Origin of the sequence: Simplicispira hankyongi, from assembly GCF_003570885.1 — a bacterium.
Classification (GTDB): domain Bacteria; phylum Pseudomonadota; class Gammaproteobacteria; order Burkholderiales; family Burkholderiaceae_C; genus Simplicispira; species Simplicispira hankyongi.
Genome location: NZ_QXJC01000008.1, coordinates 54,305 through 100,446, shown reverse-complemented (window position 1 = coordinate 100,446; position 46,142 = coordinate 54,305). Strand labels below are relative to the sequence as shown.

Sequence of the window (46,142 nt, the reverse complement as noted above, 5' to 3'; positions counted from 1 at the left end):
ATTGCGGCAACTGGTTGGCCTGAGCCACCATGGCGGTGCCGGCCTGCTGCAGAATCTGCGAGCGGCTCAGGTTGGCCGTTTCCGCGGCAAAGTCGGCGTCCATGATGCGGCTGCGCGAAGCGGTCAGGTTCTCGTTGGTGGCCGACAGGTTGTTGATGGTCGAGCTGAAGCGGTTCTGAATCGCACCCAGCGCCGCGCGGCTGGAGTTGATGGTGTTGAGCGCCGCATCAATGGCCGTGAGCGCCGTGTTCGCACCCGCCACCGTGGAGATATCAAGCGCCGACACCGCCGTCCCCTGGCTCCCAATCGCCGTGGAAGAAGCCCCCATGACACCGGCGAATACCACGTTGCCCGTAGCTCCGTTGGCTGTGTAGGCAATATTGATCGTGGCTCCGGTCGTTGCAGCGGCGGCCAGGCCAAAGTTGGCCATGGTGGCGCCAGTGGTCCCCGTATCGGTATACGTGGTGGTGATGTTGCGGCCATCGGCTGCCGTGAGCGTGAGGCCAGAACCATCGTCGGTGGCAACCACCCCCGTTACCGACGAGACGCCATTGATCGCCGCCAGCGCATTGGCACGGTTGGTTCCTGCATTGGTACCGGCTGCTACCGTGAGGTTGGTGCCATTGATACCGATGGTGACGTTGCCAGCCGTGATACCACCCGCCGCTGCCGTTGCCACCGAGGCAACCGACGTGGCATTGGCCGAAGCCGACATACCCGAAATACCCTGCGCATTGATGGCGGCGGAAATCGCCTTGGCATCGTTGGCAATCGTGCCCAAAGAAATGGGAGAGCCACTGCCAATGGTGACCGTCGCAGCCCCAGCCGTATCGCTGGCCACGCCAATGCTTTGGTTCACCAGGTTGATGCCTTGAAATTTGCCCAGTGCACTGGTGCGTGCGCTGGCAATGGAACTAATGGTGATGGTCTGGCCCGCATTGGCGCCCACCTGGAACTGCTGGGCCGAGAACGTGCCATCGAGCAGTTTGGTGCCGTTGAAGTCCGTCTGCGTGGCGACGCGGTCAATTTCCGAGGACAACTGCGACACTTCCTGTTGCAGGGCAGCACGGTCGGAGCTGCTGTTGGTGGCGTTGGCCGATTGCACCGCCAGTTCGCGCATGCGCTGCAGGTTGTCAGTAACGCTGGCCATCGCGCCTTCCGCCGTCTGCGCCAGCGAGATGCCATCGTTGGCGTTGCGCGCTGCAACGGTCAAGCCGCGGATCTGCGTGTTCATGCGCTCAGAGATGGCCAAGCCCGCGGCGTCATCCTTGGCACTGTTGATGCGCAGGCCCGAAGACAAGCGCTGCATGGACGTGGCCAGCGAGTTTTGCGAACTGCTCAGATTGCGCTGCGCATTGAGCGACTGGATGTTGGTGTTGATAGTGGATGCCATGGCGATAGCTCCTGAAATAAAGCTGTAAATCAACGCACGGTCAGCAAACAAAGGGGGTTGCTTTCAGTGCTCTTGGGTTTCGGGACGGCAAGCGCACACGCCCTGATCCCTTGGACCTTTATTCTGGAGAGCCCTGCGGCCGACAAAGCCGCCATAAAACACTGGATTGGCACCTTTCTCAGACTATCAAGCAAAAACGGTGCGGGGGCCGCATGGACCCCCGCACCGGATTCAACAATCGACCGGCCCTGCCAGCCGTTACTCCGCCACGCTGATCAGCGCAGCAGTGCCAGAACGCCCTGCGGCAACTGGTTGGCCTGAGCCACCATGGCGGTGCCGGCCTGCTGCAGAATCTGCGAGCGGCTCAGGTTGGCCGTTTCCGCGGCAAAGTCGGCATCCGTAATGCGGCTGCGCGAAGCGGTCAGGTTCTCGTTGGTGGCCGACAGGTTGTTGATGGTCGAGCTGAAGCGGTTCTGAATCGCACCCAGCGCCGCGCGGCTGGAGTTGATGGTGTTGAGCGCCGCATCAATGGCCGTGAGCGCCGTGTTCGCACCCGCCACCGTGGAGATATCAAGCGCCGACACCGCCGTCCCCTGGCTCCCAATCGCCGTGGAAGAAGCCCCCATGACACCGGCGAATACCACGTTGCCCGTAGCTCCGTTGGCTGTGTAGGCAATATTGATCGTGGCTCCGGTCGTTGCAGCGGCGGCCAGGCCAAAGTTGGCCATGGTGGCGCCAGTGGTCCCCGTATCGGTATACGTGGTGGTGATGTTGCGGCCATCGGCTGCCGTGAGCGTGAGGCCAGAACCATCGTCGGTGGCAACCACCCCCGTTACCGACGAGACGCCATTGATCGCCGCCAGCGCATTGGCACGGTTGGTTCCTGCATTGGTACCGGCTGCTACCGTGAGGTTGGTGCCATTGATACCGATGGTGACGTTGCCAGCCGTGATACCACCCGCCGCTGCCGTTGCCACCGAGGCAACCGACGTGGCATTGGCCGAAGCCGACATACCCGAAATACCCTGCGCATTGATGGCGGCGGAAATCGCCTTGGCATCGTTGGCAATCGTGCCCAAAGAAATGGGAGAGCCACTGCCAATGGTGACCGTCGCAGCCCCAGCCGTATCGCTGGCCACGCCAATGCTTTGGTTCACCAGGTTGATGCCTTGAAATTTGCCCAGTGCACTGGTGCGTGCGCTGGCAATAGAACTAATGGTGATGGTCTGGCCCGCATTGGCGCCCACCTGGAACTGCTGGGCCGAGAACGTGCCATCGAGCAGTTTGGTGCCGTTGAAGTCCGTCTGCGTGGCGACGCGGTCAATTTCCGAGGACAACTGCGACACTTCCTGTTGCAGGGCAGCACGGTCGGAGCTGCTGTTGGTGGCGTTGGCCGATTGCACCGCCAGTTCGCGCATGCGCTGCAGGTTGTCGCCAACGCTGGCCATCGCGCCTTCCGCCGTCTGCGCCAGCGACACGCCATCGTTGGCGTTGCGCGCTGCAACGGTCAAGCCACGGATCTGGGAAGTCATGCGCTCAGAGATGGCCAAGCCCGCGGCGTCATCCTTGGCACTGTTGATGCGCAGGCCCGAAGACAAGCGCTGCATGGACGTGGCCAGCGAGTTTTGCGAAGTGCTCAGATTGCGCTGCGCATTGAGCGACTGGACATTGGTATTGATAATGGATGCCATGGTGCTAGCTCCTTGTGTAAATCCGAACGTGCGGCATTGCTACCGCGATCAAAATGCCAGCGCATGCCGGCAGCCCAACCCGTGACAGCCCAAGCCTTGCTTGCCGCTGCTGTGAGGTACAGGGCTTGAATTCCCTGTTGAATGTGTTATCGGACCCCTATGCAACAAACTTTAGGGGCGACGTAACTTTTTGTTCGTTTTGGGATTTGCAGGCTAGGTGCGTGCGAAGTCGGGATAGAAATGCTATTATTTAAATAGCTATAAATCATTTGCCCATATGCGGTAGGGCCTAAAAATATTGAAAATTTTCAGACTCTGCGCCACCCTGCCACTGCCAATATCAGTGCCTCTACCACCGCACAGCGGCCCGATCTGGCTGGGCTAGGCAGCGCAGTTCCGTGAAACAAAGCACGGGAGCTCTGCCAGAATCGCCCCACCATGATCGTTATCGTCGGCTACATCATCACCTTCGGCTGTGTGTTCGGCGTCTTCGTCGCGCACGGCGGCAACATCCATGTGCTGCTCGAAGCCTTGCCCTTTGAAATGATCACGATTGGTGGGGCCGCGTTTGGTTCGTTCATCGTCACCAATCAGCCCAAACTGCTCAAGGCCACCGTCTCCAGCATGCCCGGGTTGTTCAAGGGATCGAAATACACCAAGGCGCGTTACATGGAGCTGATGGCCATGCTCTACGAGATCCTGCAAAAAGCCCGCAAGGACGGGCTGATGGCCATCGAGAAGGACGTCGAGGCGCCGCAGGAATCCGAGATTTTCAAGAAATACCCCGTCGTGGGCGCGGATCACCATGTCATCGAATTCCTGACCGACTATCTGCGCATGATGGTTTCGGGCAATCTCAATTCGCACGAAATCGAATCGCTGATGGACAGCGAAATCGACACGCACCACGAAGAGGCGCGTGCACCAGCGGCCGCCCTTGCACGCCTCGCGGGCGCGTTGCCGGCCTTCGGTATCGTGGCCGCCGTGCTCGGTGTGGTGAACACCATGGGTTCGGTGGGCCAGCCGCCTTCCGTGCTGGGCGGCATGATTGCATCTGCCTTGGTGGGTACTTTTCTGGGTATTTTGCTGGCCTATGGCGCCGTCGAACCACTGGCCGGCCTGATGGAGCAGCAGGTGGACGAGGCTGCCAAGGAACTGCAGTGCATCAAAGCCACGCTGCTTGCAAGCATGCAGGGATACAACCCAGCCACAGCCATTGAGTTTGGTCGCAAGGTGCTGTTCGCGACCGCGCGGCCTACGTTCCTGGAGCTTGAAGCCCATGTGAAGGGCAGGAAGTAAGAGCTGGGCCATGGCGGAAAAAAAGCTCCAACCCATCATCGTCAAGCGCGCGAAAAAGGCACACCACGCGGTGCATGGCGGCGCCTGGAAGATTGCCTACGCCGATTTCGTGACCGCCATGATGGCATTTTTCTTGCTGATGTGGCTGCTGGGTTCGACCGCCAAGGGTGAACTCGAAGGCATTGCCAGCTATTTCCATGCGCCCTTGAAGGTTGCCATGAGTGGCGGCACTGGCGCGGGCAACAGCTCCAGCATCATTCCAGGCGGCGGCAACGATCTGAGCAAGGTATATGGCCAAGTGCGGCGTAGCGATGCAAAAAAAAGCACCAACAAAAACATCACGGCTGAAGAAATGCGCGCTCAGCAAGCGGAGCGCGATGTACAGCGCATCAAAACGCTGCGGGACCGGATGGACAGCATCATTGCGGGAAACCCGCGCCTTAACGAGTTCCGCTCGCAAATCCACATCGACGTGACGCCCGATGGCTTGCAGATCCAAATCGTCGACGACCAGAACCGCCCGATGTTTGACAGTGGCAGCGCACTGGTCAAGCCCTACATGCGCGACATCCTGCGCGAAATCGGCGCGGCGCTCGGCGGTGTCGAGAATCGGGTGAGCCTTGCCGGCCATACCGACGCAACCCCTTATGGCAACGGAGAGCGTGGCTACAGCAATTGGGAATTGTCTGCGGACCGCGCCAATGCCTCTCGCCGGGAACTGGTGGCGGCAGGCATGCCAGACGACAAACTGGCACGGGTGGTGGGGCTCGCGGCAAGCGACCCGCTCGATCCCGAGCACCCGCGCGCCGCTGCCAACCGGCGCATCAGCATCACGGTACTGACGCGCGAGGCCGAAGAACGCCTGCTGGGCGGTGCACACACGTCGCCTGCGGCACAATCGGCAGAATTACAAACAGATACCCCGGTGGCCAAAGTCACAGCAGCCAGCACAGCGAGCCCACAAGCTCCCACGGCGTCTGCCCCCGCTTTGCGCCCTTAAGGCAGAGTTTTTTGCATTTTTCGACCGAAAGGGTCCCACGTGGCCAATGCCCTTCGCTTCCTGATCGTTGACGACTTTTCCACGATGCGGCGCATCGTTCGCAACCTCCTCAAGGAGAGCGGTTTCACCGACGCCGACGAGGCGGAAGACGGCGTCGCCGCCTTGCACAAGCTGCGCAATTCCAAATTCGACTTCGTGGTTACCGATATCAACATGCCCAACATGAATGGGTTCCAGTTGCTCGGGGAGATCAAGGCGGACGAAAAACTCAAGCACCTGCCGGTGCTGATGGTCACTGCGGAAGCGCGCAAGGAAGACATCGTCGCGGCGGCCCAAGGCGGTGCGGCAGGCTACATCGTCAAGCCCTTCACCAAGGCCACACTCGAAGAGAAAGTCACCTTGATCATCAAGAAAGCCGGGCTATAGACCGCCATGGAAATGAGCACCGCCTCCGATACCCTCGCGTCCACCGAGCCCGACGTGCACCAAAAAATCGGTCTGCTGACGCGTCAGTTGCATGACTCCCTCAATGAGCTTGGTTATGCCGACCAGTTGCGCAGCACCGTGGGCGAGCTGCCGGATGCACAAAGTCGCCTCTCGTACATTGCCCGGCTGACAGGTGAAGCTGCGGAAAAGGTCTTGACGCGGGTGGAGCAGGCCAAGGTGCAGCACGACCACCTGGCCACCGAGGCAAAGCGCATGCGTGAGGTGCTGGTGCGTGACCCAGTCGCGGCGGTGGCCACCGGCGCCATCATGAATTTTCTGGAAGACGTCTCGCAGATCGCCCAAGCAGCGGATGAGCACCTCACAGAAATCATGATGGCGCAGGATTTCCACGACCTCACCGGGCAGGTGATTGCGCGCGTGGTGGCGCTGGCCGCCACCATCGAGGCGCAACTGGTTCAACTCGTCATCCAGACAGCACCGCCCCATGTGGTCGTTCCCACGGTGGAAGCCAAGACACCCCATCTCTCAGGCCCGGTCGTCAACCCCGAAGCGACGTCCGACGTCGTCACCGACCAGTCTCAAGTGGATGATCTTCTGGCCAGCCTAGGGTTTTAGCCCCCCCACTTGCGTTCTGAATAAAGGGCGGGTCCCGCCCGCTTATCGTGCTTTAGATTTCGGCGCTGCTCACGACAATGGCCTGACACCACCCGTCATGCCATCATGGAATCGAGCCAGGACCGCAATCTCCCCGCCACCGAGCGCAAGCTACAAAAAGCCCGCACCGACGGGCAAGCAGCACGTTCGCGCGATCTCTCGCACCTGGCCATTCTGGGCGCAGGCGCGATGGCGCTGCTGATGTTTACCCCGCGCCTGATTGACCATTTGCGCCTGGACATGGTGCGCCAATTGGCCTTTGACGCGGCCACCATGAAGTCACCCGGATCCATGATCGCGCGCCTGCAGTCCATGACCGGGACGGGGCTCATCGCCAGCATGGTCTTTGCCGCGCTCACCGGAAGCGCAGCATTGCTCAGCGCCATCGGCGCCGGTGGATGGGTTTGGAGCATCAAGCCGATAGCGCCCGATTTCAGTCGACTGAACCCACTCAAGGGCGCGGCGAATCTTTTTTCCAAGCAGCAGATGGCCAACGTGGCCAAGATGGTGCTGATGACCGGCATCCTGGCCGCGGTGGGTTGGAACTACCTCGGCCACAGCATTGACGAAATGGCGATGCTGGTGCTTCAGCCCTCGCCCTCGGCGCTCTCCCATATAGCCGACTGGTTGATCGCGGGTACAAGTTTGCTGCTCCTGGTGGTTTTCTTGGCGGCACTGATCGATGTGCCGTTGCAGAGTGTTTTCTTCCGCCAGCGGCTCAAGATGTCGCACCAGGAAGTCAAGCAGGAACACAAGGAGTCCGACGGCAACCCCGAGATCAAGGGCCGCATGCGCCAGCGCCAGCGCGAGATCGCCGACCGCGCCAGCGTATCTGCCGTTCCCAAGGCTGATTTTGTGGTGATGAACCCTACCCACTATGCCGTGGCACTCAAGTACGACGACAGCATGAGCGCACCACAGGTCATTGCCAAGGGCACCGACCTGGTCGCCATGCGCATCCGCGATCTTGCCAAAGCCAACGAGGTACCTGTGCTGCAGTCGCCCATGCTGGCGCGTGCGCTCTACGCCAATGCCGATCTGGACCAGCCGATTCCCGCTGCGCTCTACACGGCCGTGGCCCAGGTGCTGGCCTATGTGTACCGCCTGAAGGCGGCATTGCGCGGCGAAGGCCAAATGCCCGGCGAGGTGCCTGAGCCCTACATCGATCCAGAGCTCGATCCTCTGGGCCTTAAAACACGACAAGGTGCGCCTGCATGACCACCACCATCCAGTCAGCCCGGCAATGGGCGGGCAGCCGCCTCGCTGGCGCAACGGGGCTATCTGCGCCGCTTTTGGTGGTCGCCATCCTGGCCCTGATGGTGCTGCCGATTCCACCATGGCTGCTGGACACTTTTTTCACCCTCAACATCGCGGTCGCCCTGATGGTGATGATGGTCGCCGCCTACATGCTGCGGCCACTGGACTTTGCCGCTTTTCCCTCGGTACTGCTGCTGACCACATTGATGCGCCTGTCGCTCAACGTCGCCTCCACGCGCGTGGTGCTGCTCGAAGGCCATACCGGCCCCGGCGCGGCCGGGGCGGTGATTGAAGCCTTTGGCCATTTCCTGATTGGCGGGAATTTCGCCGTGGGCCTGATTGTTTTCGCCATCCTGGTGGTCATCAACTTCATCGTGATCACCAAGGGCGCCGAACGCATTGCTGAAGTATCGGCGCGCTTCACGCTCGACGCCATGCCCGGCAAACAGATGGCGGTCGATGCCGATCTGAATGCCGGTCTGATCGACGAGACGGAAGCCAAGCGCCGGCGCGCCGAGGTGGCAGAAGAAGCCAACTTCTTCGGCTCCATGGACGGCGCCTCCAAGTTCGTGCGCGGCGATGCCATGGCCGGCATCCTCATCCTCTTGATCAACATCGTGGGGGGCTTTTCCATCGGAATGCTGCAGCATGGCCTGTCCGCCGGTAAGGCGGCGGACACCTACATCCTGATGGCGGTCGGCGATGCGCTGGTGGCACAGATTCCAGGCCTGTTGATCTCGGTCGCAGCCGCCATGGTGATCTCACGCGTCGGCAAAGACTCCGACATGGGCCATCAGATCGTGCACCAGCTGTTCATGTCACCCAAGGTATTGGGCATTACCGCAAGCATTCTGATTCTGCTCGGGCTGATTCCCGGTATGCCCCACGCAGTGTTCCTGACGATTGGCGCCGCATTGGGCTATCTCTCCTGGGTCCTGTTGGAACGCGCCAAGGTGCCGCCACCCGTTGAAGCCCCGGCCGCACCAACGGGAGACGGTGAAGCGACCTGGGACGACCTGCAGCCCATCGATTTACTGGGCCTTGAACTCGGCTACCGCCTGATTGCCCTGGTGGACAAGACACGCCAGGGCGACCTGCTCACCCGCATCAAGGGCGTGCGACGCAAGTTCGCACAGGAGGTGGGATTTCTGCCACCACCTGTGCACGTCCGTGACAACCTCGAACTCAAGCCCAGCGCGTACCGCATCACCCTGCGCGGCGTGGTGGTGGGCGAAGGCGAGGCTTTTCCCGGTATGCACCTGGCCATCAACCCGGGTGGCATTTCAACACCGCTCATCGGTACGCCCACCACCGACCCCGCCTTTGGGCTACCGGCGCACTGGATCGACAACCAGCAGAAGGAAGCGGCGCAAATGGCCGGTTTTACCGTTGTTGATTCGGAAACCGTCATGGCAACCCATTTGTCACACTTGATGCAAGTGCAGGCAGCCAAGCTTTTGAGCCGCACCGAAACCCAGCAACTGGTCGAGCATGTCGCCAAGCTGGCCCCCAAGCTCATCGAAGAAGTGGTTCCCAAAATGGTGTCGATCGCGACGTTCCAGAAAGTGCTGCAGCTGCTGCTGGAAGAGTCCGTGCACATTCGGGATATCCGCACCATCGTCGAGACACTGGCCGAGCATGCCGGCGCCACGACCGACCCCGTCGAACTGGCCAAGCGCGTGCGTGTGGCCCTGTCACCGGCCATCGTGCAGCAAATCTACGGCCCAACACGTGAGCTCAACGTCATCGCCATCGAACCCGGTCTCGAGCGCCTGCTCGTGCAGGCATTGGGCAACGCCAATGGTCCGGCGCTGGACCCCGGCGTGGCCGACATCCTGACGCACAAAGCAGCCGAAGTCGCGCTGCGCCAGGAGGAAATGGGCCTCCCCGCCTGCCTGCTGGTGCCGGACGCGATTCGCGGCGCGATCTCGCGCTTGGTACGCCGCGTGGCGCCGCGCCTACAGGTGCTGGCGCACAGCGAAATCCCTGAAACACACACCATTCGAATTGGCCCCATCCTCAAAGGAGCAACGGCATGAACATCAAACGCTTCCACGCGCCCACGGCCCGCGAGGCGCTCGCCAAGGCCCGCATGGCTTTTGGCGATGGCACGCTGATTCTCTCCAACCGCCCCACCCCGAATGGTGTGGAAGTGGTGGCCACTGCGGAAGAATCTCTCAGCGCTCTGGATGAGCCCACACAGGTGGCCACGCCACCACGCAGCGCAGGCCGACTGGAAGCCGCAACCATAGAGGAACGCCCCGCACGCAACCCCGTTCACCAGGACACGGAGCAACTGGCGATGAGCACCCTGTCGTTCCAGGACTATGTGCGCGAGCGCATGCTGCGCCGCCGCCATGACGCACTGGGCGAATCCGATCTTTCCGATGCAGGCCGGCAGGCCCAGCCCAGTGAACCAACGCCTGCTCCACGACCAGCTTCTGCACCCGTGCAGCGCCACAACCCCCTGAAATCTGCACCAAATGCTGCGGCATCGCGCGTGCGCCGTGAGCCTGCGGCGGCCGCACCCGCCACGTCACTTGCAGGCCAGAAAAACCTGATGCATGAATTGCAGGCCATGAAGGACCTGATTGAAGACCGCTTCAACACCCTGTCCTGGTTGGGTCAGGCCAGGCAAAACCCGATTCAGTCGAACCTCATGCTCAAGCTGATCCGCGGCGGCTACTCCCCCGCGCTCGCCCGCACCATCCTCGAGCGCCTGCCGGACGATCTCAATGCTGCCGAATCAGTGCGCTGGCTGATGGAAGTTCTGGAGCGCAACCTCAAGACGGATGCCGCGATGCTCCCTTTGTACGAGCAAGGCGGCACGTATGCCCTGGTCGGGTCAACCGGCGTGGGCAAAACCACCACCACCGCCAAGCTCGCTGCGCTGTGCGCTCGCATCCACGGCCCCGCCAGCGTGGGCTTGATCACGCTCGATACGTACCGGGTCGGAGCGCATGAGCAGTTGCGCAGCTACGGCCGTATGCTGGGTATCGTCGCGCATCTGGCACACGACCAAGCCGCTTTGCAAGATTTGCTCGGCCTGCTCAGCAGCAAAAAAATGGTGTTGATCGATACCACCGGCGTCGCCCCGCGCGATCCACGCCGCCGCGACATGCTGGACGTACTCGATCTGCCCGAAGTCAACCGCCTGCTGGTGCTCAATGCCGGCAGCCATGGCGACACGCTGGAAGACACCCTGGTGGCATTCAAGACCTCCGGAACTCAGCAAGCCATTCTGACCAAGGTGGACGAAGCCGTGAAACTTGGGCCCGCGGTGGATGCGCTGATCCGCCACCAATTGCTGCTGCGCGGCGTGACCAACGGCCAGCGGGTTCCGGAAGACTGGGAAACAGCGGACGCCCACGCGTTGGTGGCAACGTCCATGCGCTCTCCAGCGCGTTCAGCCTTCGACCCCAAGGCCAGTGAACTCAATTTCTTCTTCTCGCACAGTCCCGAGCAGCCACGGGAACGAGGTCTCGTCGATGCTTGAATTCGGCCTGCACCAAGGTACCAGCTTGTACGGCCGGACGCCTCAAGACGCCTTGCGGCTGATTTCAGTGGCCGCTGCGCCAGGAGGCCGCTCGCTTGAGGTGCTGTGGACCATTTGCACCCACCTGCAGGGGCAGGGGTATTCCACCGTCGTACTCGATGGCACGGCAAATGAATCCGCAGACGCGCCAGGGCTGATCGATCTGCTCGAACACAACCTCTGGATAGAAGCGCCTCAGGGCGAATCCACCCAGAACGAACAATTGCTGGCGGTACTTCCCGCCGCGCGCGGGCTCGCCACCCTGGCGCCTTTTGAACGCACCAGCACAGCGCCACTGCGCGGCTTGCAACCGCTGCTGCGCCACTACGCTGTGGTGGTTCTGTATGCGCCCATACCCGTGTTGGCGTCTTGCCTCACCGCCGAAAACCTTGCATCACCCTTGCTGCTGCTCGAAGAAGGTGACAAAGCGGTCATGAAGACATATGCGGACCTTAAATGGCTCGCGCTGCATGCTGGTCTGGCGGGCACGGTGGTGCGATTGGCACACGGCCAGCGACAACGCGCTGCTGCACACCAGCAGTTGCGCGTATTGTGCGAATGTGCAGACACGCACCTGGGTCGCATTCCCCGCACGCTCGCCCTGGATCCGGACCGCCCTGCAGATTTGCAGCGCCTGACCCTCGAACTTCTGGAGAATGCCGAAACCCTCGCCCCTGCGGGGATGTACGCTACGCTACCATCTAGCCGTGACACCTTCTGCGCCGCGCACTTTGCAACGAGCCACTGACGTGACCTACACCGCAAAAGGACAGCTCGATCGCGATGCCTTGATTCGCCAGCACGTACCTCTGGTACGGCGCTTGGCGCACCACATGATCGCCAAGCTGCCCGCCAATGTGGAAATTGACGACCTGATCCAGGTCGGGATGATCGGTTTGTCCGAAGCCTTGATGCGGTTCGAAGCCACGCAAGGTGTGCAATTCGAAACTTTTGCCACACAACGTATACGCGGCGCCATGCTGGACGAACTGCGCGAGACCGACTGGATGTCCCGAAGCTCGCGCAAGAGCCAGAAGGACATTGAAAAGGCAGTCCAGCGGCTGGAGCAAAAACTGGGCCGAAGCCCTCTTGAATCTGAAATTGCGGCCGACCTTGACATGTCTCTGGCCGACTACCAAAGCCTGCTGGGAAAGGTTCGTGGAACCCAGCTGGTGTACCTGGAAGACATGACCCGGGGCGACGGCGATGACGGCGAAGGTTTCTTGGAGCGCCACGAAACCGCCGATGCCCAGGTAGATCCCATGGCCATGCTGCGCGACCAGCGGCTACGCAGCGCCCTGGTGGCGGCCATAGAGGCGCTCCCGGAACGTGAGCAGTACATCATGGGCATGTACTACGAGCAGGACATGAATCTCAAGGAGATTGCGGCGGTCCTGGGCGTAACGGAGTCGCGCGTATGCCAATTGCACAGCCAATCCATCGCGCGCCTACGCGCCAGGATGCGCAGCCACTGACCATGAAAAAGGCGCCAATAGCGCCTTATAGAAACGGTTTAGTTCAACTGGCCGACCTATAAAGACGCGCAAGCCCAGGCCCCTGAACGGTTGTGCGAGGCCCGTAGGTGGATGCGGGCACCTGTTCTGGCAAAACCGTTGCCACTTGGCGGTCTACCATGACGGCAGTCCTTGCCAAGGCATCGCGCTGACTTGCCAAACGAGCGGCCACAGTACGCACCCGCGCCACGATGGCTGGTGCCCACGTAGATGCTGGATGAATTTCCAAAACCTGAGAAAACCGCAGCGCTGCATCACGCAAAAGCACGCTTGACCGTTGCAGCTCTTCCGGCTTGGCAGCCTTTAAGGCCGCGCCCACTTTGGCCAGCAAGGCTTCAACTTCTGCGAGTGAGGCATCGACTTGGCTAGGGCTGCTCATGAAAATAGCCGGTGAGATCTCTTAACTTGACGAGCCAACAGTGGCAGGCGACCCACTAGCCGCGCGAGTGGCCGATGATTTCCTCGGCATTCGCAAGCATCTTGTCGGCAATGGCGCCTGCGTTCACCTTGAAGGTGCCGCTTTCAATGGCGCTGCGCACCGCCTTGACGCGACTGGCATCAAAATCTGAGGACGTGCGGCTGTTTTGCTCAATTTCGCGTGCATTGCGCGAGAGCGTGACAGGCACACCGGAGGCAGCGACCGACGCAGCGCCCTTCGCGCCTTCCTGTGCAGCGGACGCGGCTGTCTTGGCCTGCTTGGAGGCATTCGACTGCGCTACTGCACTTGTGAGTTCCGGTGTTTGACCTATTTTCATTGCCCTCTCCATGCTCCCTGAATACCGGGGGCCGGTAGGAATGTTTTCGACGTCTTTGGGTGAGACTTTAGGTCTAAGTGTACGAATCGCACTAAAGGTTCACCGCGATTGTCCCATCATCATTCACAACTCCACTTATCACCTTGCCATTATCCATTCTGACGCGTACAGTCTGCCCACTGCTCCCGGCGCTCAGCGCTTGCCCGCCAGTGCTAACCACATAGCCTGACCCCTGCGCCAACACACGCACCTGGGCGCCCGCCTGAAACAGGTTGGGTAGGCGAACCATTGCCTGGCGCAGCGCCTGGCCGGCCTGCAAGGGCCGTGTCGCCACCTGCCCCACCCACAACGCTGGATCGGCCAGAACCGAGGTTCGGTCGGCAGCCCAGTCCACTTCTGCCTGCACCGCATCCGCTTGCGTCAGTGTGGCCCCCGAGGACACATTGCCGGTCAGTACCCAGGCGGGGCCAAAGGCCTTCACCGTAACGGGCAGGAACACGTTCCAGTGCGTGGCGCCTTCCACGCAGCGCAACCCCAATCGAGAGCGACCCCAGAGCCTGGAGCCAGCCGGCAAGTAAGGCTCTATGCGAGCACACGGCGCCAGGCGAAGGCGGGGATCGAGCTCCCCCACCTCGACCTCCATGCGCAATGGCAGCTCGGCTGCGGCACCGGCCTGCAGGCTGTTGTCAATCCAGTTCTGGGTAATTTTCGAGAGTTCGGCGGCGTCCTGCGCCCACACAGCCGGCACCATCAGCGCGGCCAGCAGACCGGCCACCCCGCCACGCAGAAAGGGCAGGCGTAGCCACAAGGTCAAAAACGGGTTGTGCATACGGTTCTCCTTCGAAGCACGCCTGCCCTTTTGCAGGCCATTTCACCCCTCGCACTATAGGCAGGCGGAACCAAAACGAAGCGCCGAACTGCACAGCCAAAGTGCCGCACTTTCCACTTTAGAAATTCACCTGCGTTCCCATAATCGACCCACGCCGCTGGCCTTGTGCCGGACGCTTATGCAAACCAGGTGTGAGGCACGCAATGCTTGACAAGATGACCAACCAGCTCGACTTCCAAGGCCATGCGCTTCTGCTGCGTGCCGAGCGCCAGCGTCTTCTCGCCAGCAATATTGCCAACGTCGACACCCCTGGCTATGTGGCGCGCGACATGAAGTTTGCCGAAGCGCTTACCGCTGCTACGGGCGGCAGCAGCACCATGCCCGTCAGCCAGGAAAGCCGCGCGGGCAGCTACGGTACGACGGACGCAGGACATATTCCGCTGTCGGGGTTTTCCGAACACAGCACTGTGGGCTACGCAGTGCAAACACAGCCCTCGCTCGACAACAACAGCGTAGACATGGACCATCAGCGCGCTACGTTCATGGACAACGCCGTGCGCTACGAGGCCACGCTGCGCTTCATCAACGCCCAGGCCAAGACCATGCTCAGCGCCATTCAGGGCCAGTAAGCCGCCACGAGGTTCACCATGTCGATGTTCTCCATTTTTGACATCTCGTCCAGCGCCGTCAGCGCACAGGCGCAGCGCCTCAACGTGGTGGCGAGCAACCTGGCCAACGTTGATGCCGTAGCCGGTCCAGACGGCAAGACCTACAAGGCACGCCAGGTGGTTTTCCAAACCACCCCCATGGGCGACGACAGTGCTGCCGGGGTCAAGGTCAGTGCCATTCAGGAGAGTGATGTCCCAGGCCGCAAGGTGCACGACCCGAGCAATCCGCTCGCCGATGCCGACGGCTACGTCACGCATTCCAACGTCAACCCGGTAGAGGAAATGGTCAACATGATTTCCGCCTCGCGGTCCTACCAGAACAACGTCGAGGTCATGAACACGGCCAAGACTTTATTGCTCAAGACCCTGCAAATGGGCCAATAAACCGGAGCCTTCCATGATCAGCAGCACCACCTCTGCCAGCACGGCCACATCCGGCGCCAGTGCTACCGGAACGAGCGTCACCCAAGCCAATTCAACAAGCGACTCTGCAGCCTCGCAGGATCGCTTTCTCAAGCTGCTGGTAGCACAGCTCAACAACCAGGATCCGATGAATCCGATGGACAACGCGCAGATGACCTCGCAGATTGCGCAGATCAACACGGTCACCGGCATTCAGCAGCTCAACGACACGGTGAAGGGGCTGGCCAGCCAGTTTGCCACGCAGCAATTGATGCAGGGCAGCGCCATGGTCGGCCGCAACGTGCTGGTGGCCGACAACACGCTCAATGTCGACAGCACGACCCAGAAAGGCAGCGGAGCCTTTGACCTTGCCGGTTCTGCCGCCACCGTACAGGTGCAGGTACTCGACGCCAACAACAAGCAGGTGGGCACCGTGGACATCGGGGCCCTCAAGGCGGGGCGCTACAACTTCGAATGGGATGCCAGCGACGCCAGTACCAGCGGCCCGCTGCATTTCCAGGTGGTTGCCGCCAATGGACAGAGCCCTGTGGACGCCGTCGCGCTCTCGGTAGACCAAGTGGCTTCCGTGAGTCTGGACAACGGCGCGCTCGCCCTGCAACTCTCTCGCGGCGGCACCACCAGCTACAGCGCCATCAAGGCCATCCTCTAACGCCCCCAAACCACACCCGTTATCTCAGGAGCACACCATGAGCTTTCAACAAGGTCTCTCAGGACTCAACGCCGCCAGCAGGAACCTGGACGTCATTGGCAACAACATCGCCAACGCCAACACCACAGGGTTCAAAGGCTCGCGCAGCGAATTTGCCGATATCGTGGCCTCGTCAATTGGTGCCGCCGGCGGCAGCAATGCCGGCATCGGTGTCGAAGTGGCGGCCGTTGCGCAGCAATTCTCGCAAGGCAACATCACCGTCACTGGCAACAACCTGGACGTCGCCATCAACGGCGGCGGCTTCTTCAGGCTCCAGCAGCCCGATGGCTCACCCGCCTATACGCGGGCTGGCAACTTCAAGCTCGACACGAGCGGTGACTTGGTCACCAATAGCGGGGCAAAGGTGATGGGGTTCAAGGTGGACAGCACCACTGGCGCCGGTACCTCCGAGCCAGTACCGCTGAGCTTCCCCACAGGCGCGCCGATTCAGGCAAAACAGACGGCCAATATCACAGCCGCGATCAACCTGGACGCTCGTGCAAAAGACGCCGCCAGCACCGTGCCGCCCACGCCCCGCTCCACCTATGGCACCTCGGTCAATGTTTACGACAGCCAGGGCGTTGCCGTGCCGGTCAATCTGTACTTCGTGAAGACGGCCACGGCGAACACCTGGGACGTGTACGACAAACTGGACGACCCGACCGCGACACCGCCAGTCGTGGCAACTTCCGTGGGTACCGTCGCGTTCGATGCCAACGGCGCATACGATCCCACCGCCAGCACGTCGCCGCTGACGGTGACCGTCGATCCTTCGGGTGCCAATCCGAACAACCCACCCGCCCCGTGGCCGGTGACGATCGACCTATCCAGCACCACGCAATTCGGCAGCAAATTTTCCGTCGCCGACCTCACACAAGACGGCTACGCATCAGGCGAACTCACCGGCATCAACATCTCCAACGACGGCATGGTGATGGCCAGCTATTCCAACGGTGTGACGCGTGCCGAGGCCCAGGTTGCGCTGGCCAATTTCCGCAACCCACAAGGCCTGGCGCCCGTGGGCGGAAACAACTGGGTGGAAACCAACACGTCAGGCGCACCCGTCGTTGGCAAGCCGGGTACGGGCAACCTGGGCAATCTGCGCGCTGGTGCGCTGGAAGACTCCAACGTGGATCTGACTGCCGACCTGGTGAACATGATGACCGCGCAGCGCGCCTACCAGGCCAACGCGCAAACCATCAAAACCCAGGACCAAATCATGTCGACCCTGGTGAACCTGCGCTGATTCAAGCGCCTGAACCTTAGGAGACCCCATGGACCACGTCATCTACACCGCCATGACTGGCGCCAACGCTGCCGCGCAGCGGCAGTCGGTGCTGGCCAACAACCTGGCCAATGCGTCCACTACGGGTTTCCGCGCCGAGCTCTCCACTTTTCGCTCGGTGCCGCTACAAGGCGATGGCGCCAGCACACGCGTCTTCGCGCTCGAAGCCACCTCCGGCTACCGCGACACGCCAGGATCTGTGGAACGCACCGGCCGCAATCTGGATGCCATGGCGGCTGGCAGCGCCTGGTTTGCGGTGCAAGGGCTCGACGGCACAGAGGCTTATACGCGCAGCGGCGCTTTCGAAGTGAACGCCACCGGGCAGATGGTGACCAGCACCGGCCTGCCGGTGCTCTCGGACGGCGGCGCGCCGATTGACGTGCCGCCCGGTGCAGAAGTCTCGCTGGGTTCGGACGGCACCATCACCGCCAAGGTCGCCGGTCAGCCACCGTCCGCCATCGGGCGACTGAAGCTCGCCACGCCGACAGCCGAAGACCCGCTGGTACGCAGCGAAGACGGACTGTTTCGCGCGCGCTCAGGTGACCCCATGCCACAGGACGCCAACGCCCGGCTGATGGCCGGCGCACTCGAAGGCTCGAACGTGAACCCGGTCGAGAGCATGGTCGGAATGATTGCTGCCTCGCGCCAATTCGAGCAGCAGATGCGCTTGCTCAGCACCGCAGAAACCAACGACAAATCGGCCAGCCAGTTGCTGAGCCTCAACGGCTGAGCGCGGCGCGCCCGGCAGCCAAGGAGCCCCCATGATCAATTCTCTCTGGATCGCCAAGACCGGCATGGAAGCGCAGCAGACGCAGCTCGATGTCATCTCGCACAACCTCGCCAACACGTCCACCACCGGCTACAAGCGCGCCAGCGCCGTGTTCCAGGACCTGATCTACCAGAACCTGCGCCAGGTGGGCAGCCAGACCACGGAGCAAAACCAGCTGCCCACTGGACTGCAACTGGGCCTCGGGGTGCGCACGGTCGCCACCAGCCGCAACTTCACGCAGGGCGGCCTGCAACAGTCCAGCAGCAATCTTGATGTGGCCATCAAGGGCAACGGATTCTTCCAGGTGACCATGCCCGATGGCACGGCGGCGTACACACGCGACGGCTCGTTTCAGGTCGATTCCCAGGGCCGGCTCGTCACCTCCAGCGGATTGCCGGTTGCCAACGGCATCACCATCCCGCCCAACGCTACCTCGATCAGCATCGGTACGGACGGCACGGTGTCGGCACTTCTGCAAGGCAATACGGCACCGCAGCAGCTAGGCAGCCTCGCCATGGCGAACTTCATTAATCCACCTGGCCTGGAGCCGCGCGGCGAAAACCTGTACGTCGAAACCGCCGCTTCCGGCCAGCCCACGCAGGGCACACCAGGCACCAACGGCCTGGGTACGGTGGTGCAAGGCTACCTGGAGACCTCCAACGTCAACGTGGTCCAGGAGCTGGTCAGCATGATTCAGACCCAGCGCGCTTATGAAATGAATTCCAAGGCAGTGCAAACCTCTGACCAGATGCTGGCCAAACTGGCCCAGCTCTGAGCCCTCAAGGAAGGCCACCATGCGTTTGAATTTTTGCGCTTCTTCTGCAGTGGGCACGCGCTGGGCTGGGGCCGCGCTGGCCTTGCTGCTGGGTGGCTGCGCCAGCATGTCACCCACGCCACCAGTCGATATCCTGCCGACCACGCCGCCGCTCATCGAACCGCAGCCACAGGTGCAAGGCCCGGCCACGGGCAGCCTGTTCCACACCGCGAGTTACCGTCCGGCATTCGAGGACCGGCGCGCCCGCATGGTAGGCGACAACGTGACGGTGGTGATCGTCGAGAACGTCTCGGCCAGCCAAAAATCCACCTCCACCGTGGACCGCACCTCCGGGGTGGACGCTGGCATCACCGCCCTGCCCTTTGTCAGCAGCAGCCTCACTGGCAAAACCACGTTGGGCGCGAAATCAAGCAACACCTTCGAGGGCAAGGGCGGCACGGAAAGCGCCAATACCTTTACGGGCTCGATTACCACCAGCGTCGTGCAGGTACTGCCCAACGGCCATCTCGTCATTTCCGGCGAGAAGCAGATTGGCGTCAACGAGAACGTGGACGTGCTGCGCTTCTCGGGCACCGTGGACCCACGTATGCTGCAGCCGGGCAGCCTGGTCAACTCCACCCAGGTCGCCAATGTGCGCATCCAGTCGCGTGGACGCGGCGCGCAGGGCGAGGCGCAGGTCACCGGCTGGCTGGGTCGGTTCTTCAATTCGGTGACGCCGTTCTGAGCACAAAGGCACCGCCATGCGCCTGTGCGGGTGCATGGGCAGCGCCACTGCATCGCAGATTTTTGTTTATCTAAATTGATAGCTGCTAACGCTTATCAGATAAGCGCTAGCGGCCAATTTCGCTTGTTTTTTTCCTGTTACCGCGCGCCAGCCAGCCCTTAGTCCAGCCCCGTCAATTGGCAGGTGAAGCAGACCCTTATTCCCGCTTCGCTGATCGCAGCACGCCACACAATGGGCCCATGAGCTTCGTGCGCCTTCCCTCCCTTCGCATGCCTTGGGCAGCGCTTTGCGCAGGCCTGCTGGCACTCGCTGCTGCACTGCCTGCACACGCGCTGCGCGTCAAGGAAGTGGCTGCCGTGCAGGGCGTGCGCAGCAACCAGTTGACCGGGTACGGCCTGGTCGTGGGGCTGGACGGCACAGGCGACCAGACGACGCAAATGCCCTACACCACGCAGGCCATGCAGAACTACCTGTTGCAAATGGGCATCAGCCTGCCCGCAGGCGCCTCATCGCAGTTGCAATTCAAGAACGTGGCAGCCGTCGTGGTCACGGCAGAACTTCCCGCCTTTGCCCAGCCGGGCCAGCACATCGATACCACGGTCTCCTCGATGGGCAACGCCAAGTCGATCAAAGGTGGCCTTTTGATGATGACGCCGCTGCGTGGGGCCGATGGTGAGATTTACGCGTTGGCACAGGGCAACGTCGTGGTCGGTGGCGCAGGCGCCGCTTCCGGCGGCAGCAAGGTGCAGATCAACCACTTGAGCGCGGGCCGCATCCCGCAGGGTGCGCAGGTCGAGCGCTCGGTGCCCACGCCGCTCAACGACGGCAATTTCATCACCCTGGACTTGAATGCGTCGGATTTCCAGACCGCGCGCGGCGTCGTCGACGCCATCAACAAGCATATCGGCGCCGGCCATGCCACCGCCCTCAACAGCCGGACAGTGCAGGTCAGCGCCCCCACCGACCCAGGGGCCCGTGTCGGCTTCATTGCCGAGCTCGAAGAGCTGCCGCTTGACGCCATTGCGCCGGCAGCCAAGGTCGTCATCAACGCGCGCACCGGTTCGGTTGTGCTCAACCAGGCGGTGACGCTGGGGCCCTGCGCGATCGCACACGGCAACCTGTCCATCACCATCAGCTCGACTCCCGTCATCAGCCAGCCCAATCCATTGTCCAAGGGCCAGACTGTGGTGGCACAGCAAAGCAACATCAAGATCAACCAGGAACCCGGCGCCATCATCCAGGTGCCACCTTCGCCGCAGTTGGCCGATGTGGTGCGTGCGCTCAATGCCCTGGGCGCCACGCCTGGCGATCTGCTGGCGATCCTGCAAGCCATCAAGGCCGCCGGCGCGCTCAACGCCGAGCTGGAAGTCATCTGATGGCCTGCGCCCATCCGTGCAAGGAAGTCTGATATGGAGCTATCGCTCTCAGCCGCCACCGCTGCCAGCACATCCAACGCGCTGGCAGTGGACGCCCGCTCGCTCAACAACCTGAAGTACCAAGCCGGTCTGAACAGCCCCGCAGCCGCCAAGGAAACCGCCAAACAGTTCGAGTCGCTGTTCATGCGCGAAATGATCAAGAGCATGCGCGAGGCGACGATGAAGTCGGGCCTGCTCGATAGTCCCCAGGGCAACTTGGGCACCGACCTACTCGATCAGCAGCTTTCCGTGCAGATGTCCGGGCAGCCCGGAGGCCTGTCCGAGGCCATTGCCCGCCAGCTCTCGCAACAATTGATGGGCGGCGATGTGAATCTGGTCTCGCCCTCAACACTGAGTCTCGCCCGCCCAGCCGCAAAGAGCGCCAGCGCCACGGCAGCCCCCACAGGCCCTGCGCCCAAAGGCCGTGACGGCTTCGTGCAATACCACCAGGACGCAGCCGAACGCGTCGCTCTGGACAGCGGCATCCCGGCAAGCTTCATGCTGGGCCAGGCCGGCCATGAGACAGGCTGGGGCAAGAGCGAAATCAAGAATGCCGATGGCTCAACCTCGTTCAACCTGTTCGGCATCAAGGCCGGGAGCGGCTGGACCGGCAAGGTGGCGCAAGTGAGCACCACCGAGTACGAGAACGGTGTAGCGCACAAGGTGGTAGCGAAATTCCGCGCCTACGACTCGTACGAAGAGTCCTTTCGCGACTACGCCCGCCTGATCAACAACAACCCGCGCTACGAAAAGGCGCGTGCCAACACCGGGTCAGCGACAGCCTACGCGGCAGAACTGCAAAAGGCGGGCTACGCAACCGATCCGGCCTACGCGAAGAAGCTCGGCGGCGCGATCCAAAGCGCTCTACGCGCCCAACAATCGCAAGCCTAAGGCGTCGCCATGAGTCTGCTTAACGTCGGGTCACGCGCCCTGTTGGCCAACCAGGTGGCCCTGCAAACGACTGGCAACAACATCGCCAACGTCAACACGCCAGGTTATTCGCGCCAGTCGGTGGTGGTGCAGACGATGCCAGGGCAGTTCACCGGCGGCGGCTACATCGGCAAGGGCGTGGACGTGCAAACCATTTTGCGCAACCAGAGCGATTTGCTGACCCGCCAAGCCACCGCCGCAGCAGCGGTGGATGCCGGCAATTCGGCGCGATCGCAAAGCCTCCTGCAATTGCAGGATGTGTTCTCCGGAGGGACCTCCGGCCTGGGTACGGCCATCAACAGCATGATGAATGCCTTGTCGGACGTGGTGAGTTCCCCAACCGACATGACCGCACGCAACGTCGCGCTCACCAGCATGGACGAAACGGGCAAGCGTATGGTGGCCGCGTCTGCCCAGCTCGACGACATTGCCAGCTCTGTCAATGAGCAGCTCAAGGGTGACGTCAACACCATCAACCAGCTGGCGCAGAACATTGCCAGCGTGAACGACCAGATTGCGCGCGCCAAGGGCAACGGCCAGCCGCCTAACGACCTGCTGGACCAGCGCGACCAATTGGTGCGCAACCTCAACAAGTACATCCAGACGACACAGGTGACAGCCGACGATGGCACCCTGAGCGTGTTTGTAGCCGGCAGCCAACCGCTGGTCCTGGGCAACAAAGCGGGTTCCGTGTCCATCGGCGACCCCAAGGATTTTGGCGCTGCCAGCGGGCAAAAGAGCCTGCTGTTCCAGCAACCTGGGGCATCGTCCATGCAGGAGTTGAGCGGGACTGCATTGGGCGGCGGCGAAGTGGCCGGCTTGCTGAGCTTTCAGAACAGCGACCTGCAAGAGGGCTACCAGTTGCTCAACCGCATGGCAACGGCCATTTCCCTAAGCCTGAACGCACAGAATGAGCTCGGTTTGACGCTCGATGGCAGCATGGGCAAAGCACTCTTCGCCGACGTGGCACCAGCACAGCCCACAGCCGCGAGCACCAACACCTCGGCAGCCAGCATGGGCGTGACCTTCTCCGATCCGACCAAGCTGAGTGCCAACAGCTACCTGGTGTCATTCAGCAGCGCCACAACAGGCACCATCACCACCCAGCCGGGCGGTCAGCCCGAAAACTTTGGCGGCCCGGGGCAACCCACCCTGGCGGGCTACTTTTCCTCCCATGGCCTGCAGTCCACCCTGAGCGGACCACCCAACGCAGGGGATCAGTTCCTGGTCGACCCGATGAAAGGCGCCGCCGCCAAGATGCAGGCGCAGCAGCTCTCGCCCACCCAACTGGCAGCGGCCAGCCCGGTGAATGCCCAAATGGGCGCGGCCAATGCGGGTACCTTGCAGCTCGCCAGTTTGAACGCTACCGGCCAACCGGCCACCACGGGCTTTGTCCCGCCTCCCTCGCCGGTACTGCCCGCAACTACAGGCGGCGGCGTCACCCTGACCTTTGCTTCCGGGCCGCCGGCCACGTTTACCGTGGCGGGCAATGCCACGCCGCTGATGGATGTTTCAGCAACGCCACCGGTGCCGCTTGCTGGCCCTCCCTACACCTACACCGCTGGGCAAGCCATCACCATTGACGGCTGGGCGATCACGCTCGCCGGCGCACCCAAGGCAGGCGATACCGTCACGGTGGGAAACGCCCTGGACCCACAATACGGCGACGGCTACCAGCGCAATACCGGCAACGCAACCGCCCTGATGAATTTGCGTGATGCCAAGATGTTCGACGGCGCGACGCTCTCCGACGGCTTTGCCAGCGCAATGGCGCAGGTCGGCACCCGCACCCAAAGCGCCCAATATGCACAAGAGCTCTCGAGCTCCCTTGCCGCGAATCTGGAGGGTGACCGCACCGCCGTCTCTGGCGTCAACCTGGACGAAGAAGCAGCCCGACTGATCCAGTACCAGCAGGCCTACCAGGCGTCGGCAAAGATGATCCAGGTCGCCCAAAACATCTTCGATACCCTGATCACCAGCATGGGCCACTGATCGCCAAGGAATCCGCTATGAGCTATTCAACGAACCGGGTGGCCACGGCCAACATGTACGAGAACGCCACGCGCAACCTGATGACGCGCCAGACGTCGCTTGCCAACCTGCAGGACAACCTGACTTCCGGCAAGCGCGTGGAGCGTGCCAGCGACGATCCCGTGGCAGCCGCACAAGCCGAGCGCGCCATGACGCGCATCTCGCGTATCCAGACCGACCAGCGCGCGTTGGATGCACAGCGCAGTGCCGTTGCGCAAGCGGAGAGTTCGCTGGGCGACGCCGTCGACCTGATGCAGCAAATGCGCGAACTCGTCGTCTCTGCCGGTAGCGGCACTTTCACCAACAGCGACCGGGTCACGGTTGCCAACCAGTTGCAAGGCTTGCGTACCCAGTTGCTGGATGTGGCCAACCGCAAGGACACCAACGGCGTGCCGCTGCTCAGTGCGCTGGGCAGCGCTGCTACGCCGTTCCTCAATGCCATGGGGCAATTCGACGGCCTGGCGGGGCAAACAACCGGCTCCTCCGTGGGCATCCCCAGTGCCCTCGACGGCGACGCTGCCTTCATGTTCCAGCCGCAGCGCGACGGGGTATTCAACGCCAGCGTGGACACGGCAACTCCCGCTACACACGGCTTGGGCTCCAGTGCCGTCACCAGTACCAACCCGACGCAGATTGCACTTGACCCAAGCGGCAATGCCTTTCAGTACCAAATCAACGTGACGTACATCGCCGGCACAGCACCCAACACGCTGGCCGCCCAATACAGTGTCACCAGCACCCCCGCCGGCGCCCCCTTGAACGGCACCAATCCCTTCACATCTGCCGACTTCAACCCCAGCCAGCCGGCTTCGGTACCGGTCACTGCCATCCCCGGCCTGAGCCTGAACCTCACCGGACAGCCCCAAGTGGGCGACACCGTGCAGCTCACCCTCAAGCCCAGCAACGGCATCTTTGACACGATCGATTCCGCCATTCACGATATCGGCACAGCCGGCTCCAGCAGTGCCGCTTCCCAGGCCGTCGGCCAAGCCTTGGCGAATATTGACAGCGGTCTGGCAAGGCTGCAAACGGTGCGCAGCTACGCCGGGGATCTGCTCAACCGTGCGGACAACATCAGCGGCAATCAGCAGAAGCGCAGCGTTCAGCTCGAAGCCGATCGCTCAAACGCCGTGGACCTCGATATGATCAAGGGCGTGTCCGACTTCCAGAACCAGCAGGTCGGCTACGATGCAGCACTGAAGTCCTACTCCATGGTGCAGAAGCTGTCGCTGTTCAACTATATTTCCTGATTTCTGGCGTGTGCTGCGCACGCCGTACAGCGCATGGTCCAATCCGTTCTCGGCAGTCTGGTTCTTGCCTACCGGCCTCTGTGGGGACGTGCGCGCACGCTCGCTGGCATCGAGCTCTCCGTGCAGAGCGATGCCCTGGCACCTGTCGATACCCTCCACCTGCTGCGGACCCTGGTCGAATTGTGGAGCGCCAGCAGCCCGCCTGTCCTGCTGGCGCCACAAAACCGCCAACTGCTCTGCGACATGCTGGAGCATGCCCCGCGCGGCACCCCGTGGATCGCTGTGCCGGGGGCCTGGTTAGAAGATTCGACCATCCACGCACGCGTTCAGGCCGCGCACCAGCGCGGCCTGCGCCTGGTGTGGCGCGGCGAACTCTCGCAGCTGCCAGAGCCGGACATTGCCGCCTGCTTTGACAACAGTCTGCTCAGCCTTGCGCCGGAAGATGCTGCTGCGGCCCTGCAGGCACAGCAGACAGAGGCCGCGCGCGCGACGACGCCAAAACCCAAGGAGCCTGCCCTGATCGCCAGCCCGGTAATCGATGGGCAAATGTACGAAAACCTGCCCAGCCGCGCCCTGGTGGCCCACTGTCTGGACACACACAATGCCCTGGCCATTGCCGGCTGGCCCGTGGAAGACGTGCTGTACCAGCTGCGCCACCAGCCGATACAGCCCTCGCACACGGTCATCTTCCGACTGATGAAGGCCATAGACGCCGACGAGTCGCTGGAGCACTTCGAGAACATCCTGAGCGAAGACCCGATCCTGGCCTACCGCTTCATGGTCTACACCAACTCGGCCGCGCTTGGCCTGCGCACCGGCATCGATTCGCTGCGCCGGGGCTTTGTGATGATGGGCTACGGCTCACTCAAGCGCTGGCTGTCGGACCAATTGCCGCACGCCAGCACCGAGCCCGATCTGGAGCCGGTGCGCGCCGCCGCCGTGATTCGGGCGCAGCTGACCGACCATTTGCTGGAAGCCGGCATCCAGAACGAACTGCGGCGCGAGGTCTACCTCTGCGGCCTGTTTTTCGGCCTGGGCGACTTGCTGGGCGAGCCCCTGGGCAACGCGCTGCACCGGGTGCCGCTCTCCGAGCGCATCTACGACGCAGCAGTGCTGCGCACGGGCCCCTATGCACCGCCGCTGGACATGGCGTTGGCGCTGGAGAGCGGCGATTGCGCGGCGATTCAGGAGCTGTGCGAAACCTACGAGATGGACCGAGAGGAAGTCAACCGCGCCCTGCTGCGCGTACTGTCGTCGCTGGAAGTCGTGCGCCGGTGAATGACGCACTCCCTGCGTCGCTGCGCGCCTTCCTCCTCTCTCGCCTCGCTCACCTCGTTGCGCGATGCGCGATGCGGGAGGGGAAGACCGCCCGGCGAGGCCGGCATATGCCTTGGCGTCGCGCGCGGACCGACACCCCCTAGGGGGCACCTGCAGCGCTACCCCATCTGCCCGCGCACGCGCTCACACACCCGCCAGAATGCAGCGTCCTGCACGGCGGCGAAATTCACCCGCATTAGCGTACTGGGCTGGCCGGTCGCATGGAACAGCGCTCCGGGCGCAAGCAGATAGCCTTCATCGAGCATGCGCTGTGCCAGCGCGTCGGTGTCCACACCCGTTTCCACCCAGCCGAACAGGCCCGCAGGCTCGGCCGCAAAGCCAAAACCGGCCGCCTGCGCCAACTGCACGCTGCGGGCGCGGGCCTGCGCCAGGCGCCGGCGCAGGCGCTCGGCGTGGCGCCGCAGTTGGCCCTGCTCCATGCACAGGGCGAGCGCCTTTTCCAAAATGGAGGGCGTGGTCAGTGCCGACAATAGCTTGGTATCGAGCAGGCGCTCGGTCAGCGTGGGCGGCGCAGCCAAAAAACCAATGCGCCAGTTGGGCGCCAGAATTTTCGCAAAGCCTCCCACGTACACCGTGCGGCGCAAGCCGTCGAGCGCGCACAAACGCGTCGCATGGTCAGGGGCCAGGTGGCAGTAGCTGTCGTCTTCGACGATATGGAAGTCGTGCTGCTGCGCCAGTTGCAGCACCTGGTGGGCACTGCCAGGCGAGAGGCTGTAGCCGGTAGGGTTGTGCAGCACGCTGACGCTGACAAACAGCTTGGGCGCGTGCGCCTCGCAGTAGCGGGCCATGACCGCCAGGTCCGGCCCGTCAGGCCCGCGCGGAACCGGCAGCACGCGCATACCCAGGGCGTCGAGCCGTACGAATTCGACCGACCAGCCAGGCTCCTCCACCATCACCGGGTCGCCCGCCTTGAGCAGGGTGCGGCTGACGATGTCCAGCGCATGTGTCGCGCCCATCGTGGTCATGATCTGGCCGGCAGGCGCCGGCACACTCAGCTCGGCCAGGCGCCGGGCGAGCACCTGGCGCAAGCCGGCATCGCCCATGGGCTCGCCATAACTGAACGAGGCCGCATGCAGCGCCGGGCTGGCCGCCACCTTGCGCACCGCCGCCAGCATGAAACGCGCGTCTTCCAGCCACGAGGCCGGAAACACCCCAGCACCCGGTTGTGCCTGGCCCGAGGGCGGGTGAAACATGCCGCGGATCAGCGCCGTGGCGTGGATCCGCGAGCCAGGCGGCAAGCCGGCAAAAGGAACAGCGCCGCTGGGGCTGCGCAGAACTTTGTTTTTGATAGCTGTCTGCGCAATATCCACCTGCGCTAGAGGCACTTTTTGCATCAAATCCCGGACAAAAAATCCGCGCTGCCTGCGTGCCTCGATCAAGCCCTGGGCGAGCAGTTGGTCGTAAGCCGCTACCACGGTCCACGGGCTCACGCCCTGCTGGCGCGCACATTCGCGCACCGAGGGCATGCGCGAACCCGGCGCCAGCAGGCGCGCACGGATGCGTTCGGCAAAGCGCTGGGCAAGTTGGTCAGTCAGGGAGCGGCGCGGGGTTCGGGTCAGCATGGGAAAGCCTTTGCATGCCAGGTGTGCCAATGAAAACACCAATACAGATCATTCATTTGTCCGGGGAACTGTATCGGAACTGTAATGGCGAAATCCGTACATTGGAACGCTTTCCTTCCCACGGCCCACCCCTTCATGTCGCTCGCCGAATTCACTGCCTTGCTGGCCCTGGCCACGGCCCTGAGCTTTACGCCCGGGCCCAACACCACGCTCTCGACGGCACTGGCGGCCAACAGAGGCCTGCGTGCCTCCATGCGTTTTGTCCTTGCAGTGCCGGTCGGCTGGACAGCCCTGCTGCTGCTCTGCGCTGGCGGCGTCGGCGCCGCCGTGGTGGCGGTGCCCATGCTGCGCCTGGCGATCAAGGCATTCGGCATTGGCTACCTCTTGTGGCTGGCGTGGAAGCTCTCGCGCAGCGCCCGACTCGCCGAAGCCGACAGCGCACGCATGCGCGTGGGCTTCTGGCAAGGTGTGCTGCTGCAGTTCGTCAACATCAAAGCCTGGCTGCTGGCGCTGACCATCGTCGCCGGCTGGGTGGCCGGGCGCGCCGACAGCCTGCAGCGCCTGGCCGTGATCTTGCCGGTGATGCTGGTGTTCGCCTTTTCCAGCAACCTGCTCTACGCCAGCACAGGCGCCCTGCTGCGCCACTGGCTGGCCCAGGGTGCGCGCCTGCTCTGGTTCAACCGCGCCATGGCCTTGGTGTTGGTGCTCACGGCGATCTGGATGCTGCGCACATGAAACTCAAAGACGAAACCCTGGGCATGGGTCTGGGTCTTCTCGGCGTCGCCTTCTTCGCCGTTACGCTGCCGATGACGCGGCTGGCCACCGGCACACACGACGCGCCACAGCTCTCGCCCTGGTTCGTGACGCTGGCTCGCGCCGCGCTCGCGGGCTGCCTTTCGGTGATTTTCTTGCTGGCAACACGCTCGCCCCTGCCACAGCGCCGCCATTGGAAGCCGCTCGGGATGGCTGTATTGGGCAACGCCATTGGCTTCCCGCTGCTGCTGGGCTACGCACTGCGCGTCGTCACCGCCAGCCACGCCGCGGTGATCACGGCGCTGCTGCCGCTGGTGACCGCTGCCGTGGCCGCGTGGGTGCTGCACCAGCGCGCGCGCCTGGGTTTCTGGGTCTGCGCCGTCGCCGGCAGCGCGCTGGTGGTGGCGTTCTCAGTGCTGCGTGCCCACCAAGGAGGGTCTGGCTTCGGCTTCGAATGGGCCGACCTGCTGCTGGTCGGCGCCGTCTTTGCCGCCTCCATCGGCTATATCTACGGCGCCCAGGTAACGCCAGCGCTCGGCGCCGAGCGCGTGATCTGCTGGGTCTGCGTGCTGGCGCTGCCTGTTTCGCTGCCAGGCGCGCTGTGGCTGTGGCCCCAGCATGCCGTTGCCGCCTCGGCCTGGGGCGGCTTGCTGTACGTCGGCGTGTTCTCGATGTGGGCCGGTTTTTTCGCCTGGTACCGCGGTCTGGTGCTGGGCGGCGCCCTGCGCGTCAGCCAGACGCAGTTGCTGCAACCCTTTCTTTCCATCCTCGCAGCCGTGCCGCTGCTGGGCGAGGCGCTCGATGGCGTCACGCTTGCCTTCGCCGCCGCCGTCGTGCTGACGGTCGTCATTGGAAAACAATTTTCCCGCCCGCCCACGCCGCCCAACCCGGGTGGCAGGGCGATATCGCCCGTCCGCTGAACCACGGCGCCAACGAGCGCACATTCGATCCAACGCAAGGAAATGCCCATGTCCTGGAAACTCGCCAGCCGAACCGAAAAGATGAACCCCTCGGTCATCCGCGAAATTCTCAAACTCACGGAAAAGCCCGGCATCATCAGCCTGGCCGGTGGCCTGCCGTCGCCGCGCACCTTCCCGGTGGACGACTTCGCCCGCGCCTGCGCCAGGGTGTTGCAGCACGACGGGGCTGCCGCGCTGCAGTACGCCGCCAGCGAGGGCTATGGGCCGCTGCGCGAGGCGGTGGCCGCGCAACTGCCCTGGGACGTGGACCCGGCGCAGGTCTTGATCACCACGGGCTCGCAGCAGGGCCTGGACCTGGTCGGCAAGGTGCTGCTGGACGCGGGCAGCCGCGTGCTTGTCGAAACGCCCACCTACCTGGGCGCGCTGCAAGCCTTTGCTCCCATGGAGCCGATGGTGCAATCCGTACCAAGCGACGATGAAGGCGTGGACATTGCCGCGCTCGCCGCCAGCGTGGGCAATGGAGCTGACCAGGCGCGTTTTCTCTATGTGCTGCCCAACTTCCAGAACCCCACCGGCCGCACCATGAGCGAGGCACGCCGCGCCGCACTGGTATCCAAGGCCGCTGAACTTGGCTTGCCGCTGCTGGAAGACAACCCCTACGGCGACCTGTGGTTTGAGTCGCCTCCGCCAGCGCCGCTGACAGCGCGCAACCCGGCGGGCTGCATTTACCTGGGGAGTTTTTCCAAGGTGCTGGCGCCAGGACTGCGCCTGGGCTACCTGGTGGCGCCGCCCGAGGTGTTCCCCAAGCTGCTGCAGGCCAAGCAGGCAGCCGACCTGCACACGCCCGGCTTCAACCAGCGCATGGTGTTCGAAGTGATGCAGGGCGGGTTCCTGGACCGGCATGTGCCGACCATCCGCACGCTGTACCGCCAGCAGCGCGATGCGATGCTCGGCGCACTTGAGCGTGCCATGGGTGGCCTGGGTGTGCAATGGAACCGACCGGCTGGCGGCATGTTCCTGTGGCTGCGGTTGCCAGAGGGCATGAGCGCGGTGGATTTGTTGCCGCTCGCAGTGGAGCGGGGGGTGGCCTTCGTTCCGGGCGCGGCTTTCTACGCGGGGGACGCCGATCCGCGCACGCTGCGCCTGTCGTTCGTAACGGCGAGCAGCGCACAAATCGATACTGCGATTGGCTCGCTGGCCGATGCGGTGCGTGCGCTGCGGATGCGCCCTACACTTTAGGGCAATGCTGAACAAGTCCCTCACGCGCCGCGCATCCGTACCTCGGGCGGTCTGCGGCGTTGCATCCCATCCCGATGCACGGCGCGCGTCATCGCGGTGACTTATTCAGCATCGCCTTAGGCACTCACCGCGCAAGCGAAGGGGCGCGCTTCATGACCTACCTGCCTTTCCTGCAAGTCGACGTATTCAGCGAGCACCATGGCGATGGCAATCCCTTGGCCGTGGTGCTGGACGCAGAGCATCTCCCCGAGCGCACGCTCAGGCGCTTTGCCGCCTGGACCAATCTGTCGGAAACGACCTTCCTGCTCCCCCCCACGGAAAGCGCCCGCGCGGCCGGCGCCGACTACCGGGTGCGTATCTTCACTCCTCGTGGCGAGCTACCGTTTGCCGGCCATCCGACCCTTGGCAGTTGCTACGCCTGGCTGCACGCAGGTGGCCAGCCACGGTCGCCAGGGACCATCGTGCAGGAATGCACGGTTGGCCTGGTCCCCATTCGCCAGCAGCAGGGGCGCTTGGCCTTTGCCGCGCCGCCAATGCAGCAAAGCGCGCCGAACCCGGCCATGACCGCGTTGGTGGTGGGCGCGCTCGGATTGCGGCCTCAGCAAGTTCGCGCAGCGCGCCTGCTCAACAACGGCCCGCGCTGGCTCGCACTGCTGGTGGACAGCAAGGAGGCCGTGCTCGGCCTGACACCCGACCATGCGCGCCTCAAGGACCTGGGCCAGGACGTTGGCATCGTCTACATGGCAGGCGAAGCACATGCCAATGGCGAACCCGATGCCTTCGTACGCGGCTTTTCCCCGTCGCTCGGCACCAGCGAAGACCCGGTGACCGGCAGTCTGAATGCCAGCCTGGCGCAGTGGTTGATTGGCCAGGGCCTTGCGCCTCACGCCTATCTGGTAGCGCAAGGCGAATGCCGGGGCCGCGCCGGGCGGGTCTATATCGAGCAAGATGGCGAGGGCCAGGTCTGGGTGGGTGGCAACTGCCTCACCGCCATTGAGGGGCGCGCGCATTTCCCTTGAGCGCCTGGCGCCACGGGTCCCGCAACCCCACCCAGCCGTGCGCCGGTGTGCCTCGGCGTTGCCCGCCACAGCACACACACCTCCAGCTTTTCAACATCCGGGTACCGCCCACTACCCGCTCGCAAAGGCCCGCCCACCATGCACCCACGCCCCTTCAAGCAAGTTGACGTCTGCACCGCCCAGGCCTACCGCGGCAACCCGCTGGCCGTGGTGCTGGACGGCTCTGGCCTTTCCACCGAGGCCATGCAGCAGTTCACGAACTGGACCAACCTGTCCGAAGCCACCTTTGTGCTGCCGCCCACGCCCGAGGGCCGCGCCGCCGGCGCCGACTACCGCGTACGCATCTTCTGCCCCGGACGCGAGCTGCCCTTCGCCGGCCACCCCACGCTGGGCAGTTGCCACGCCTGGCTGGAAGCCGGAGGCACGCCCCAGCGCGCGGGCACGGTGGTGCAGGAATGCGGGGTGGGTCTGGTCGCGTTGCGCCAGGACAGCAACCGCCTCGCATTTGCCGCGCCGCCACTCATCAAGAGCGGCCCGCTGGACGAAGCCGATGTGGAACGCATTGCCCGAGGCCTGGGCGTTGCGCGCAGCGACATCCTGCACCACGCCTGGTGCGACAACGGCCCGAACTGGCGCGGCGTGATGCTGGGAAGCAGCGAGCAGGTGCTGGCGCTCAAACCCGACAGCACCATCCTCTCGGGTCTCGACGTGGGCGTGGTCGGCCCGCGGGGCAAGATCGGTGTCATCGGCAGCAGCGACCTTGAGGGCATTGCCTTTGAAGTGCGCGCCTTTTTCCCCGGCAACAACGGCTTGGCCGAAGACCCCGTGACCGGCAGCCTGAACGCTGCGCTGGCGCAGTGGCTCATCGGCGCCGGCCTGGCCCCCGCGCAGTACGTGGCCAGCCAGGGCACATGCCTGGGCCGCGCCGGACGCGTGTTTGTGGAACTTGACGGCGACACCCTCTGGGTCGGCGGCAGCTCCGTCACCTGCGTGTCGGGCGAAGTGCTGTTGTGACCGCACCATCCATGCTCCCTGGCGTGGACCACCTGGTCGTCCTGACGCCCGACCTGGCCACGGGCGTGGCGTGGTGCGAGCGAACGCTGGGCATCGCCCCCACGGCGGGCGGCGAGCACCCGCTGATGGGTACGCACAACCGCATTTTCAACATCTCCAGCCCCACGCACCCACGAACCTACCTGGAAATCATAGCTATCAATTCAGGAGCTACTCCCGCAATCCCATCAAGCGCTAGCCGCTGGTTTGATATGGATAATGCCGCCCTGCAGCAGCAGGTGAGCCAGCACAGCGCGCAGCTCATCCACTGGGTGGCCAACGTGCCCGATGTGGCCGAACGCTGTGCCGCGCTGTCGGCACTGGACATTGAACGCGGCCCCATCCTCACCGCCAGCAGGCCCACGCCCGACGGCTTGCTGCAATGGCAGATCACAGTGCGGGATGATGGCCTGCGGCTCATGGACGGCTGCCTGCCCACCCTCATCCAGTGGGGCGCCGTGCACCCCTGCGACAGCCTTCCTGCCAGTGGCGTGCAGCTGCAAACCCTGGCACTGCAGCACCCGCAGGCGGCCATGTTGCAGGTGGCTTGTGCCGCCATCGGCGTGGCGGCATCCGTTGCCATCGCGCCCGGCGAAGCGCCCCGACTCACCGTGCAGCTCGCCACACCCCGTGGCCCTGTCAGCCTCTCCTCTCTTTGAATCGATTCACCATGTCCCACACCCTGCCCACCCTCCAAGACATTGAAGCCGCCGCCCAGGTGGTGTACCGCGACTTTGCCGCCACGCCCCAATACCGCTGGGCGCTGCTGAGCGAGCGCCTGGGCACCGACTGCTGGGTCAAGCACGAGAACCACACCCCTGTGGGTGCCTTCAAGGTGCGTGGCGGTCTGACCTATTTCGACCAACTGGCGCAGCGCGGCGCACTGCCGCACGAGGTCGTCAGCGCCACCCGCGGCAACCACGGCCAGAGCATGGGCTGGGCGGCGCGCAAGCATGGCGTGGCCTGCACCATCGTCGTGCCGCATGGCAATTCGGTGGAGAAGAACGCGGCCATGCGTGCGCTGGGGGTCAGTCTGGTCGAACACGGCAGCGATTTTCAGGAGGCGCGCGAGCACGCCATGCAACTGGCCGCAGAGCGCGGCGCACACATGGTGCCCAGCTTTCACTTCGACTTGCTGCGCGGTGTCAGCACCTACTGGTGGGAGCTGCTGCGCGCGGTGCCGCAGCTCGACGTCGTCTACGTCCCCATTGGCCAGGGATCGGGCGCCTGCTCGGCGATTGCCGCCAAGCTGGCGCTGAACCACCCCGTGCGCATCGTCGGCGTGGTGAGCAGCCACGCCACCACCTACGCCGATTCGGTTGCCGCGGGCCGGGTGGTGGAGGCGCCCGTCACCACGGTCCTGGCCGACGGCATGGCCTGCCGCGTGGCCGACGCGCAGGCGCTGACCATCATCGCGCCGCACATCGACCACATCGTGCAAGTCAGCGACGCCGAGGTGGCGCACGCCATGCAGGCCTTGTTTACCGATACGCACAACACGGCGGAGGGCGCCGGGGCTGCTGCGCTGGCGGGCGCCCTGCAGGAGCGCGCGCAACTGCAAGGCCTCTGCGTGGGTCTGGCGCTCACTGGCGCCAATGTGGACGCTGCGGTCTTCGCTGGTGTGCTGGCGCAACACGCGTCCGCTGCCCGGTAGCGGGCGCCGCACGCACCGGTCACCCGCGCGACAAACGGGCGCGGCCGATTCTGGCCCACTCGGCACATGGGAACACTCCATTTGGTGCGCCACGGCCAGGCCTCGTTTGGCGCCGACGACTACGACCGTCTCAGTCCGCTGGGCCAGCGCCAGGCGCTGCGCCTGGGGCAGTTCTGGCGCGAGCGCGGGCAGTCTTTTGACGCCGTGTACAGCGGCACACTGCGCCGGCACGACGAGACCCTGGCGGGCATCGTGGAGGGGTTGGGGAGCGCCCCGGCCGCGCAGCGCCTGCCTGGCCTGAACGAATACGACAGCCTGGCGCTGATTCGCGCCGTGCGCACCGAGCCTCTGGAGCGGCCCGACACGCCCGAGCGCTACCGCCACCATTTCCGCCTGCTGTGCGACGCCCTGGCACAGTGGATGGCGGGTGTGGTGAGCCCGGCAGGCATGCCCAGCTGGGACGAATTTTCCACCGGCGTGCATGCGGTTCTTGAAGACATTCGCCACCGGCATGCCGGCCAGCAGGTGCTCCTGGTCTCCAGCGGCGGACCGATTTCCGCCGCCGTCGGGGCCGTACTCGGTACGGCACCCGAGGTGACGATCGCCCTGAACATGCGCATCCGCAACAGCGCGGTGACGGAAATGAGCATTTCGCCCAAGCGCCTGATGCTGCAGACCTTCAACACACTGCCGCACCTGGGCGGCAACGAGCACACGGACTGGGTGACACACGCCTGAAGCGCTGCTGCGCCGTTCAGGCCGTCAGGCGCTCAGTCATCTTCCCAGCTCGGCGCAGTCTCCTCGCGCAGGCGCCTGCGCAACTGCGCGTAATCGGGCAAGACTGCGCCCACTTCGGCCCAGAAGCGCGGGCTGTGGTCCATGACGCGCAGGTGTGCGAGCTCATGCACCACGACGTAGTCGAGCACTTCGGGTGCGAAGTGCATCAAGCGCCAGTTCAGCCGGATGGAGCCGTCGCTGCGCGCGCTGCCCCAGCGCGTGCGCGCGTTGGTGAGCGCCAGGCGCTGCCAGCGCACGCCCATGCGCGGTGCGAAATGGTCGAGCCGCTCGCTGAAGTGCGCGCGCGCTGCACGCCCGAGCCAGGCCCCAGCCGCATCACGGATCTGCTGGGGGCTGGCACTGGCAGGCAACCCCAATTGCAGCGTCGGCATGCCTCCTGGCGCAGCGACGAGCCGCCCACCCATCGGAGCAGCACCATCGAGCCGCACGCACAGCGACTGGCCCAGCCATGGCACGCACACCCCATCGCGCCAGACGATGCGCGCCTCATCCTGGAGCGCGGCGCGCTCACGTGTCTCGGCAAGCTTGCGCAGTATCCAGCCGGCCTTTTCCTGCAGCGCCGCATCGATGGCGCCCAGTGTGACGGCGTGCGGTGCGCGCACCGACAGGCCTTGCGCACCCACCGTGAAGCCGATGCTGCGGCGGCGCGCACGCACCAGCGCGTACGCCACCACGGCGTCGCCCAGGCGCAGCTCCCGGCGCGCCTGCGGGTGCCGAAACACCAGGGGCGCAAACAGCTCCGCGCCGTGCTCCCGCGACCTCTTAGCTTCCAATTCAGGAGCTGCAACCGCTTTTGGAATAAGCGCTAGAGGCCTATTTCGTTTGAATTTTTTCGGCGCCTCACCTGGTACAGCCAGCGGCGCTGGCGCAAAGAAGTCAAACGCCAACTGGATCAGGGTCTGCATGGACAGCGGTCTTGCCATCGGGCCCGAGAGCCAGCACCTTCAGGCGATTTGCACCATGGCTGGCTCGGCGTCACTTTCCGCCTCGCGCGCCAAGTAATCAGCGAAAGCCGAGAGGTCCTGGTGCGTACGCAGCACCGGCGGCATGTCGCCTGACGGCTCGGCGCCGCTGCGCAGCAGATGCAGCTGCGCGCCAATGGCAGCACCAGCCTGCAGGTGATCGGCATTGTCGCCCACCACCAGCACTTCTGCGGGAGCCAGACCATAGCGCTCGCAAATCTGCTCGAACAAACCGGGCGCCGGCTTGCGGCAACTGCACGCTTCGCCTGGCGCGTGCGGGCAGTAGAACACCGCGTCGATACGGCCCCCGGCGGCAGAGAGCAACCGGTGTATCTTGGCATGCACCGCGTTCAGCGTGGCAACGTCGAAAAGACCCCGCCCAAGCCCCGGCTGGTTGGTCGCCACCACGGCATGCCAGCCCAGCCGGTTGATGCGCGCCACCGCCTCCAGCGCGCCGGGAAGCGGCTGCCAGTCGTCCGGCGTGGCGACAAAATCGTCGCCAGCAGGCGGCACGTTGAGGGTGCCGTCGCGATCAAGAATCACGAGTTTCATGCGGCTGATTATCCGGCTATTGGACGGCGGGGGGCGTCTCTGCCGTCTCTGCGGCTTCCCAGCCCGTCAGGTACAGGCCGTAGAACCGGCCGTGCGCCAGCACCACGCGCAGGCGTTGCCCAGGGTGCCAGAGCGCAACGCCCTCGTCGTTAATGCGCACGAGCTGCGCTCCGGCCAGAGAAGACACCTCCAGCACCACTTCGCTGCCCCCCAACTGGTGCAGCGTGGGCGGGCGCGGGCGCAACCCGAGCACGCGCGCCTGGGCTGCGGGCAGCGGCGCGCACTGCTCGGTATTGGCGTGCGACACCCACAGCGCTCCCGCGCCGCCCAGCCACAACAGCACCCACAAAGCGACCAGCACCCGCCGCACCGCCCGCGCGCCACCGCGTCGCCACCACAGCCACAGCAGGCCGGCGATCAGCGCCAGCGCCACGCCGGCAAGCAACCAGGGCAGGAACAGCGCCAAGGCCGAGGGCGACGACGGCAGTGGTGCAATCGCAAACGCAGGGCCCGGCGCGTGCCGGCCGTCCACCCATTCGAGCCACGCCCGTACGGCAGCGAGCAGGGCGGGCGGCCCAAACGCCAGGACAACCCCTGCCTGGCGCCCGTCCCCAGCGCGCGGCGGCTGGGGCACTGCGCCCGCGCTCATACCGCCAAGCGGGAAAGGTCGGCCACGCGGTTCATCGCCAGGTGCAGGCTTTTGAGAAGACCCTGACGATTCAAGCGCAGGTCGAGCTGCTCGGCGTTCACCATGACATCGTCAAAGAAGGCGTCTACCGGCGCACGCAGCACCGCCAGGGTTTGCAACGACGCAGTGAAATCGCCCGCCTCGAACTGTGCATTGGCTTCGGGGACGAAACGCTGCAGGGCGGCGTACAGATCCTGCTCGGCCGCTTCTTGCAGCAGCTCGGGGTTGACATGCGGATCGACGTCGCCGGCCTTCTTGAGGATATTGGAGACGCGCTTGTTGGCGGCAGCCAGCGCCGGGCTTTCGGGAAGCGCAGCGAAAGCGCGCACGGCAGCAAGCTGCTTTTCCACCAGCGCCAGGCGCTGCGGGCGCAGGGCCAGCACGGCATCGACCTCTTGCGCGCTGTAGCCCTGCTCGCGTAGGTTGCCGGCCAGGCGGTCGTAGATGAAATCCGCCACCTGCGGTGCAGCATCCGTGATCTTGTCGCCAAAGGCAGGTACCGCACTGGCAAGCAGCGCATTCAGATCCAGCGACAGATTCTTCTCCACCAGCATGCGGATCACGCCCAGTGCATGGCGGCGCAGCGCAAACGGGTCGCGGTCGCCTGTCGGCAGGTTGCCAATGCCGAACATGCCCACCAGGGTTTCCAGCTTGTCCGCCAGCGCCACGACCACGCCCACGGTGCTCCGCGGCAGGGTGTCGCCGGAAAAACGCGGCTTGTAGTGGTCTTCGATGGCGTCCGCCACCGTTTCGCTCAGGCCATCGTTGAGCGCGTAGTAGCGGCCCATGGTGCCCTGCAGCTCGGGGAACTCGCCCACCATATCGGTGACGAGGTCGGTCTTGGCCAGCAATGCGGCCTGGTCGGCCTGTTGCACCAGTGCGCTATCGCCCAATTGATGGGCAATGGCCTGGGCAATGGCACGCACGCGCTCCACGCGCTCACCCTGGGTACCGAGCTTGTTGTGGTAGACCACCTTGCCGAGGCCTTCGACGCGCGAGGCCAAGGTCTTCTTGCGGTCCTGGTCAAAGAAGAACTTGGCGTCCGCCAGGCGAGGGCGCACCACGCGCTCGTTGCCGCCGATCACCAGGCTTGGGTCATCCGGGGTGATGTTGCTGACCACCAGGAACCGGTTGGTCAACTTGTCGGCCGCGTCCAGCAGCGGGAAGTACTTCTGGTTGGCCTTCATCGTGAGGATGAGGCATTCCTGCGGCACGCCAAGAAACTCCTGCTCGAACGAGCACACCAGCACATTGGGGCGCTCGACCAGCGCAGTGACTTCGTCGAGCAGGGCATCGTCCTCAATGGCATGGGCGCCGTTGCCCACTTTTGCGGCTGCAGCAGCCAGCTGGCGCGCGATCTCGGCGCGGCGCTCGGCGAAGCTGGCAATGACGGCGCCTTCATCGCGCAGTTGCTGGGCATAGCTGTCCGCAATCCTGAGCACCACGGGCGAGACAGCCGCCTCAAACCGGTGGCCCTGCGTACGGTTGCCCGCCGTGAGCCCCAGCGCCTTGACCGGCACCACGTCGCTGCCGTGCAGCGCCACCAACCCATGGGCGGGGCGCACGAACTGCACGCTGCTCCAGCCGGGGAGTTCGCAGTCGGTCTCCAACTGGTAGGTCATGACCTTGGGAATGGGAAGCTTGGCGATGGCCTCGTGCAGCGCCTTTTGCAGCCCCTCCTGCAGCGTAGCGCCGGGCAGCACGCTGTCGTAGAACAAGGCCTCGGCCTTGCCGTCTTGCGCGCGTTGGAGAAGAGCGACCGCAGCAGCCGGGTCAGATACCTGCACGCCCAGGGCTTGCAGCTTTTTCAGCAGCGCAGGCGTGGCGGTGCCAGCGGCGTCCAGCCCCACGCTGACGGGCATGAGCTTTTGGCGCACGGCCTTGTCGGCGGCCTTGCCGGCCACGGCCGTCACCTGCGCGGCCAGGCGGCGCGGCGAGGCGAACGGCGTGAGCACCGAATCCGCGGTCGCCAGGCCCTGGACCTTGAGTTGCTCGCACAGCACGCCGGCAAAGGCATCGCCCAGTTTTTGCAGCGCTTTGGGGGGCAGCTCTTCGACGAAGAGCTCGACGAGTAGATTTTTCGTTGTCATGAAGTGGGCTCCAGCCTCAGGCGGCCTTCTGGGCCATTTGCGCAACCCATTCGCGCGGCGCCAAGGGGAAGCCCAGGCGCTCGCGGCTCTCGTAATAGCTTTGGGCCACGGCACGGGCCAGGTTACGGATGCGGCCGATGTACGCGGCACGCTCGGTTACCGAAATGGCGCCACGTGCGTCCAGCAGGTTGAAGCTGTGCGCGGCCTTGAGCACTTGCTCGTAGGCGGGCAGCGCCAGCCGCTGCTCCATCAGGTGCTTCGCCTGCTTTTCATGGGCGTTGAAGGCCGTGAACAGGAAATCGGCGTCGCTGTGCTCGAAGTTGTAGGTGGACTGCTCCACCTCGTTTTGCTTGTAGACGTCGCCATAGGTCAGCTTTGAGCCATCAGCGCCTTCGGTCCAGGTCAGGTTGTAGACGTTGTCCACGCCCTGCAGGTACATGGCCAGGCGCTCCAGACCGTAGGTGATCTCGCCCGTGGCGGGCTTGCAGTCGATGCCGCCGACCTGCTGGAAGTAGGTGAACTGCGTCACCTCCATGCCGTTGAGCCAGACCTCCCAGCCCAGGCCCCATGCGCCCAGCGTGGGGTTTTCCCAGTCGTCTTCCACAAAACGGATGTCGTTCTTCTTCAGATCAAAGCCCAGTGCCTGAAGCGAGCCAAGGTACAGCTCAAGGATGTTGCTCGGCGCGGGCTTCAAGACCACCTGGTACTGGTAGTAGTGCTGCAGCCGGTTAGGGTTCTCGCCGTAGCGGCCGTCCTTGGGGCGGCGGCTGGGCTGCACGTAGGCCGCCTTCCAGGGTTCAGGGCCGATTGCTCTTAAAAATGTAGCGGTATGCGAAGTACCAGCACCCACTTCCATGTCGTAGGGCTGTAAAAGCGCGCAGCCTTGCGCGTCCCAGTAAGACTGGAGCTTGAGAATGATTTGCTGGAAGGTCAACATGGGGCGTCCTGCGCGGAATCAACCACGCCAGAGTAAGCCGGGCGATGCCCGCAGCACGCCAAAGCGGCGCGCCAAACCCACGATTTTACGGCCGCTGGGATTGCAGGCGCGACAGGAGCGCTGGAGGTCTTAGGCGCCGTCCCAGCGGCGCAGCACCAGGCTGGCGTTGGTGCCGCCAAAGCCAAAGCTGTTGGACAACACGGTGGTGAGCGGCGCATCGCGCGACACGCGCACGATCGGCATGCCTTCAGCCGCTGGGTCCAGGTTCTCGATGTTGGCCGAACCGGCGATGAAGCCGCCTTGCAGCATGTACAAGCAGTAAATCGCCTCTTGCACGCCCGTCGCTCCTTGGGAGTGGCCGGTGAGCGACTTGGTCGAAGAAAACGGTGGTACTGCATCGCCAAAGACTTCGCGCAGCGCCCGCAGTTCGGGTACATCCCCCACGGGAGTGGAGGTGCCATGCATGTTCACATAGTCAATAGGGCCGCCACCCGCGTTAGCGATGGCCTGGCGCATGCACGCAATGGCGCCTTCGCCCGAAGGGGCGACCATGTCTTCGCCGTCGGACGACAGGCCAAAGCCCACGAGCTCGGCGAGGATGTGGGCGCCGCGCGCCTGCGCATGCTCCAGGCTTTCCAGCACCAGCGCGCCGCCGCCCCCAGCAATCACAAAGCCGTCGCGGTCGGTGTCGTAAGGACGCGAGGCCTTTTCGGGCGTGTCGTTGAATTTGCTGGACATGGCCCCCATGCCGTCAAACAGCAGTGCCAGGCCCCAGGAGAGCTCCTCGCCGCCACCTGCGAACATCACATCCTGCAAGCCAAAAGCAATCTGCTGCGCTGCCATGCCCACGCAATGGGCAGAGGTGCTGCAAGCCGAGGTGATCGAGAAATTGACGCCTTTAATGGCGAACGCCGTCGACAGGTTGGCCGACACGGTCGAACCCATGCAGCGCGTCACCTGGTAAGGCCCGACGCGGCGAATACCTTTGCTGCGCAGCGTGTCGGCCGCCTCGATCTGGTTGGCCGGCGAGCCGCCGCCCGAGCCCATGATGAGGCCGGTGCGGGGATGCGACACCTGCGCGGGCGTGAGCCCCGCCTCTGCAATGGCATTCTTGAGGGACACATAGGCGTAGGCCGCGGCATCGCCCATGAAGCGGCGCTGTTTGCGGTCGATGAGCGCATCCAGATCAATCTGCGGCACGCCCGCCACCTGGCTGCGCAGGCCGAATTCGGTGAACTCCGGCATAGCGCGGATACCGGATTTTCCTTCGCGCAGCGATGCAGTCACTGCCTCCTGGTCATTGCCAATACACGAGACGATGCCCGTGCCCGTGATCACCACCCGTTTCATGGAGTCTCTCCTGTCGCTGGGGCACCCACCGAGGCGTCGTCCTTCTTGAACAGGCCGACACGCAGGTCGCTTGCCACGTAAATTTCCTGGCCATCCGCCAACAGGCGGGCGTCGCCAATGGCCATCACCAGCTTGCGCTTGATGACCCGTTTGATATTGATTTCGTAGGTGACCAATTTGACGTCAGGCCCCACCTCGCCCGTGAACTTCACCTCGCCCGCGCCCAGCGCACGGCCTTTTCCCGGCAATTGCAGCCACGTCAGGTAGAAACCAATCAGTTGCCACATGGCGTCCAGCCCCAGGCAGCCGGGCATCACCGGATCGCCCTGGAAATGGCAGGCAAAGAACCACAAGTCGGGCCGCACGTCGAGTTCAGCGCGAATCAGACCCAGGCCGTGCGCGCCACCTTCGCTGTCGATATGCGTGATGCGATCGAACATCAGCATGGGCGGCAGCGGCAGGCGCCCGCTTTCGGGCGAAAAAAGCCGCCCCTCGCCGGAGGCGATCAGTTGCTCGTACGAAAAGGAATCTGCCATGAAAATCGTGCTCCAGGCCTGCGCAGGCAAGGCCTTCGTTCGGTAGGGATGCCCTTCGCCTGGCGGGACTGCGTCGCCCGGAGCCACGGCGCCAAGTCAGGCAATAAGTGCATTTTTAGATGGATACGTCTAGCCCCGATTGTAGAGACGCTTTGCGGCTTCTTCTTGCGCGGTTACCACGCACAAAGAATGCGACCAACACGCAGATAGCCCCCAAAATCCACAAGGGCTGCAAACGCCAGCGCGCCGCCCACCAGGCAAAGGGGGTGATCGCACCGCCCTGCCCCTGCACGCTTGCGTACAGCGCGCCACGTGTCGCACGGGCGAGACGGTGCGTCACCACACCGCGATGGTCGATGACCGCCGTAGCGCCGGTGTTGGTGGCGCGCACCATGGGTCGGTCGAATTCCAGTGTCCGCATGCGGCTGATCGTAAGATGCTGGTCGATGGCCAGCCCCGTGCCGAACCAGCCAATGTTGCTCAGATTGAGCAGCACCGTGGGCGCTGTCTCGGGCACGCGAAACTGCGCTGCGATTTCGTCACCAAACAAGTCTTCGTAGCAAATATTGGGGGCAATCCGCTCGCCATGCCAGACAAAGCTGGCTTGGCCCAGCGGGCCGCGCCCGAAGTCACCCAAGGGAATATCGAGAAGTTCGGTAAACCAGCGAAACAGGGGGGGAATGAACTCCCCAAAGGGTACGAGATGGTGTTTGTCGTACCGGTACGGCGCGCTGCGGCCCGGCGCAAAGCCCAACACCGAATTGGTGTAACCCGTCTTGAGGTCGCCGAGTGGAATGCCGATGAGTGCCGCCTGTTCGCCGTGGCTGTAGCGCCGCGCAATCGCTTCCAAATAACCCGGCGGCAATTGCTGCGGCAGCAGCGGCAGCGCCGTCTCGGGTGCCACCACCAAGCTGGCATCGGCGTGGGCCAGTTGCTCCCCATACCAGTGCAGCGCCGTGGGAACACCGCTGCCTGGCTGAAATTTTTCATCCTGCGGGATATTGCCTTGGAGCAAGGCCAGCGTGAGCGGTGCATGCGCCGGGGCGGAATCGCCGCGCGAACGATCGTGCCACCCATAAAGTCCGCCCAGCCCCAAGGCCAGCACCGCCAGCAGCAGCCAGGCACGGCCGCTTCGCGCATCGGCAAGGTGCAAGCGCGCCAGCAGCATGGCAAGGAACGCGGCTACGAAACCAATCCCGTACACGCCGACCAGCGGCGCCAGTACGGCCAACGGCCCATCCACGTGCGCATAACCTCCAGCGCCCCAAGGAAACCCCGTCCACAAGGTGTTGCGCGCCAGTTCGGCGAGCAACCACAGCCCGGCAAACAAGAGCGCAGCACCCAGGCGCGATGCAGGCGCCAGGGCGCGGTAGAGCAGGCCCGCGATCGCGTAGTACGACGCAAGGAACACCGCCAACCCGGCCACCGCCAGCACCCCGAGCGGCGCGGGCAGGCCACCATAGGTGTGCAGCGAGATGAACAACCACCAGAACGTGCCGCTCAGCCAGGCGGTACCAAACCACCAGGCCCGCGCACCCGCGCTGCGGGGCCTGGGCGCCGCCTGCAGCAGCGCCGCCAGCACCGCGAGCGACAGGATTTGCAAACCCCAGACCGGTTGACCGCTGCCCGGCCAGGCCAGCGATGCCGCCTGCGCGAGGCCTGCAGCGCAGGCGAGCAAGGCAGGCAGAATGCCGCCGCGCGCGCGCATCGGCATCAATCTGGCCGGGCGAGGTCTTGCGTGGCGCCAGTCACCTTGAACCAGCGCACCGCGCCGCCCTTGGTGTGCAGCACCACAAAATGCAGGCCGCAAAACTGCAGATGCTCGCCGCGCTTGGGCACATGGCCCATTTCATGCGCGATGAGGCCACCGATGGTGTCGAACTCATCCTCGGGGTCCGTACTGGCGATCGTCACGCCAAACGCCTCGGCAACACGTTCCACGGGGGTATCGCCGCTGACACGGTAGGTGCGATCGGCCAGGGCAAAGATATCGCCGTCATCCTCGGGAATATCGAACTCGTCCTCAATCTCACCGACGATTTCTTCCAGCACGTCCTCAATGGTGACCAGCCCGGCCACGCGACCAAACTCGTCAATCACCACAGCGAGATGGCTGCGGTTGCTGCGAAACTCGCGCAGCAAGTCGTTCAGGCCCTTGGTTTCCGGCACGAAGGTGGCCGGGCGCAGCAGCGTGCGAATGTGCAGATCGGGCGAGCGCTGCAGCTTGAGCAGGTCTTTGGCCATCAGCACGCCGATGATGTTTTCGCGCTCCCCCTGGTACACCGGAAACCGCGAATGCGCCGTGTTGATGACCAGACGCAGCAACTCGTCCATGGGCGCATCGATATCGAGCAGGTCCATCCGGGGGGCGGCGACCATGACATCGCCCGTCGTGCGATCGGCCATGCGCAGCACGCGCTCAAGCATCACGCGCGACTCGGGACCAATCAGCTCGTTGTCCTCGGCCTCGGAAAGAATGGCGACGAGCTCGTCAATGGAATCAGGACCCGGATGGATGAATTCGACGAGTCGCTTGAAGAAGGTGCGCTTGTCTTCCTTGTCAAGCGCGCGCGCGGGATGCGGTTCGGACACTGCCTTTGGATGCAGGACATGCGGTAGTGGATCAGGGCCCTAGTGTAGTGTTGGACAGGCAGAGACTCCAAGCGCCTCATTCTTCAGGCTTTTGGCCGGCGGTATTCTGGATCGCGCCGGTGCGCATTGCCTGCAGCCCGCACAGGAACCGCCAGAATTGGTGCGCTTGCTGTTTGAGCCGGTAGTCGAACTCGGCAAACTGCTGCTCCACCGCCTCGGCCATGTGCGTGTCCAGGCTGGCTGGCGCGAGATCCAGAAACGCTTCGGATTCCGGGCCTTCGCGCCGCACCCGCGCCCCGGCCGCGCGCGCGATGTTGAGCATGGGCGTGTTTTCTGAGAGCGCATGGATGAACAGCATGCGCACGCCGGCGTTGCGGGCGTGCATCGCCGCGCGGTCAAACAAGCGCGCTCCATAGCCGCGCCCACGGGCATGTTCCAGCACCGAAACGCCAAACTCCGCGCATTCGCTATGAGCGGCGGTGTCGGTGTACGCCAGATGGGCCATGGCGATCAGTTCGAGGCGGCGGTTGTAGATGCCAAAAATCTCGTCCCGGTCGAAATTGAGCTGCTCGGCGTAGCGCCGCACCTGCTCGTCGCGGGCAGCGTAGCCAAAGCGCAGGTAACGGTCGGCAGGCGCCAGCGCCAGCAGGTGCTGGGCAATGCGCTCGCGGTGCGCGGGGCCGAGGGAGCGGATGGGCACCATGAGCGGACTGCGCGTGGCATCTGACAGCCTGGCAGCGGGAACCCGCAGCAGGTCCATTCCCGTG

Annotated in this window: 44 protein-coding genes (1 of these 44 cut by a window edge); 29 read left to right on the top strand and 15 right to left on the bottom strand. The window is 64.0% G+C overall.

What is annotated here, in order from left to right; translation table 11 throughout:
- Together D3F03_RS15110 and D3F03_RS15105 are read right to left on the bottom strand one after the other, a co-directional pair.
- Window positions 1-1,393 (bottom strand): flagellin N-terminal helical domain-containing protein (locus tag D3F03_RS15110; RefSeq protein ID WP_119110262.1); only part of this gene is annotated, 1,393 nt, incomplete at its 3' end.
- Between the two features lie 275 nt (window positions 1,394-1,668).
- Complete coding sequence (locus D3F03_RS15105; protein ID WP_119110261.1) at window positions 1,669-3,084, bottom strand: flagellin; 1,416 nt, start codon at window positions 3,082-3,084, stop codon at window positions 1,669-1,671.
- 438 nt (window positions 3,085-3,522) lie between these two features.
- Between D3F03_RS15105 and motA the strand changes: the two genes are divergently transcribed.
- The 9 genes from motA to D3F03_RS15060 all read left to right on the top strand — a co-directional run bounded on the left by motA (window position 3,523) and on the right by D3F03_RS15060 (window position 12,751).
- Window positions 3,523-4,383: a flagellar motor stator protein MotA gene (gene motA, locus D3F03_RS15100; RefSeq protein ID WP_119110260.1), complete on the top strand. Its 861-nt coding sequence runs from the start codon at window positions 3,523-3,525 to the stop codon at window positions 4,381-4,383.
- A gap of 10 nt (window positions 4,384-4,393) precedes the next feature.
- On the top strand, window positions 4,394-5,383 hold the full coding sequence (gene motB / locus D3F03_RS15095) for a flagellar motor protein MotB (RefSeq protein ID WP_119110259.1): 990 nt from the start codon (window positions 4,394-4,396) through the stop codon (window positions 5,381-5,383).
- A 39-nt stretch (window positions 5,384-5,422) separates the two neighbouring features.
- Window positions 5,423-5,809 carry a chemotaxis response regulator CheY gene (gene cheY / locus D3F03_RS15090; protein WP_119110258.1) on the top strand — a complete coding sequence of 129 codons (387 nt, stop codon included), beginning with the start codon at window positions 5,423-5,425 and terminating at the stop codon, window positions 5,807-5,809.
- Between the two features lie 12 nt (window positions 5,810-5,821).
- Complete coding sequence (locus D3F03_RS15085; protein ID WP_119110272.1) at window positions 5,822-6,445, top strand: protein phosphatase CheZ; 624 nt, start codon at window positions 5,822-5,824, stop codon at window positions 6,443-6,445.
- 105 nt (window positions 6,446-6,550) lie between these two features.
- Window positions 6,551-7,702, top strand: a complete 1,152-nt coding sequence (locus D3F03_RS15080) for an EscU/YscU/HrcU family type III secretion system export apparatus switch protein (RefSeq protein ID WP_119110257.1) — start codon at window positions 6,551-6,553, stop codon at window positions 7,700-7,702.
- The gene (gene flhA / locus D3F03_RS15075) at window positions 7,699-9,780 is read left to right on the top strand and encodes a flagellar biosynthesis protein FlhA (RefSeq protein WP_119110256.1); all 2,082 of its coding nucleotides are present in this window, start codon (window positions 7,699-7,701) and stop codon (window positions 9,778-9,780) included. The genes D3F03_RS15080 and flhA overlap by 4 nt, the downstream gene beginning before the upstream one ends.
- Window positions 9,777-11,237 carry a flagellar biosynthesis GTPase FlhF gene (gene flhF, locus D3F03_RS15070; RefSeq protein WP_119110255.1) on the top strand — a complete coding sequence of 487 codons (1,461 nt, stop codon included), beginning with the start codon at window positions 9,777-9,779 and terminating at the stop codon, window positions 11,235-11,237. The genes flhA and flhF overlap by 4 nt, the downstream gene beginning before the upstream one ends.
- Complete coding sequence (locus tag D3F03_RS15065) at window positions 11,230-12,024, top strand: hypothetical protein (protein ID WP_119110254.1); 795 nt, start codon at window positions 11,230-11,232, stop codon at window positions 12,022-12,024. The genes flhF and D3F03_RS15065 overlap by 8 nt, the downstream gene beginning before the upstream one ends.
- A gap of 1 nt (window position 12,025) precedes the next feature.
- Window positions 12,026-12,751: an RNA polymerase sigma factor FliA gene (locus D3F03_RS15060; protein WP_245960646.1), complete on the top strand. Its 726-nt coding sequence runs from the start codon at window positions 12,026-12,028 to the stop codon at window positions 12,749-12,751.
- A 473-nt stretch (window positions 12,752-13,224) separates the two neighbouring features.
- On the opposite strand, the gene flgM is transcribed toward D3F03_RS15060, so the two are convergent.
- Both flgM and flgA read right to left on the bottom strand, forming a co-directional pair.
- The gene (gene flgM, locus D3F03_RS15055; RefSeq protein ID WP_119110252.1) at window positions 13,225-13,545 is read right to left on the bottom strand and encodes a flagellar biosynthesis anti-sigma factor FlgM; all 321 of its coding nucleotides are present in this window, start codon (window positions 13,543-13,545) and stop codon (window positions 13,225-13,227) included.
- Window positions 13,546-13,636: 91 nt separating this feature from the next.
- On the bottom strand, window positions 13,637-14,374 hold the full coding sequence (gene flgA / locus D3F03_RS15050; RefSeq protein ID WP_119110251.1) for a flagellar basal body P-ring formation chaperone FlgA: 738 nt from the start codon (window positions 14,372-14,374) through the stop codon (window positions 13,637-13,639).
- A 203-nt stretch (window positions 14,375-14,577) separates the two neighbouring features.
- On the opposite strand from flgA, the gene flgB reads away from it, so the two are divergent.
- The 12 genes from flgB (at window position 14,578) to D3F03_RS14990 (ending at window position 26,610) form a co-directional block, all read left to right on the top strand.
- Window positions 14,578-15,003: a flagellar basal body rod protein FlgB gene (flgB, locus tag D3F03_RS15045; protein WP_119110250.1), complete on the top strand. Its 426-nt coding sequence runs from the start codon at window positions 14,578-14,580 to the stop codon at window positions 15,001-15,003.
- A gap of 18 nt (window positions 15,004-15,021) precedes the next feature.
- Complete coding sequence (flgC, locus tag D3F03_RS15040) at window positions 15,022-15,426, top strand: flagellar basal body rod protein FlgC (protein ID WP_119110249.1); 405 nt, start codon at window positions 15,022-15,024, stop codon at window positions 15,424-15,426.
- 13 nt (window positions 15,427-15,439) lie between these two features.
- The gene (locus tag D3F03_RS15035) at window positions 15,440-16,114 is read left to right on the top strand and encodes a flagellar hook assembly protein FlgD (protein WP_119110248.1); all 675 of its coding nucleotides are present in this window, start codon (window positions 15,440-15,442) and stop codon (window positions 16,112-16,114) included.
- Between the two features lie 37 nt (window positions 16,115-16,151).
- Window positions 16,152-17,399 carry a flagellar hook protein FlgE gene (gene flgE, locus D3F03_RS15030; protein WP_119110247.1) on the top strand — a complete coding sequence of 416 codons (1,248 nt, stop codon included), beginning with the start codon at window positions 16,152-16,154 and terminating at the stop codon, window positions 17,397-17,399.
- Between the two features lie 28 nt (window positions 17,400-17,427).
- Window positions 17,428-18,168: a flagellar basal-body rod protein FlgF gene (gene flgF / locus D3F03_RS15025; protein ID WP_119110246.1), complete on the top strand. Its 741-nt coding sequence runs from the start codon at window positions 17,428-17,430 to the stop codon at window positions 18,166-18,168.
- A 31-nt stretch (window positions 18,169-18,199) separates the two neighbouring features.
- Window positions 18,200-18,982 carry a flagellar basal-body rod protein FlgG gene (gene flgG / locus D3F03_RS15020; RefSeq protein ID WP_119110245.1) on the top strand — a complete coding sequence of 261 codons (783 nt, stop codon included), beginning with the start codon at window positions 18,200-18,202 and terminating at the stop codon, window positions 18,980-18,982.
- A gap of 19 nt (window positions 18,983-19,001) precedes the next feature.
- Window positions 19,002-19,706 (top strand): flagellar basal body L-ring protein FlgH, encoded by a 705-nt coding sequence (locus D3F03_RS15015; protein ID WP_119110244.1) that lies wholly within the window; start codon window positions 19,002-19,004, stop codon window positions 19,704-19,706.
- Between the two features lie 269 nt (window positions 19,707-19,975).
- Window positions 19,976-21,082, top strand: a complete 1,107-nt coding sequence (locus D3F03_RS15010; protein WP_199665485.1) for a flagellar basal body P-ring protein FlgI — start codon at window positions 19,976-19,978, stop codon at window positions 21,080-21,082.
- A gap of 33 nt (window positions 21,083-21,115) precedes the next feature.
- On the top strand, window positions 21,116-22,012 hold the full coding sequence (flgJ, locus tag D3F03_RS15005) for a flagellar assembly peptidoglycan hydrolase FlgJ (RefSeq protein WP_119110242.1): 897 nt from the start codon (window positions 21,116-21,118) through the stop codon (window positions 22,010-22,012).
- Between the two features lie 9 nt (window positions 22,013-22,021).
- Window positions 22,022-24,043 carry a flagellar hook-associated protein FlgK gene (gene flgK, locus D3F03_RS15000; RefSeq protein ID WP_119110241.1) on the top strand — a complete coding sequence of 674 codons (2,022 nt, stop codon included), beginning with the start codon at window positions 22,022-22,024 and terminating at the stop codon, window positions 24,041-24,043.
- Window positions 24,044-24,060: 17 nt separating this feature from the next.
- Entirely contained in the window at window positions 24,061-25,332 is a 1,272-nt protein-coding gene (flgL, locus tag D3F03_RS14995) for a flagellar hook-associated protein FlgL (protein ID WP_119110240.1), read from the top strand.
- Between the two features lie 33 nt (window positions 25,333-25,365).
- Window positions 25,366-26,610, top strand: coding sequence for an HDOD domain-containing protein (locus D3F03_RS14990; protein ID WP_119110239.1), 1,245 nt, complete (start codon window positions 25,366-25,368; stop codon window positions 26,608-26,610).
- Window positions 26,611-26,768: 158 nt separating this feature from the next.
- Here the strand turns inward: D3F03_RS14990 and D3F03_RS14985 are convergent, their stop codons facing one another.
- A complete protein-coding gene (locus D3F03_RS14985) occupies window positions 26,769-28,232 on the bottom strand; it encodes an aminotransferase-like domain-containing protein (RefSeq protein ID WP_119110271.1) in 1,464 nt (487 codons plus the stop codon).
- 135 nt (window positions 28,233-28,367) lie between these two features.
- Here D3F03_RS14985 and D3F03_RS14980 point away from each other — a divergent pair, with 135 nt between their 5' ends.
- The 8 genes from D3F03_RS14980 (at window position 28,368) to D3F03_RS14945 (ending at window position 35,608) form a co-directional block, all read left to right on the top strand.
- Complete coding sequence (locus D3F03_RS14980) at window positions 28,368-28,967, top strand: LysE family translocator (protein ID WP_119110238.1); 600 nt, start codon at window positions 28,368-28,370, stop codon at window positions 28,965-28,967.
- The gene (locus D3F03_RS14975; RefSeq protein ID WP_119110237.1) at window positions 28,964-29,905 is read left to right on the top strand and encodes a DMT family transporter; all 942 of its coding nucleotides are present in this window, start codon (window positions 28,964-28,966) and stop codon (window positions 29,903-29,905) included. The genes D3F03_RS14980 and D3F03_RS14975 overlap by 4 nt, the downstream gene beginning before the upstream one ends.
- A 48-nt stretch (window positions 29,906-29,953) precedes the next feature.
- Window positions 29,954-31,144, top strand: coding sequence for an aminotransferase-like domain-containing protein (locus D3F03_RS14970; RefSeq protein ID WP_119110270.1), 1,191 nt, complete (start codon window positions 29,954-29,956; stop codon window positions 31,142-31,144).
- Between the two features lie 152 nt (window positions 31,145-31,296).
- The gene (locus tag D3F03_RS14965; RefSeq protein WP_119110236.1) at window positions 31,297-32,163 is read left to right on the top strand and encodes a PhzF family phenazine biosynthesis protein; all 867 of its coding nucleotides are present in this window, start codon (window positions 31,297-31,299) and stop codon (window positions 32,161-32,163) included.
- A gap of 138 nt (window positions 32,164-32,301) precedes the next feature.
- Window positions 32,302-33,177, top strand: coding sequence for a PhzF family phenazine biosynthesis protein (locus D3F03_RS14960; protein WP_119110235.1), 876 nt, complete (start codon window positions 32,302-32,304; stop codon window positions 33,175-33,177).
- Window positions 33,178-33,188: 11 nt separating this feature from the next.
- A complete protein-coding gene (locus D3F03_RS14955; protein ID WP_119110234.1) occupies window positions 33,189-33,875 on the top strand; it encodes a VOC family protein in 687 nt (228 codons plus the stop codon).
- Between the two features lie 11 nt (window positions 33,876-33,886).
- On the top strand, window positions 33,887-34,870 hold the full coding sequence (locus tag D3F03_RS14950) for a threonine dehydratase (protein WP_119110233.1): 984 nt from the start codon (window positions 33,887-33,889) through the stop codon (window positions 34,868-34,870).
- Between the two features lie 66 nt (window positions 34,871-34,936).
- Window positions 34,937-35,608: a histidine phosphatase family protein gene (locus D3F03_RS14945; protein WP_119110232.1), complete on the top strand. Its 672-nt coding sequence runs from the start codon at window positions 34,937-34,939 to the stop codon at window positions 35,606-35,608.
- Window positions 35,609-35,640: 32 nt separating this feature from the next.
- Here the strand turns inward: D3F03_RS14945 and D3F03_RS14940 are convergent, their stop codons facing one another.
- From D3F03_RS14940 to D3F03_RS14895, 10 genes are all read right to left on the bottom strand, one after another.
- Window positions 35,641-36,573 (bottom strand): M48 family metallopeptidase, encoded by a 933-nt coding sequence (locus D3F03_RS14940; protein WP_119110231.1) that lies wholly within the window; start codon window positions 36,571-36,573, stop codon window positions 35,641-35,643.
- Window positions 36,574-36,612: 39 nt separating this feature from the next.
- Window positions 36,613-37,182, bottom strand: a complete 570-nt coding sequence (gene gmhB / locus D3F03_RS14935) for a D-glycero-beta-D-manno-heptose 1,7-bisphosphate 7-phosphatase (protein WP_119110230.1) — start codon at window positions 37,180-37,182, stop codon at window positions 36,613-36,615.
- A 16-nt stretch (window positions 37,183-37,198) separates the two neighbouring features.
- Window positions 37,199-37,831, bottom strand: coding sequence for a hypothetical protein (locus D3F03_RS14930; RefSeq protein WP_119110229.1), 633 nt, complete (start codon window positions 37,829-37,831; stop codon window positions 37,199-37,201).
- A complete protein-coding gene (gene glyS / locus D3F03_RS14925) occupies window positions 37,828-39,960 on the bottom strand; it encodes a glycine--tRNA ligase subunit beta (protein WP_119110228.1) in 2,133 nt (710 codons plus the stop codon). Before glyS ends, D3F03_RS14930 begins: the two co-directional genes overlap by 4 nt.
- 16 nt (window positions 39,961-39,976) lie before the next feature.
- Window positions 39,977-40,897 carry a glycine--tRNA ligase subunit alpha gene (glyQ, locus tag D3F03_RS14920; RefSeq protein WP_119110227.1) on the bottom strand — a complete coding sequence of 307 codons (921 nt, stop codon included), beginning with the start codon at window positions 40,895-40,897 and terminating at the stop codon, window positions 39,977-39,979.
- A 129-nt stretch (window positions 40,898-41,026) separates the two neighbouring features.
- Entirely contained in the window at window positions 41,027-42,247 is a 1,221-nt protein-coding gene (fabB, locus tag D3F03_RS14915) for a beta-ketoacyl-ACP synthase I (RefSeq protein ID WP_119110226.1), read from the bottom strand.
- Window positions 42,244-42,783, bottom strand: coding sequence for a 3-hydroxyacyl-[acyl-carrier-protein] dehydratase FabA (fabA, locus tag D3F03_RS14910; protein WP_119110225.1), 540 nt, complete (start codon window positions 42,781-42,783; stop codon window positions 42,244-42,246). Before fabA ends, fabB begins: the two co-directional genes overlap by 4 nt.
- Before the next feature lie 115 nt (window positions 42,784-42,898).
- Window positions 42,899-44,497 carry an apolipoprotein N-acyltransferase gene (gene lnt / locus D3F03_RS14905; RefSeq protein WP_425453146.1) on the bottom strand — a complete coding sequence of 533 codons (1,599 nt, stop codon included), beginning with the start codon at window positions 44,495-44,497 and terminating at the stop codon, window positions 42,899-42,901.
- On the bottom strand, window positions 44,497-45,375 hold the full coding sequence (locus tag D3F03_RS14900; RefSeq protein WP_119110223.1) for a CorC family transporter: 879 nt from the start codon (window positions 45,373-45,375) through the stop codon (window positions 44,497-44,499). The genes lnt and D3F03_RS14900 overlap by 1 nt, the downstream gene beginning before the upstream one ends.
- 76 nt (window positions 45,376-45,451) lie before the next feature.
- Window positions 45,452-46,142, bottom strand: the 3' portion of a protein-coding gene (locus D3F03_RS14895; protein ID WP_119110269.1) for a GNAT family N-acetyltransferase. Its footprint extends 38 nt past the window's final position; only the last 691 of its 729 coding nucleotides appear in the window; its start codon lies off the right edge, out of view; its stop codon occupies window positions 45,452-45,454.

What these genes read in the sequence shown, in the direction of transcription:
- flgG (WP_119110245.1), top strand. Translation starts at nt 18,200, where the DNA reads ATGATCAATTCTCTCTGGATCGCCAAGACCGGCATGGAAGCGCAGCAG.
- lnt (WP_425453146.1), bottom strand. Translation starts at nt 44,497, where the DNA reads ATGCCGATGCGCGCGCGCGGCGGCATTCTGCCTGCCTTGCTCGCCTGC.
- D3F03_RS14985 (WP_119110271.1), bottom strand. Translation starts at nt 28,232, where the DNA reads ATGCTGACCCGAACCCCGCGCCGCTCCCTGACTGACCAACTTGCCCAG.
- flgL (WP_119110240.1), top strand. Translation starts at nt 24,061, where the DNA reads ATGAGCTATTCAACGAACCGGGTGGCCACGGCCAACATGTACGAGAAC.
- flhF (WP_119110255.1), top strand. Translation starts at nt 9,777, where the DNA reads ATGAACATCAAACGCTTCCACGCGCCCACGGCCCGCGAGGCGCTCGCC.
- D3F03_RS14945 (WP_119110232.1), top strand. Translation starts at nt 34,937, where the DNA reads ATGGGAACACTCCATTTGGTGCGCCACGGCCAGGCCTCGTTTGGCGCC.
- flgF (WP_119110246.1), top strand. Translation starts at nt 17,428, where the DNA reads ATGGACCACGTCATCTACACCGCCATGACTGGCGCCAACGCTGCCGCG.
- D3F03_RS14980 (WP_119110238.1), top strand. Translation starts at nt 28,368, where the DNA reads ATGTCGCTCGCCGAATTCACTGCCTTGCTGGCCCTGGCCACGGCCCTG.
- fabB (WP_119110226.1), bottom strand. Translation starts at nt 42,247, where the DNA reads ATGAAACGGGTGGTGATCACGGGCACGGGCATCGTCTCGTGTATTGGC.
- flgM (WP_119110252.1), bottom strand. Translation starts at nt 13,545, where the DNA reads ATGAAAATAGGTCAAACACCGGAACTCACAAGTGCAGTAGCGCAGTCG.
- D3F03_RS14975 (WP_119110237.1), top strand. Translation starts at nt 28,964, where the DNA reads ATGAAACTCAAAGACGAAACCCTGGGCATGGGTCTGGGTCTTCTCGGC.
- D3F03_RS14965 (WP_119110236.1), top strand. Translation starts at nt 31,297, where the DNA reads ATGACCTACCTGCCTTTCCTGCAAGTCGACGTATTCAGCGAGCACCAT.
- flgJ (WP_119110242.1), top strand. Translation starts at nt 21,116, where the DNA reads ATGGAGCTATCGCTCTCAGCCGCCACCGCTGCCAGCACATCCAACGCG.
- motB (WP_119110259.1), top strand. Translation starts at nt 4,394, where the DNA reads ATGGCGGAAAAAAAGCTCCAACCCATCATCGTCAAGCGCGCGAAAAAG.
- flgK (WP_119110241.1), top strand. Translation starts at nt 22,022, where the DNA reads ATGAGTCTGCTTAACGTCGGGTCACGCGCCCTGTTGGCCAACCAGGTG.
- D3F03_RS14930 (WP_119110229.1), bottom strand. Translation starts at nt 37,831, where the DNA reads ATGAGCGCGGGCGCAGTGCCCCAGCCGCCGCGCGCTGGGGACGGGCGC.
- D3F03_RS15085 (WP_119110272.1), top strand. Translation starts at nt 5,822, where the DNA reads ATGAGCACCGCCTCCGATACCCTCGCGTCCACCGAGCCCGACGTGCAC.
- D3F03_RS14950 (WP_119110233.1), top strand. Translation starts at nt 33,887, where the DNA reads ATGTCCCACACCCTGCCCACCCTCCAAGACATTGAAGCCGCCGCCCAG.
- D3F03_RS14960 (WP_119110235.1), top strand. Translation starts at nt 32,302, where the DNA reads ATGCACCCACGCCCCTTCAAGCAAGTTGACGTCTGCACCGCCCAGGCC.
- flgB (WP_119110250.1), top strand. Translation starts at nt 14,578, where the DNA reads ATGCTTGACAAGATGACCAACCAGCTCGACTTCCAAGGCCATGCGCTT.
- flgE (WP_119110247.1), top strand. Translation starts at nt 16,152, where the DNA reads ATGAGCTTTCAACAAGGTCTCTCAGGACTCAACGCCGCCAGCAGGAAC.
- D3F03_RS14940 (WP_119110231.1), bottom strand. Translation starts at nt 36,573, where the DNA reads ATGCAGACCCTGATCCAGTTGGCGTTTGACTTCTTTGCGCCAGCGCCG.
- motA (WP_119110260.1), top strand. Translation starts at nt 3,523, where the DNA reads ATGATCGTTATCGTCGGCTACATCATCACCTTCGGCTGTGTGTTCGGC.
- flhA (WP_119110256.1), top strand. Translation starts at nt 7,699, where the DNA reads ATGACCACCACCATCCAGTCAGCCCGGCAATGGGCGGGCAGCCGCCTC.
- D3F03_RS14990 (WP_119110239.1), top strand. Translation starts at nt 25,366, where the DNA reads ATGGTCCAATCCGTTCTCGGCAGTCTGGTTCTTGCCTACCGGCCTCTG.
- D3F03_RS15035 (WP_119110248.1), top strand. Translation starts at nt 15,440, where the DNA reads ATGATCAGCAGCACCACCTCTGCCAGCACGGCCACATCCGGCGCCAGT.
- glyQ (WP_119110227.1), bottom strand. Translation starts at nt 40,897, where the DNA reads ATGTTGACCTTCCAGCAAATCATTCTCAAGCTCCAGTCTTACTGGGAC.
- D3F03_RS14955 (WP_119110234.1), top strand. Translation starts at nt 33,189, where the DNA reads ATGCTCCCTGGCGTGGACCACCTGGTCGTCCTGACGCCCGACCTGGCC.
- flgA (WP_119110251.1), bottom strand. Translation starts at nt 14,374, where the DNA reads ATGCACAACCCGTTTTTGACCTTGTGGCTACGCCTGCCCTTTCTGCGT.
- D3F03_RS15065 (WP_119110254.1), top strand. Translation starts at nt 11,230, where the DNA reads ATGCTTGAATTCGGCCTGCACCAAGGTACCAGCTTGTACGGCCGGACG.
- gmhB (WP_119110230.1), bottom strand. Translation starts at nt 37,182, where the DNA reads ATGAAACTCGTGATTCTTGATCGCGACGGCACCCTCAACGTGCCGCCT.
- D3F03_RS14970 (WP_119110270.1), top strand. Translation starts at nt 29,954, where the DNA reads ATGTCCTGGAAACTCGCCAGCCGAACCGAAAAGATGAACCCCTCGGTC.
- D3F03_RS15080 (WP_119110257.1), top strand. Translation starts at nt 6,551, where the DNA reads ATGGAATCGAGCCAGGACCGCAATCTCCCCGCCACCGAGCGCAAGCTA.
- fabA (WP_119110225.1), bottom strand. Translation starts at nt 42,783, where the DNA reads ATGGCAGATTCCTTTTCGTACGAGCAACTGATCGCCTCCGGCGAGGGG.
- flgC (WP_119110249.1), top strand. Translation starts at nt 15,022, where the DNA reads ATGTCGATGTTCTCCATTTTTGACATCTCGTCCAGCGCCGTCAGCGCA.
- D3F03_RS15105 (WP_119110261.1), bottom strand. Translation starts at nt 3,084, where the DNA reads ATGGCATCCATTATCAATACCAATGTCCAGTCGCTCAATGCGCAGCGC.
- D3F03_RS15010 (WP_199665485.1), top strand. Translation starts at nt 19,976, where the DNA reads ATGCCTTGGGCAGCGCTTTGCGCAGGCCTGCTGGCACTCGCTGCTGCA.
- D3F03_RS15015 (WP_119110244.1), top strand. Translation starts at nt 19,002, where the DNA reads ATGCGTTTGAATTTTTGCGCTTCTTCTGCAGTGGGCACGCGCTGGGCT.
- glyS (WP_119110228.1), bottom strand. Translation starts at nt 39,960, where the DNA reads ATGACAACGAAAAATCTACTCGTCGAGCTCTTCGTCGAAGAGCTGCCC.